Origin of the sequence: Pseudolysinimonas sp., assembly GCF_044239695.1 — a bacterium.
Classification (GTDB): Bacteria; Actinomycetota; Actinomycetes; order Actinomycetales; family Microbacteriaceae; genus Pseudolysinimonas_A.
Genome location: NZ_JBIIAW010000002.1, coordinates 1 through 54,917 on the forward strand (window position 1 = coordinate 1; position 54,917 = coordinate 54,917).

59 protein-coding genes and 1 tRNA gene (1 of these 60 running past the window's edge) are annotated in these 54,917 nt (G+C 69.9%); 35 read left to right on the forward strand and 25 right to left on the reverse strand.

Annotation, left to right across the window (positions count from 1 at the left end):
* Positions 1–473: 473 nt before the first annotated feature.
* Positions 474–1,124: a hypothetical protein gene (locus tag ACILQS_RS00435; protein ID WP_395638122.1), complete on the reverse strand. Its 651-nt coding sequence runs from the start codon at positions 1,122–1,124 to the stop codon at positions 474–476.
* Between the two features lie 303 nt (positions 1,125–1,427).
* Here ACILQS_RS00435 and ACILQS_RS00440 point away from each other — a divergent pair, with 303 nt between their 5' ends.
* Together ACILQS_RS00440 and ACILQS_RS00445 are read left to right on the forward strand one after the other, a co-directional pair.
* Positions 1,428–1,970, forward strand: a complete 543-nt coding sequence (locus tag ACILQS_RS00440) for a hypothetical protein (protein ID WP_395638123.1) — start codon at positions 1,428–1,430, stop codon at positions 1,968–1,970.
* Between the two features lie 642 nt (positions 1,971–2,612).
* Positions 2,613–3,407: a hypothetical protein gene (locus ACILQS_RS00445; protein ID WP_395638124.1), complete on the forward strand. Its 795-nt coding sequence runs from the start codon at positions 2,613–2,615 to the stop codon at positions 3,405–3,407.
* Between the two features lie 106 nt (positions 3,408–3,513).
* Here ACILQS_RS00445 and ACILQS_RS00450 read toward each other — a convergent pair whose 3' ends face one another.
* Both ACILQS_RS00450 and ACILQS_RS00455 read right to left on the reverse strand, forming a co-directional pair.
* A complete protein-coding gene (locus ACILQS_RS00450; RefSeq protein WP_395638125.1) occupies positions 3,514–4,728 on the reverse strand; it encodes an RNA polymerase sigma factor in 1,215 nt (404 codons plus the stop codon).
* Positions 4,721–5,047 (reverse strand): YciI family protein, encoded by a 327-nt coding sequence (locus tag ACILQS_RS00455; RefSeq protein WP_395638197.1) that lies wholly within the window; start codon positions 5,045–5,047, stop codon positions 4,721–4,723. The genes ACILQS_RS00450 and ACILQS_RS00455 overlap by 8 nt, the downstream gene beginning before the upstream one ends.
* A 268-nt stretch (positions 5,048–5,315) precedes the next feature.
* Between ACILQS_RS00455 and ACILQS_RS00460 the strand changes: the two genes are divergently transcribed.
* From ACILQS_RS00460 to ACILQS_RS00490, 7 genes are all read left to right on the forward strand, one after another.
* A complete protein-coding gene (locus tag ACILQS_RS00460) occupies positions 5,316–6,194 on the forward strand; it encodes a hydrolase (protein WP_395638126.1) in 879 nt (292 codons plus the stop codon).
* The gene (locus ACILQS_RS00465; protein WP_395638127.1) at positions 6,191–7,399 is read left to right on the forward strand and encodes a kynureninase; all 1,209 of its coding nucleotides are present in this window, start codon (positions 6,191–6,193) and stop codon (positions 7,397–7,399) included. Before ACILQS_RS00460 ends, ACILQS_RS00465 begins: the two co-directional genes overlap by 4 nt.
* Before the next feature lie 3 nt (positions 7,400–7,402).
* Positions 7,403–8,557, forward strand: a complete 1,155-nt coding sequence (locus tag ACILQS_RS00470; protein WP_395638128.1) for an SLC13 family permease — start codon at positions 7,403–7,405, stop codon at positions 8,555–8,557.
* 58 nt (positions 8,558–8,615) lie between these two features.
* Positions 8,616–8,691, forward strand: a tRNA-Arg gene (locus ACILQS_RS00475).
* A gap of 56 nt (positions 8,692–8,747) precedes the next feature.
* A complete protein-coding gene (locus ACILQS_RS00480) occupies positions 8,748–8,936 on the forward strand; it encodes a hypothetical protein (RefSeq protein WP_395638129.1) in 189 nt (62 codons plus the stop codon).
* Between the two features lie 78 nt (positions 8,937–9,014).
* Entirely contained in the window at positions 9,015–9,833 is an 819-nt protein-coding gene (locus ACILQS_RS00485; protein WP_395638130.1) for an alpha/beta fold hydrolase, read from the forward strand.
* Between the two features lie 3 nt (positions 9,834–9,836).
* Entirely contained in the window at positions 9,837–11,240 is a 1,404-nt protein-coding gene (locus tag ACILQS_RS00490; protein WP_395638131.1) for a diguanylate cyclase, read from the forward strand.
* Positions 11,241–11,261: 21 nt separating this feature from the next.
* Here the strand turns inward: ACILQS_RS00490 and ACILQS_RS00495 are convergent, their stop codons facing one another.
* From ACILQS_RS00495 to ACILQS_RS00505, 3 genes are read right to left on the reverse strand one after another with little or no spacing between them, the layout of a single operon-like run.
* Positions 11,262–12,110, reverse strand: coding sequence for a ferritin-like domain-containing protein (locus ACILQS_RS00495; protein WP_395638132.1), 849 nt, complete (start codon positions 12,108–12,110; stop codon positions 11,262–11,264).
* A gap of 30 nt (positions 12,111–12,140) precedes the next feature.
* Positions 12,141–14,456 (reverse strand): SDR family oxidoreductase, encoded by a 2,316-nt coding sequence (locus ACILQS_RS00500; RefSeq protein ID WP_395638133.1) that lies wholly within the window; start codon positions 14,454–14,456, stop codon positions 12,141–12,143.
* A complete protein-coding gene (locus tag ACILQS_RS00505) occupies positions 14,453–15,229 on the reverse strand; it encodes a hypothetical protein (protein WP_395638134.1) in 777 nt (258 codons plus the stop codon). The genes ACILQS_RS00500 and ACILQS_RS00505 overlap by 4 nt, the downstream gene beginning before the upstream one ends.
* A 77-nt stretch (positions 15,230–15,306) precedes the next feature.
* Between ACILQS_RS00505 and ACILQS_RS00510 the strand changes: the two genes are divergently transcribed.
* From ACILQS_RS00510 to ACILQS_RS00520, 3 genes are read left to right on the forward strand one after another with little or no spacing between them, the layout of a single operon-like run.
* Entirely contained in the window at positions 15,307–16,089 is a 783-nt protein-coding gene (locus ACILQS_RS00510; RefSeq protein ID WP_395638135.1) for an SDR family NAD(P)-dependent oxidoreductase, read from the forward strand.
* Positions 16,086–16,844: a lysophospholipid acyltransferase family protein gene (locus ACILQS_RS00515; RefSeq protein WP_395638136.1), complete on the forward strand. Its 759-nt coding sequence runs from the start codon at positions 16,086–16,088 to the stop codon at positions 16,842–16,844. Before ACILQS_RS00510 ends, ACILQS_RS00515 begins: the two co-directional genes overlap by 4 nt.
* A complete protein-coding gene (locus ACILQS_RS00520) occupies positions 16,841–18,652 on the forward strand; it encodes an FAD-binding oxidoreductase (RefSeq protein WP_395638137.1) in 1,812 nt (603 codons plus the stop codon). The genes ACILQS_RS00515 and ACILQS_RS00520 overlap by 4 nt, the downstream gene beginning before the upstream one ends.
* A gap of 43 nt (positions 18,653–18,695) precedes the next feature.
* Here the strand turns inward: ACILQS_RS00520 and ACILQS_RS00525 are convergent, their stop codons facing one another.
* A complete protein-coding gene (locus ACILQS_RS00525) occupies positions 18,696–19,211 on the reverse strand; it encodes a hypothetical protein (RefSeq protein ID WP_395638138.1) in 516 nt (171 codons plus the stop codon).
* A 287-nt stretch (positions 19,212–19,498) separates the two neighbouring features.
* Here ACILQS_RS00525 and ACILQS_RS00530 point away from each other — a divergent pair, with 287 nt between their 5' ends.
* Both ACILQS_RS00530 and ACILQS_RS00535 read left to right on the forward strand, forming a co-directional pair.
* Positions 19,499–20,413 carry a pseudouridine-5'-phosphate glycosidase gene (locus ACILQS_RS00530; RefSeq protein ID WP_395638139.1) on the forward strand — a complete coding sequence of 305 codons (915 nt, stop codon included), beginning with the start codon at positions 19,499–19,501 and terminating at the stop codon, positions 20,411–20,413.
* The gene (locus ACILQS_RS00535) at positions 20,413–21,309 is read left to right on the forward strand and encodes a carbohydrate kinase family protein (protein WP_395638140.1); all 897 of its coding nucleotides are present in this window, start codon (positions 20,413–20,415) and stop codon (positions 21,307–21,309) included. Before ACILQS_RS00530 ends, ACILQS_RS00535 begins: the two co-directional genes overlap by 1 nt.
* A gap of 15 nt (positions 21,310–21,324) precedes the next feature.
* Here ACILQS_RS00535 and ACILQS_RS00540 read toward each other — a convergent pair whose 3' ends face one another.
* Positions 21,325–22,656, reverse strand: a complete 1,332-nt coding sequence (locus tag ACILQS_RS00540; protein ID WP_395638141.1) for a cryptochrome/photolyase family protein — start codon at positions 22,654–22,656, stop codon at positions 21,325–21,327.
* 290 nt (positions 22,657–22,946) lie between these two features.
* On the opposite strand from ACILQS_RS00540, the gene ACILQS_RS00545 reads away from it, so the two are divergent.
* On the forward strand, positions 22,947–23,819 hold the full coding sequence (locus ACILQS_RS00545) for a GNAT family N-acetyltransferase (protein WP_395638142.1): 873 nt from the start codon (positions 22,947–22,949) through the stop codon (positions 23,817–23,819).
* Here the strand turns inward: ACILQS_RS00545 and eccCa are convergent.
* From eccCa to ACILQS_RS00570, 5 genes are read right to left on the reverse strand one after another with little or no spacing between them, the layout of a single operon-like run.
* Positions 23,816–27,757, reverse strand: coding sequence for a type VII secretion protein EccCa (eccCa, locus tag ACILQS_RS00550; RefSeq protein WP_395638143.1), 3,942 nt, complete (start codon positions 27,755–27,757; stop codon positions 23,816–23,818). The two genes, ACILQS_RS00545 and eccCa, sit on opposite strands and share 4 nt — an antisense overlap.
* Positions 27,754–28,434 carry a hypothetical protein gene (locus tag ACILQS_RS00555; protein ID WP_395638144.1) on the reverse strand — a complete coding sequence of 227 codons (681 nt, stop codon included), beginning with the start codon at positions 28,432–28,434 and terminating at the stop codon, positions 27,754–27,756. The genes eccCa and ACILQS_RS00555 overlap by 4 nt, the downstream gene beginning before the upstream one ends.
* Positions 28,431–29,738 (reverse strand): EsaB/YukD family protein, encoded by a 1,308-nt coding sequence (locus tag ACILQS_RS00560; RefSeq protein ID WP_395638145.1) that lies wholly within the window; start codon positions 29,736–29,738, stop codon positions 28,431–28,433. Before ACILQS_RS00560 ends, ACILQS_RS00555 begins: the two co-directional genes overlap by 4 nt.
* Positions 29,735–30,037, reverse strand: coding sequence for a hypothetical protein (locus tag ACILQS_RS00565; RefSeq protein ID WP_395638146.1), 303 nt, complete (start codon positions 30,035–30,037; stop codon positions 29,735–29,737). Before ACILQS_RS00565 ends, ACILQS_RS00560 begins: the two co-directional genes overlap by 4 nt.
* Complete coding sequence (locus ACILQS_RS00570; protein ID WP_395638147.1) at positions 30,034–30,852, reverse strand: FHA domain-containing protein; 819 nt, start codon at positions 30,850–30,852, stop codon at positions 30,034–30,036. Before ACILQS_RS00570 ends, ACILQS_RS00565 begins: the two co-directional genes overlap by 4 nt.
* Positions 30,853–30,977: 125 nt before the next feature.
* On the opposite strand from ACILQS_RS00570, the gene ACILQS_RS00575 reads away from it, so the two are divergent.
* The 13 genes from ACILQS_RS00575 (at position 30,978) to ACILQS_RS00635 (ending at position 39,979) form a co-directional block, all read left to right on the forward strand.
* On the forward strand, positions 30,978–31,316 hold the full coding sequence (locus ACILQS_RS00575; RefSeq protein WP_395638148.1) for a hypothetical protein: 339 nt from the start codon (positions 30,978–30,980) through the stop codon (positions 31,314–31,316).
* A 12-nt stretch (positions 31,317–31,328) separates the two neighbouring features.
* The gene (locus ACILQS_RS00580) at positions 31,329–31,643 is read left to right on the forward strand and encodes a pore-forming ESAT-6 family protein (protein WP_395638149.1); all 315 of its coding nucleotides are present in this window, start codon (positions 31,329–31,331) and stop codon (positions 31,641–31,643) included.
* A gap of 10 nt (positions 31,644–31,653) precedes the next feature.
* A complete protein-coding gene (locus ACILQS_RS00585; RefSeq protein ID WP_395638150.1) occupies positions 31,654–32,679 on the forward strand; it encodes a DUF6177 family protein in 1,026 nt (341 codons plus the stop codon).
* Positions 32,679–33,029, forward strand: coding sequence for a hypothetical protein (locus ACILQS_RS00590; protein ID WP_395638151.1), 351 nt, complete (start codon positions 32,679–32,681; stop codon positions 33,027–33,029). The genes ACILQS_RS00585 and ACILQS_RS00590 overlap by 1 nt, the downstream gene beginning before the upstream one ends.
* Complete coding sequence (locus ACILQS_RS00595) at positions 33,026–33,412, forward strand: DUF6507 family protein (RefSeq protein ID WP_395638152.1); 387 nt, start codon at positions 33,026–33,028, stop codon at positions 33,410–33,412. The genes ACILQS_RS00590 and ACILQS_RS00595 overlap by 4 nt, the downstream gene beginning before the upstream one ends.
* Positions 33,409–35,721 (forward strand): ADP-ribosyltransferase, encoded by a 2,313-nt coding sequence (locus ACILQS_RS00600; protein ID WP_395638153.1) that lies wholly within the window; start codon positions 33,409–33,411, stop codon positions 35,719–35,721. The genes ACILQS_RS00595 and ACILQS_RS00600 overlap by 4 nt, the downstream gene beginning before the upstream one ends.
* On the forward strand, positions 35,718–36,134 hold the full coding sequence (locus ACILQS_RS00605) for a hypothetical protein (RefSeq protein WP_395638154.1): 417 nt from the start codon (positions 35,718–35,720) through the stop codon (positions 36,132–36,134). The genes ACILQS_RS00600 and ACILQS_RS00605 overlap by 4 nt, the downstream gene beginning before the upstream one ends.
* Before the next feature lie 534 nt (positions 36,135–36,668).
* Positions 36,669–37,271, forward strand: coding sequence for a hypothetical protein (locus ACILQS_RS00610; RefSeq protein WP_395638155.1), 603 nt, complete (start codon positions 36,669–36,671; stop codon positions 37,269–37,271).
* Positions 37,264–37,704, forward strand: a complete 441-nt coding sequence (locus tag ACILQS_RS00615) for a hypothetical protein (protein WP_395638156.1) — start codon at positions 37,264–37,266, stop codon at positions 37,702–37,704. The genes ACILQS_RS00610 and ACILQS_RS00615 overlap by 8 nt, the downstream gene beginning before the upstream one ends.
* An 11-nt stretch (positions 37,705–37,715) precedes the next feature.
* A complete protein-coding gene (locus ACILQS_RS00620) occupies positions 37,716–38,084 on the forward strand; it encodes a hypothetical protein (protein ID WP_395638157.1) in 369 nt (122 codons plus the stop codon).
* Between the two features lie 104 nt (positions 38,085–38,188).
* Entirely contained in the window at positions 38,189–38,623 is a 435-nt protein-coding gene (locus ACILQS_RS00625; RefSeq protein ID WP_395638158.1) for a hypothetical protein, read from the forward strand.
* A gap of 3 nt (positions 38,624–38,626) precedes the next feature.
* Positions 38,627–39,439, forward strand: a complete 813-nt coding sequence (locus ACILQS_RS00630) for a hypothetical protein (protein ID WP_395638159.1) — start codon at positions 38,627–38,629, stop codon at positions 39,437–39,439.
* A 36-nt stretch (positions 39,440–39,475) separates the two neighbouring features.
* Positions 39,476–39,979, forward strand: coding sequence for a hypothetical protein (locus ACILQS_RS00635; protein ID WP_395638160.1), 504 nt, complete (start codon positions 39,476–39,478; stop codon positions 39,977–39,979).
* 15 nt (positions 39,980–39,994) lie between these two features.
* On the opposite strand, the gene ACILQS_RS00640 is transcribed toward ACILQS_RS00635, so the two are convergent.
* The 3 genes from ACILQS_RS00640 to upp form a co-directional block, all read right to left on the reverse strand.
* Positions 39,995–40,144 (reverse strand): hypothetical protein, encoded by a 150-nt coding sequence (locus tag ACILQS_RS00640; protein ID WP_395638161.1) that lies wholly within the window; start codon positions 40,142–40,144, stop codon positions 39,995–39,997.
* A 77-nt stretch (positions 40,145–40,221) separates the two neighbouring features.
* Positions 40,222–40,929 carry a winged helix-turn-helix domain-containing protein gene (locus ACILQS_RS00645; protein WP_395638162.1) on the reverse strand — a complete coding sequence of 236 codons (708 nt, stop codon included), beginning with the start codon at positions 40,927–40,929 and terminating at the stop codon, positions 40,222–40,224.
* 262 nt (positions 40,930–41,191) lie between these two features.
* Complete coding sequence (gene upp, locus ACILQS_RS00650) at positions 41,192–41,824, reverse strand: uracil phosphoribosyltransferase (RefSeq protein WP_395638163.1); 633 nt, start codon at positions 41,822–41,824, stop codon at positions 41,192–41,194.
* Between the two features lie 54 nt (positions 41,825–41,878).
* On the opposite strand from upp, the gene tadA reads away from it, so the two are divergent.
* Positions 41,879–42,322: a tRNA adenosine(34) deaminase TadA gene (gene tadA / locus ACILQS_RS00655; protein WP_395638198.1), complete on the forward strand. Its 444-nt coding sequence runs from the start codon at positions 41,879–41,881 to the stop codon at positions 42,320–42,322.
* Between the two features lie 3 nt (positions 42,323–42,325).
* Here the strand turns inward: tadA and ACILQS_RS00660 are convergent, their stop codons facing one another.
* Together ACILQS_RS00660 and ACILQS_RS00665 are read right to left on the reverse strand one after the other, a co-directional pair.
* Positions 42,326–42,688 carry a hypothetical protein gene (locus ACILQS_RS00660; RefSeq protein WP_395638164.1) on the reverse strand — a complete coding sequence of 121 codons (363 nt, stop codon included), beginning with the start codon at positions 42,686–42,688 and terminating at the stop codon, positions 42,326–42,328.
* Positions 42,689–42,710: 22 nt separating this feature from the next.
* Positions 42,711–43,667 carry a cation diffusion facilitator family transporter gene (locus ACILQS_RS00665; RefSeq protein ID WP_395638165.1) on the reverse strand — a complete coding sequence of 319 codons (957 nt, stop codon included), beginning with the start codon at positions 43,665–43,667 and terminating at the stop codon, positions 42,711–42,713.
* A 23-nt stretch (positions 43,668–43,690) separates the two neighbouring features.
* On the opposite strand from ACILQS_RS00665, the gene proC reads away from it, so the two are divergent.
* A complete protein-coding gene (gene proC / locus ACILQS_RS00670; protein ID WP_395638166.1) occupies positions 43,691–44,518 on the forward strand; it encodes a pyrroline-5-carboxylate reductase in 828 nt (275 codons plus the stop codon).
* Here proC and ACILQS_RS00675 read toward each other — a convergent pair.
* Both ACILQS_RS00675 and ACILQS_RS00680 read right to left on the reverse strand, forming a co-directional pair.
* Positions 44,515–45,186, reverse strand: a complete 672-nt coding sequence (locus ACILQS_RS00675; protein ID WP_395638167.1) for a potassium channel family protein — start codon at positions 45,184–45,186, stop codon at positions 44,515–44,517. The genes proC and ACILQS_RS00675 overlap by 4 nt on opposite strands.
* Entirely contained in the window at positions 45,179–46,606 is a 1,428-nt protein-coding gene (locus tag ACILQS_RS00680) for a TrkH family potassium uptake protein (protein WP_395638168.1), read from the reverse strand. Before ACILQS_RS00680 ends, ACILQS_RS00675 begins: the two co-directional genes overlap by 8 nt.
* A 73-nt stretch (positions 46,607–46,679) precedes the next feature.
* On the opposite strand from ACILQS_RS00680, the gene ACILQS_RS00685 reads away from it, so the two are divergent.
* The 3 genes from ACILQS_RS00685 to ACILQS_RS00695 all read left to right on the forward strand — a co-directional run bounded on the left by ACILQS_RS00685 (position 46,680) and on the right by ACILQS_RS00695 (position 47,628).
* The gene (locus tag ACILQS_RS00685) at positions 46,680–47,147 is read left to right on the forward strand and encodes an ArsR/SmtB family transcription factor (RefSeq protein ID WP_395638169.1); all 468 of its coding nucleotides are present in this window, start codon (positions 46,680–46,682) and stop codon (positions 47,145–47,147) included.
* 108 nt (positions 47,148–47,255) lie between these two features.
* Positions 47,256–47,459, forward strand: a complete 204-nt coding sequence (locus ACILQS_RS00690; protein ID WP_395638170.1) for a helix-turn-helix domain-containing protein — start codon at positions 47,256–47,258, stop codon at positions 47,457–47,459.
* 70 nt (positions 47,460–47,529) lie between these two features.
* The gene (locus ACILQS_RS00695; RefSeq protein ID WP_003792170.1) at positions 47,530–47,628 is read left to right on the forward strand and encodes a 30S ribosomal protein bS22; all 99 of its coding nucleotides are present in this window, start codon (positions 47,530–47,532) and stop codon (positions 47,626–47,628) included.
* A 201-nt stretch (positions 47,629–47,829) separates the two neighbouring features.
* Here the strand turns inward: ACILQS_RS00695 and ACILQS_RS00700 are convergent, their stop codons facing one another.
* On the reverse strand, positions 47,830–48,030 hold the full coding sequence (locus ACILQS_RS00700) for a DUF3073 domain-containing protein (RefSeq protein ID WP_395638171.1): 201 nt from the start codon (positions 48,028–48,030) through the stop codon (positions 47,830–47,832).
* 115 nt (positions 48,031–48,145) lie between these two features.
* Between ACILQS_RS00700 and ACILQS_RS00705 the strand changes: the two genes are divergently transcribed.
* The gene (locus ACILQS_RS00705) at positions 48,146–49,321 is read left to right on the forward strand and encodes an NAD(P)-binding domain-containing protein (protein ID WP_395638172.1); all 1,176 of its coding nucleotides are present in this window, start codon (positions 48,146–48,148) and stop codon (positions 49,319–49,321) included.
* A 4-nt stretch (positions 49,322–49,325) separates the two neighbouring features.
* On the opposite strand, the gene ACILQS_RS00710 is transcribed toward ACILQS_RS00705, so the two are convergent.
* Positions 49,326–51,209 (reverse strand): glycogen debranching N-terminal domain-containing protein, encoded by a 1,884-nt coding sequence (locus tag ACILQS_RS00710; protein WP_395638173.1) that lies wholly within the window; start codon positions 51,207–51,209, stop codon positions 49,326–49,328.
* A 172-nt stretch (positions 51,210–51,381) separates the two neighbouring features.
* Between ACILQS_RS00710 and ACILQS_RS00715 the strand changes: the two genes are divergently transcribed.
* Positions 51,382–52,476 (forward strand): LacI family DNA-binding transcriptional regulator, encoded by a 1,095-nt coding sequence (locus tag ACILQS_RS00715; RefSeq protein ID WP_395638174.1) that lies wholly within the window; start codon positions 51,382–51,384, stop codon positions 52,474–52,476.
* An 8-nt stretch (positions 52,477–52,484) separates the two neighbouring features.
* Here ACILQS_RS00715 and ACILQS_RS00720 read toward each other — a convergent pair whose 3' ends face one another.
* The 3 genes in view from ACILQS_RS00720 to ACILQS_RS00730 are tightly spaced (each overlapping or abutting the next) and all read right to left on the reverse strand, a layout consistent with a single transcriptional unit that may run on beyond the window.
* On the reverse strand, positions 52,485–52,835 hold the full coding sequence (locus ACILQS_RS00720; RefSeq protein ID WP_395638175.1) for a fluoride efflux transporter FluC: 351 nt from the start codon (positions 52,833–52,835) through the stop codon (positions 52,485–52,487).
* Positions 52,832–53,224 carry a fluoride efflux transporter FluC gene (locus ACILQS_RS00725; protein WP_395638176.1) on the reverse strand — a complete coding sequence of 131 codons (393 nt, stop codon included), beginning with the start codon at positions 53,222–53,224 and terminating at the stop codon, positions 52,832–52,834. Before ACILQS_RS00725 ends, ACILQS_RS00720 begins: the two co-directional genes overlap by 4 nt.
* Positions 53,221–54,917: the 3' portion of an APC family permease gene (locus tag ACILQS_RS00730; protein WP_395638177.1), read on the reverse strand. Its footprint extends 382 nt past the window's final position; the window shows 1,697 of its 2,079 coding nt (coding positions 383–2,079); its start codon lies off the right edge, out of view; it ends in the stop codon at positions 53,221–53,223. The genes ACILQS_RS00725 and ACILQS_RS00730 overlap by 4 nt, the downstream gene beginning before the upstream one ends.

The following is a 54,917-nucleotide window of genomic DNA, read 5'->3' on the forward strand; positions in this document are numbered from 1 at the left end:
TTGTCCCGGTCTCCTAGACAGCCGCCGCGACGTCACCGAGTCGCCCGTCAGCCTCGCATCTGCTCTCGTAAGCTCCCTCGCTGACGGGGTTGCCTGCGTCGTCCTCGAGGTCGATCTCGAATGCTCGAAGACCGCTTGGTTGAGCCACTTCTTCGCTTTCTCGGGTGCGGCGTCGTAGTGCGGGATGGAGTAGCCCTCCGCCTCGCCGTTTGTGCCCGCCTGGCGGAGTTGAGACCCGGATACAGGACGGCGCGTTTGGCGGTCGAGGCTGCGGACGTGGCCTCACGAGGGGCCACGGCGCCTCAAATCGGCCAGCCTCGGAGGGAGGGGCGACGGGCGTTCGGGCTGATGGGGCGAGGGTGGTTCGGTCGTAGCCTCCCGAGTGTTACTCCGAAGGCCCGAAGGGCCCAGTCGCCGATCGAGGACGAGGGGGGTCGGGCGTTGTGAGAGTTACATCGATCGGCCGGGTCGGATCAATCGAACAACATTGACAGCCCAGTGGAGGCCGAGGCGTCACGCCTCCTCTCGAACACCGCACGCTCAATCGCGGGCCGTGGGACACGCGCTACCTGCGCCCAGTCGACTGCTTCTCTAAAGGCTTGATCGTCGAGAGCGAGTCGTTCAAGGAGCTCTTCAATGCGTCGCTGGCCTGTAGCGGCATCGACGAGAAAGCCTTCAAAGCGGAACACGTACTTGCCGGAACCCGGGTCCCAGCTCAGGACGCTTTTGGTGAGAGGGTACGACACCCCAAAACGCCAGAGCTGAAGCACGGCGTTCCGAAGACGCACGGTCTTCGCCGCGAGCCGTCCGCCGGCATAGCCCCATTGGTCCTTCAGGAGGTCGATAGCGGCGAGAGCCCCCACAACTTCGAGTTCGAGGTACCTGCGGTCGCGTGAACGAAGTGCATCATGGTTCGGATCTGATGAGAGGTCGAGCAGCTCCTTCAACTGCTTGCGGGTCACGAACTCTTCGTCCTCGAGTCCCAAGCGCTTCATGACGTCGCTGAGCTTCCATGCGGCACCCGAATCGAGAGTGGCAGTTGGTGACACGCCCACTCCAATCATCGTTGTCGGCAAGAAAGAAGAAAGAATCACAGCGTAAAGATGCCGAAACTGCCAAATCAACCGAACAGAGATTCGATCCGCACCTCCACCAAAGAGCGCGCGCGACACCTAGCCGCGCAAGACCCGACGTGAGAAGCTAGAGATGCCAGCCAAAGTAAAGTTCTACGATCGCAACATTCGGACCGGCGTGTTGACGCTGGTCGGACAGTCATTCGGGGGGATGATGAAAGTTTGCGGCTTGCTGGGCAGCCTGGGCGGCCCCTACGATGATCAAGTCGTGCGGAATCGCGCGACCCACTCGCTTAAGGGAACCGTTCCCATGGATTTCGTCAAGCTGATTAGTCCTCATGTTGAAATTGAGGCATGGAGCAGCAACATCGCTCCCCACACGAAGACGGCGATAGCATGAAGCTGCGCAAGCAGAAGGCTTCGAGTGCCGTCGGCGCGCAAGCCGCCAGGGCTACGATCCGTCTAGGGCGTATCCCCGAGGTAAGCGTGCCTCGCGCAGAAGGCGGACTCGACGACCTTAGTGTCGATGCTGAAGTGGCAGCGGTGCTGCGACGTCGACGTTGGCGGGCAGTCATTCAAGTGGCTCTGCCCATGGCGTTTCATCCCGATGCTGAGCTACCTCTGGTCGACCTTGTCGATCGTCACCTTGAAGGGCGCAACCCCCTCACTGGTTCCCATGGGCGGACCTTGGTGACTTCCTTCTCAGTGATGAGCGCGGGCGACAAGGACCGAGCGGCGGTTGAGAGATTCGCATACGGGCTTGCGAGGGCGGCCGCTGGCGATAGCACCGACGAAGCGCGAGTGGTGACAAGTGGCATCACCTTCACCGACATGTCCGACATTGAACAGCGTCTGCCGGAAAATCTTCGCGAGGAGGCGTACGCCGCCGGGGCCTAGTCTTGCGGACTTCCTCTCGACTTGAGATGACACATTTACTCCAAGTCGAGAGGTTGTCGTGCGATCAATCTGGATGTACGCTTCAAGCAGTATCTGAAGGAGATGAGCGCTTGGACGGGTCGGGTTGGTCGGAACACGAGCTCATCTCTGAGCTCGGACGTCTCCGCGAGTACCTCCGCCCGGATCTTCTCCGCCCTGCTTTTCGAAAGCAGGGCGTTTCTATTTTTGCCCAGGCATCTCACGCCGGGATGATCCCTCCTCTGTCGCGTGATCAGTTGGCGGAGCTCGTAAGCGATCTCCGGTACCAGGCGACCACCCAGGTGTTTATCGATTCGGCCCGGGGCCTCTCTGCTGCAAGTTCGACCAGCTCAGAAGATTCGACAGAGACTAGCTGGGAGTAGGGCGAGTCGCGTCGCGCGGCTTGATTCAGCAAGAGGCCAATGGGTCCGATCCGCATGCCCCGAGGCTAGTAGCCACCGATGCGGGCAGGGAGTTATGCGAACACGCATAGAGTCGGCTCCCGCAGCGGCCAAAGAGCCCCGGAAACACGGGACGAACGAGGGTGCCTTCAATGTCGCGACCGGATGGGCGACAGGACACCGTTGACGGGAAGCTGTCAGCGGTTCAGCATACGGTTCAGCCATGCTCAAGAACTTCATCTATCTCAACGAACCTGCACTTGACAGCTATCTGAGCGCTCTCGAAGACGGTCTCCGCGGTTCGGTGGAGGAGCGTCGGGCGAAGTCAGGGTCAGTCACAGGCAAAGGCGGCGTCCCTGTCGTCAACGTCCAGGGTGAGAAGGCACACGAAGAGGAAGAGACAACCTCTCGGACCGATACTCCAGCGGCTCGGTTTGAGCGGCTGCAGAAGCTCGCCCGATCAGACGTTGAGGCTTCCGGGTGGGTTGAAGTCGTCAATCCCGAGGTTGACCTCAATGGGCTTTTGACAGGTGCCCTCATCGAGCTCGAATGCGAGATCTACGTCCCCGAGATCGTTAAGGCACTCTCTCCCGGAGGTGGCCTCGCGAGCGCGATTGGGCAGATGGAGGCGCTCGCCAAGCTTGCCCCCGCTTTCGGTTCCGACGTCTCAGGTATGCCAGCACAAAGTCAACTCGACGCCATGAAAGGCATCGCGGGCGCCCTTGGTGGTGACGTCATGTTCGTCGGCGAGCCGAGCGACGGCGACTTCCACATCACCGGCAAACTGCTCGACGCCTATATCAACAGCGAGATCGAGGGATATGCGCGGGTCGTTGGCAAGGTGTCGTCTCAGTGGAGCAAGGCGTCGTGGAAGCCGCTCCTGGCGCTGCCGGGCATGAATCTCATGTCGCGCGACAAGCGTCGCGAGATGGAGCGCAAGGGACCCAGCGAGGGTCAAGAGCAGAACTGGCTTGAGGGGCCGGCGATCATGTTGGATGTGTTGGCGATTTATCGCTGACGTCAAACAGAGGTACTAGACGAGACCACGCAGCGTCATTCCAACGTTCCCTCCGTCTCCGCAGTTTTCTCTTCGCGATTCCCTGGTCGGACCGCTCTCGTCGTGGTCACAGGATCTCGTCCCGCCGGCGGCGTAACGCCCGACGTTCGGGTTCGGTGACCGCGAGGCGGATCGCGTCGTCGTAGTGTGCGGCGGCCTCCGCATGTCGGCCCGCGCGGCGCAGCAGGTCGGCACGCGCGGCCGGTAGCCGCGGGTACGCGGCGAGGGCCGGTGCGACCTCCTCGAGTGCGGCGAGTCCGGCATCCGCCCCGGAAGCCCGGCTCACCGCGATCGCGCGATTGAGCCCCACGACCGGCCCCGGGGCGAGGATGGACAGCCTGTCGTACAAGGCGACGACCGCCACCCAGTCGGTGTCCTCCGGCGTCGGGGCCGACGCGTGCACGGCGGCGATCGCCGCCTGGAGCTGGTAGACGCCCGGACGTCGGTGCCGGCCCGCCTCGGCGAGCAACGCGCGACCTTCGGCGATGGCGGCGGAATCCCATCGCGTGCGGTCCTGGTCGTCGAGGGTGACGAGTTCGCCATCGCGTACCCGCGCGTCGCGGCGGGAGTGCTGCATCAGCATCAGCGCCAGAAGGCCGAGGATCTCCGGCTCGGCGGGCATCAGCTCGGCGAGTGCGCGGGTGACGCGGATCGCCTCGTCGGCGACGTCGACCTGCTCGACGGCGGTGTAGCCCTCGTTGAACGCGAGGTAGAGCACCGCCAGCACCCCCGACAGCCGTTCGGGCAGGCGGTGCGTCTCGGGGACGCGATACGGGATGCCGGCCGCGACGATCTTGCGCTTGGCTCGCACGATGCGCTGGGCCACCGTGGCCTCGCCGACCAGGAACGCCCGACCGATCTGCGCGGTGGTCAGGCCCCCGACGACGCGCAGGGTGAGGGCGACGCGGGACTCCAGCGGCAACGCCGGATGGCAGCAGGTGAAGAGGAGCCGCAGCCGGTCGTCGGCGATCTCCTCGCCGTCGGGGTCGAGATCTTCGAGTGCCGTCATGGCCGCCACGTCCTCCAGTTTGCGGTCGAGGGTCGCCGCGCGGCGCAGCCGGTCCAGCGCCCGGTTCTTGGCGACGGTCGTGAGCCACGCCCCCGGCTTGGACGGGACCCCGCCGCGGGGCCAGGTGGCGAGGGCCGACTCGAAGGCCTCGGCCGCGGAATCCTCCGCGAGCGACCAGTCGCCGGTGATCCGGATGAGGGTCGCCACGATGCGCGACCACTCGTCCCGGTAGGCCGCGTCGACTGCCTCGGCCGTCGTGGGCGCGTCACTCACCGAACGGCCAGTGCGGGCGCAACTCGAGGCGCCCGAACCGTGCCATCGGGTGCTTCGCGGCGATCTCGATCGCCTCGTCGAGGTCGGCAGCCTCGATGATGTCGTACCCCGCGATCCACTCCTTCGACTCCGTGAACGGGCCGTCGGTGACGAGCAGCTCCCCGTTGCGCACCCGCACGAGCGTGGCGTCCTCGACGGGACGCAGCCGGTCGCCGTGCACGTGCGCGCCGCGGGCGACGACATCGGCCATCCATTCCTCGATGTTGTCCTGCTCCGGGTCGTAGGCCTCGGCCTCGGGATCGGTCGCCACGAACATCATGTACTCCACGGGGTACCCCTTTCGTCGGTGAGAAACGCTATGACAGGACGACGAACGGCGTCACGCGATTTCGACACTCAGAGCAGTCGGATTCCGATCCCCGGCGGGATCCGGTCGATCCAGGGTCGCCGCTCCTCGGGCCCGGGTTCTGGTTCGGGTTCGGGTTCGGGGGTAGTCGGCTCGCTCATGGTGCTCCCTTCGCGGGGCTCGATGCGCCCTTCTGTACGAACGACGAACGGACACCGCCGAGATCGACTGGAATGGGGGGATGCCCGCACCCGCTTCGCCGTACGTCGTTCTCGGCGCGCCCACCGATGCTCACGTCCACGTCGGACTCGTCGATCGGGATGCCCTCGCCCGGTCGGTGCTCGGCCGGGTCGTCGACCTCGGAGGCGACCTCGCGGCGCCGCGCGAACTCGCCGGCGCCCCGGGCATCCCGCCGCTGCGGATCGACGCCGCGGGCCCGTTCCTGACGCCGCCGGGCGGCTACCCGTCCGACCGGGGCTGGGCCGACCCGGCGTGGGTGCGCGAGATCGCTGATCCCGAGGCCGCGGCCCGGGTGATCGACGAGGTCGCGGATGCCGGGGCGACGTGCGCGAAGATCGCGAGCAACAGCACGGCCGGGCCGACCTTTTCCACCGAGATGCTCTCCCGGATCGTGGAGCTCGCCGACCGCCGCGGGCTGGGCGTCGTCGTGCACGTCGAAGGGCCCGGCGAGGCGGATCGCGCTCTTCGTGCCGGCGCGCAGCAGCTCGCCCACGCGCCGTTCACCGAGGGCCTCTCGCGACGCGAGATCGCCGGGCACGCGGCCCGGATGACCTGGATCTCGACGCTCGCCATCCATCCACCCGGCTCCGCGGAGCGCGCGACCGCCGTCGAGAACGTCGCGGCGTTCCACGCGGCCGGCGGGCGCCTCCGCTATGGCACCGACATGGGCAACGGTCCGACCCCGGCGGGGCTGAACCTCGCCGAGCTCGACGCGCTGCGCGACGCGGGGCTGACGACATCCGATCTGCTGGCGGCGCTCGACCTCGCCGATCCCCGGGATCCCGCGGCACGCCTCATGATGGTCGACGGGGAGGGTGACGATCTCGACTTCGCGTCGGCGCGGCCCGTCACCCCCGAGAGCCGAGAGGACCTGCGATGACCGACCTTCGCGCCCGCGCCGCACAGCTCGACGCCGCGGACCCGCTGCGCGGGTTCATCGACCGCTTCGTGCCGGCTCCGGGGGTGCGCGCCTACCTCGACGGCAACTCGCTGGGGAGGCCGGTGCGGACCACCGTAGGCCGTCTCGGCGACTTCGTCCGCGACGACTGGGGAACCCGGCTCATCCGCTCCTGGGACGAGGGCTGGATGGACCGTCCGTTCGAGCTGGGCGACCGCATCGCCGCGCTCACCCTCGGCGCCGCGCCCGGTCAGACGGTCGTCGCGGATTCGACGACGGTTCTGCTCTACAAGCTGCTGCACGCCGCGGCGGGTGCCCGGGCGGACCGCTCCGAGATCGCGATCGACGTCACGAACTTCCCGACCGACCGGTTCATCGCCCAGGCCGTCGCGGAGCGGCACGGGATGACGGTGCGCTGGCTCGAAGCCGACCCGATCGCCGGGGTGGGCGTGAACGAGATCGAGGAGAAGGTCGGCGCTCAGACCGCCGTCGTCGTGCTGAGTCAGGTCGACTACCGGTCGGGTGCCGTGGCCGAGGTCGGGGCGATCACGGCGCGCGTGAAGGCCGCCGGCGCGCTCATGCTCTGGGACCTCTGCCACTCGGCCGGGGTGCTGCCCGTCGACCTCGACCGGCACGGCGTCGACCTCGCCGTCGGCTGCACCTACAAGTACCTCAACGGCGGACCCGGCTCGCCCGCATTCGCCTACGTCGCGACCCGCCATCAGGACGCGCTGCGGCAGCCGATCGAAGGCTGGATGGGCGCCGGCGACGTGTTCGCGATGGCGCGCGACTACACGCCGGCGACCGGGATGCGGCGCTTCCTCAGCGGCACCCCGCCGGTGCTCGGGATGCTGGCGATGGAGGACATGCTCGACCTCATCGAGGAGGCCGGGCTCGAGGCCATCCGCACGAAGTCGGTCGCGCTGACCTCGTTCGTCGTGGCGGCCGCCGACGAGCTGCTCCCCGAAGCGCGACTGTTGAGTCCGCGGGATGCCGCCCACCGCGGTGGGCACGTCACCCTCGGGCATCCCGCGTTCGAAGGGATGCTGCCGGCGCTGTGGGGCGACGGGGTGATCCCCGACTTCCGCTACCCCGACGGCATCCGCCTCGGGCTCTCGCCGCTCAGCACGACGTACGCGGAGGCGCTCGAGGGAGTGCTCGCGATCCGCGCCGCCCTCGTCGGCTGACCGGTGCGTCTCGCGATCCTCGGCGCCGCGCTACTCGTCGTCGGTGCGGCCTCGATCCTCACGGGCGTCCTGCCGGTCGTGGAGGCGCTCGCCGTCGGAGAGCGGGTCTGGCCCATCCTGCTGTTCGCCGTCGCGATCACGATCGTCGCTGAGCTGGCGGCGGAGGCCGGTGTGTTCACGGCGGTCGCCGAGCGACTCGCGCGGATCGGTCTCGGGCGGGCCTGGGTGCTCTGGCTGCTCGTGGTGCTGCTGGCGATCGGCTGCACGATCTTCCTGTCGCTCGACACCACCGCCGTGCTGCTCACGCCCGTCGTCGTGCTCCTCGCCCGGCACAACGGTCTGCCGCCGCTGCCGTTCGCGCTGACGACGGTCTGGTTGGCGAATACCGGGTCGCTGCTGCTGCCGGTGTCGAATCTCACCAACCTGCTCGCCCTCGACGCGCTGGGATTCCACGACCCCGCCCGGTTCGCCGCGCTCATGGCCGCGCCGGCGGTGGTCGCGATCGTCGTGCCGTGCGTCGCGATCGCGGTGATCTTCCGCCGCGACCTCGGTGGGCGCTACGTCGGCTCGGCGATCGACCAGGTGCCGGACCGCCCGCTGTTCGTGCTCTCGGCCGTGGTCGTCGCGTCGCTCCTGCCGTTGCTGGTCTCCGGGATGCCGGTGTGGCTGCCGTCCTCCGCCGCCGCGGTCGTGCTCGTCGGCGCATTCCTCGCGCGCCGTCGCCGCGTGCTGCGGTTCGACCTCGTGCCGTGGCAGATCATCCTGTTCGCGAGCGGGTTGTTCCTCGTCGTCGAGGCGGCGCACGGCGTCGGACTCACGACGGCGCTGGCCGTGGTCGCGGGGGAGGGTGACGATCCCCTCGCGCTCCTCCGGCTCGCCGTCGCCGGGATGGTCGGCGCGAACGGCATCGACAACCTCCCCGCCTACCTCGCGCTCGAACCCGTCACCGGGTCGGCCCCCCGTCTCGCGGCACTCCTCGTCGGCGTCAACGCCGGGTCGCTCATCACGCCGTGGGCCTCGCTCGCCGTACTGCTCTGGCACCGCGGGCTGGTCGCCCTCGGTGTGGAGTTCCGCTGGTCGCGGTACGTCGTGCTCGGACTGGTCGTCGCGCCGGTCACGGTGGCCCTCGCGACGCTCGCTCTCGCCGCGACGGTGTGACCCGGGGCCGAGGCGATGATAGAGTCGTCAGGTTGACCGCCGAGCGGCCGACCGACCAGCGCTTGTAGCTCAACGGATAGAGCATCTGACTACGGATCAGAAGGTTGGGGGTTCGAATCCCTCCAGGCGCACCATTTCCCGCTTCGTCAAGACCCCCGCGGCACCCAGACTCTCGACTTAGCCTCGCGCTATGAGCGACACTTCTTCGAACGGCTCCGACGCCATCAACTCCAGCGGCAACCAGCAGGGCGGCTCGGTCACGACCGACGCCATCGACACCGGGCTCTCCGACGACATCGACAGCAGCCTGACCGGCCAGGGGGTGTCCGATCGGGAGACCGTCGAGGACATCCGCGACTCCCAGAGCAAGAGCCGATAACCCTAGCCGGACATGCGCTCCAGGGGAACCCCCTTGTTTCGATGCGGGAGTGAGAGATTGCGCCCCTAAAATCAGGGGGTGGAGACGCCTGCCCCTGCACTGAGCGACGTGTTGCATCGCAACAACGTCACGGTGTCCGGCGTATCCGGAGCCCGTCCGATCGTCTTCGCGCACGGGTTCGGGTGCAGCCAGGTCATGTGGCGCCACGTGGCACCGGCGTTCGAGAGCGACCACCTCGTCGTGCTCTTCGACAGCGTGGGATCGGGCGAGTCCGATCTCAGCGCCTACCGTCCGGGCAAGTACGACTCTCTCGAGGGCTACGCGGCCGACCTGCTCGAGATCCTCGAGGCGCTCGACCTGAGGAACGCCGTCATCGTCGGGCACTCGGTGAGCGCGATGGTCGCGGTACTCGCCGCGAATCGGGACTCTTCTCGGATCGGGCGACTCGTGCTGCTCGGACCGTCACCGCGCTACATCGACACGCCGGACTACCGCGGCGGCTTCTCGCGGGAAGACATCCACGGTCTGCTCGACGCCCTCGACGCCAACTACTTCGGCTGGTCGAAGACGATGGCTCCGGTGATCATGGGCAACCCCGACCGAGCCGAGCTGGGCGAAGAACTCACCGAGAGCTTCTGCGCGACCGACCCGGCGATCGCGCGGCACTTCGCCCACGTGACCTTCCTCTCCGACACCCGACGCGATCTCGCGGGGGTCTCGGTGCCGACCCTCGTCATCCAGACCGAGAACGACGTCATCGCCCCGCTCGAGGTCGGCCGTTTCGTGCACGAGTCGATTCCGCGCTCGGTGTTCCGGATCATCCCGGTGTCGGGTCATATGCCGCACCTCTCGGGTCCCGCAGAAGTCATCGCCGCCATCCGCGAGTTCGTGGGCTGAGGCATGCCCGAGTACGAGGATTTCGAGGAGCTGTACCACGACGCCCCCGTCGGCTACTTCACGACCAAGATCGATGACCGCATCACGCGGGTGAACCGGCGCTTCCTGGAATGGACGGGCTACGACGAGTCGGATGTCGTCGGCTCGAGGTTCGTCGATCTGCTCGACGCCGGCACCCAGCTCTTTTACGAGACCCGGCATGTGCCGGTGCTGCACCTCGAGGGGGAGACCCGCGAAGTCGTGCTCGGCATCCGGCGCAAAGACGGCGAGGTGCTGCCGGTGCTGATCAACTCGGTGCTCGTGCTCGGCGCCGACGAGCAGCCGCGACTCGTGCGCTCGGCGATCTTCGATGCGACCGCCCGCAGCCAGTACGAACGCGACCTCGTGTCCGAGCGTCGCACCGCCGAGTCGGCCGCCGCGCGCGTGCAGGTGCTCCAGAACGCCTCGGTGCAGTTCGCGGAGGCCACCACCCAGATCGACCTGGCCGAGGCCCTCACCCAGATCGTCGCAGACTCCCTGGTCGCGACGGTCGCCTGTGTCGCGACGATCGACGCGCAGGGTGAGCTCGAGGTCATCGCCGGCGTCAATCCGATCGACGGCCTCTACACGCGCTCGGATGCGCGCCCGGGTACCGACTCGGTGCGCCAGGGGGAGCCGCTGGTGTTCCCGGGGCACGAAGAGATGGAGGCCGACTACCCGGTGATCGCGGCGGCGATGCGGACCGCGCGTCTCGAAGGGCTCGCGGCCTTCCCGCTGCTGCGCGACCACGCCCCGTTCGGAGTCGTCGCGGCGTTCTTCGCCCGACGCCGCGAGCTCGAGCCGGCCGCGATCGAACTCGTGGAGGCGATCGCGCGTCAGGCCGCGCAGGCCCTCGCCCGCATCCGCCTGCAGGAGGAGCTCGCGCATCTCGCCCTGCACGACCAGCTCACCGGCCTCGCGAACCGTGCGCTCTTGCGCGAGCACATCGACTCCGCGCTCGCCGCGAGTGCTCGCACGACGCAGCCGGTCGCGATGATGTTCATCGACCTCGACGGCTTCAAGCTGATCAACGACCGCCTCGGCCACTCGGTCGGAGACGACGTGCTGCGCGAGGTCGCCGCGCGTCTGCGCTCGGTGGTGCGCGAGACGGATGTCATCGGCCGGTTCGGCGGCGACGAGTTCATCGTGCTCTGCCCCGAGACCGACGACTCTCAGGCCGAGGTGATCGGTGAGCGACTGCGGCAGGCCGTCGAGCAGCCGATGGAATGGCTCCCGGCCGGTTTCGCGGTGTCGGCGAGCGTCGGCGTCGTCGTGCATGACGCGAGCGAGCACCGACCGACGACGGACGAACTCGTGCAGATCGCCGACGCCGAGATGTATCGGGCGAAGAACAGCGGCCGCAACCGCGTGAGCATCGCGGGTCGCTAGACCCGCGGAGGCGTCGAGCGGCTAGACCGCGACCGACTCCTCCGTCAGCGGCACGGCGTCGGGGGTGCCTTCCCCCTCGGCCGAGATGCCGCGCTTGTCGAGGGCGCTCTCGACGATCGTGAGGCCGGTCATCCCGGGCAGCTTCGCGATGTGCGAGTCGATGCTGCGGATGAGCTTGCGTCCTTCCGCTCCGGCGAAGAGGTGGCCCATGACGTGGGTCACCTCGCTGTCGGGCGAGATGGTCGAGCCGACCGGTGCCCAGAACCTGCTGAGGGCGAACCGGGCGATGACCTGGGCCTTCTTGCTCTTCTCGAGGCGGTCGCGTGCCTGCGACGCGTAGAAGGCGACGTGCTTGGTCTCCTGCGCCGCGATCCGCTTGAGCAGTTCGGCGAGCACGGGGTGGTTCTCCTGGCGGGCCATGCGCAGGTAGGCGGCGTTGGCCGACCACTCGTTGGCGGCGCCCCAGGCCATGTGCACGGCGACGAAGTCGTTGCCGACGAGGCCGCCGAGCATCGACTGCTTGATCGGGTCGAGGCGGTCCTTCCACCCGAGCTTGAGCCGCGACGCCTTGAGCTCGTCGAAGTCGACGGTGATCCCGTGCTTGCCGAGGACGGCGGCGAGGGCCTCCCCGTGCCAGAACTCCTCGCGGTTCCACATCGTCATGAACGAGCCGACTTCGGGCTCCTTGTGGGACGGCGTGGTGAGCAGATCCCGGAGGTAGCAGACCGTGTGGTATTCGACGTCGCACATGTAGCGCAGCACGCGCAGGCTCGACTCCGGCAACGGGTTGGTCTCGAACGATTCGAGGTCGAGATCGGTCCAGGTCACCGGCTCGGAGTTGGCGGTGTACTTGTCGATGTCGAACGCCACGGGTGGCTCCCTTAGTCGGAGGGGGTCGGGTTACTGCTTCTCGGGCTTCGGAGCCGCGGCGGGCACCGGATTGCCGTCCATCAAAGCACGCTTCGGTGAACGCATGCCCTTCTTCCAGTTCTGAATCGGCCACTGACGCTTCTGCGCCTCTTTGGCCAACTGGGGGTCGGGATTGACCGCGGTGGGGTGGCCGAGCATCTCGAGCCATCCCAGGTCGGCATGGCTGTCGCCGTAGCCGTACGACGCGGCGAGGTCGGCGCCGTGCTCCGTGGCGTACCGCGCGAGCCAGGCCGCGCGCGACTCGTCGACGATCGGCGGCTTCGTGAGGTATCCCGTGAGCACCCCGTCGCGCTCGTGCATCGTGGTCGCGACGACCTCGTCGAAGAGGTTCTCGAACGGCTTCGCGAGCAAGCCGATCGACCCCGACACCAGCACCGTCCGGTGTCCGGCGTCCTTGTGCGCCTGGATCTGCGCGAGGGCTTCGTGGCTCGTGTGACGGCGCATCGTGGTGCCGTAGCCGCCCGCGACGATCTTCTCCAGACGCGCCACCGGCATGCCCTCGTAGCGGCGCAGGAAGCTGCGGATGAACTCGCCCCGGTTCCGGCGTTCGGCGCGCAGGTAGCCGGGGACCGAACCGAGGATGCGCAGCACCTCGCCGGGCCAGGCGGCCTTGCGCAGGCCCGCGGAGCGCACCCAGAGGTACTGCTGCACGATGTTCGAGTCGACGACCGTGCCCTCCATGTCGAACACGGCGAGCACGTCGCCGCGAGGCGGCAGCTCGGCCCGACGGGTCGGCACGGCGGCGGCGCGCTCGGCCTGGCGGGCGCGTGAGAACGCCGTGGTGAGGTTCGTGATCGCCGGGAAGTGCACGTTCTGCAGGTAGTCGTCCCAGTCGATCGCCGAGATGTCGAAGCCCTTGTCGGCCTTCTCCTTCGCGGGGAGGGCGTCATGCAACGCGCGGAGGTTGGTGTCGTCGAAGATCAGCTCGGTCTCGACGTACACGCGGTAGAGCGACACGAAGTTGCGCAGGGTCGCGAGGTCGGCGACGCCCTTCTGCAGCTTCGCGAGGGTCGCCGTCGAGCCCTTCGTCTTCGGCAGGATCCGCAGGGCGCGTTCGCCGGCGCGCACCCGGCGTTCGAGCCGGTTGATGCCGCGCTCGACCTTGTCGGGCCCGGGGAACTTCCACTCGGGAGCCGCGATCGGGTTGCCCTTGCGGTCGGTGAGCGGGTTCTTCACGAAGAACTGGTGCACGTTCTCGTACATCTGGTGGAACGGCACGGGATTCGAGGCGCCCGAGGCGACGTGGTAGTACTCCGGCTCGCCCTTCTTCGCGGGGTTGGCCGCGGCGGCGAGGATCGTGTTGACGACGTAGTCGACCGGGATGAGGTCGAGGATGCTGTCGGGCAGACCGGGGAACTCGGGAAGCTGACCCTTGCCGTAGGCCATGATCAGCGGGTCGGCGACCTTGAAGCCGTCGATCCAGCCGGGGTAGGGATGCTTGAGGGCGCTCTCGATGATCGCGGGGCGCACGATCGACAGACGGTGGTCCTGGCCCCACAGCTCTTCGGCGGCGCGCTCGGAGAACGCCTTCGACAACGTGTAGACGTCGGTCCAGCCGAGGCTCTGGGCGCGGGTGCGGCCGGCATCCACCAGTTCCTTCTTGACCCACGCGGTGCGCGCGACCTCGCTCCACTTGGCGACGGCCTGCGGGCCCTCCTTGCCGTGGTCGGCCTGCGCGACCTGCATGAACTCGCGCAGACGGTGCGGTTCTCGCGACTCGTTCTCGATGCGGGTGTGGGCGGCGAACGCGGACGCGTACTCGGCGCGCCAATCCACGTCGTGCTTGAGGCTCGCCTCGGGCGCGACGCCCTTGCGCAGGCCCTGCACGTAGCAGGTGGAGACGTGCACGACGCGCGGGTCGCCCCCGGCGGCGCGGACGCTCTCGTAGAGGTTGATGGCGCCGCCGATGTTGGCCTCGAACGACTCGTTGATCGGGTCGTCGAACGAGACGCTCGCGGCGCTGTGGATGACGAGGTCGAGATCCTTCGGCAGGGTCATCGGCGAGCTCAAGCCCCCCGCCAACACCTTGATGCGGTTCTTGACGGCGTCCTCGACGCCGCGCTCGCCGACCTTGTCGCGCCAAGCGGCGAAGACGGGTTTCTGCAAGAGGGAGCGCACGCGGTCCTCTGCGCTCGCCCCGCCCTTCACGCGCACGAGGATCGTCACCGTCGTGTCGGGGTGGTCGTTGAGCAGTCGTTCGAGCACGGCCTGACCGACGAAGCCGGTGGCCCCGGTCAGGAAGACCTTCGCACTGCCCAGATCGGTGGTCGCCTTCTTCGGAGTCACGGGACCAGTCTCGCAGCCACGGTGGGTGCGACGTCACTCAGGCCCGGGAGTGCGGCGACCAGCGCCGAGATCTCGGCCGCCCGGGCGGCTCCCTCGGGTCCGCCGAACACCGCCGCCTCGAAGTAGGCCCGATCCTGTGCCGAGCGGTCGACGGCGCCGAGCGGCCACGCGGAGCGCTTGACCTCCTTCTGCGCGAGCTTCCGCGCGCGTGCCGAGCCCGACAACCGGCGCTCGGCGTCTTCGGCGAGGAACGCGATGTGCCGTTCCTTCAGCTCGATGATCATGTCGGCGACCGGACGGATGGCGACGGCGAGCTCGCCGAGCCGCCGGTAGGCCGCCGCGGTGATCCATTCGTCGATGAGGCCCGTGGTCACGTGCGCGGCGACGAGCTCGGGCCCCGCGATGTTGCCGGCGATCGCGCGCGCGATCGGTCCGCGGCGTTCGAAGCGCTCGCGCGGCGAGAGCCGGCGGGCACCCTCGGGAGAGGTGAGGTCGTGGCCGGTGGCCTCGAGCACGGCGTCGAGCGCGTCGGCGACCCAGAACTTCTCGAACGCCCAGGTCGTGAGGAACGCGGTGACGCGGGCATCCTTGTGCGTCGCCGTCACGAGAACGTTCCGCATCCGCTCCATCGTGTGGTGCTCGAGGTCGCGCATCGTGCGCACCAGACGGGCGGCATCGGCGTCGAGGTCGGCCGGGGTGAGGGCCTCGAGATCGAGTTCCGCGCGGTGGCTGCCGCGCGCGGTGCGGGCGAACTCACGGACGTCGAAAGTCATGGGGTGGGGCCCTTCGTCACGCGGCGGCCCCATCCCGGCTGCTTCGCGATGGTGCCCTGCACCGTATCGTAAGGCACATGGGTATCGCTCTCGTCACGGGAGGGACGTCGGGGATCGGCGCCACCTTCGCCCGCCAACTGGCCGCGAACGGCGACGACATCGTGCTCGTCGCCCGGGACGAGTCGAGGCTCGAACAGATGGCCCATGAACTGCGCGGCATGGGTCGCGAGGTCGAGATCCTGCCCGCCGATCTGTCGAAGCGGGCGGACGTCGCCAAGGTCGTGACGCGTCTCGAGGACGCGGCCCGGCCGATCGACGTGCTCGTGAACAATGCCGGTTTCGGCATGCATTCCAAGCTGTCGGATGCCGACTCCACGGTTCACGACTTCGCCTTCGAGGTCATGGTGCGTGCCGTGCGCGAACTCGGAGCCGCGGCGGCCCGCTCGATGCGCGCGCGGGGGCACGGCCGCATCATCAACGTCTCGAGCACCGCGGGCTTCATCACGATGGCGAGCGGGTACTCGGCGATCAAGACCTGGGTCACCGCGTTCAGCGAGGGACTCTCCAACGACCTGCACAGGACCGGCGTCACCGTCACGGCGCTCTGCCCCGGCTGGGTGCATACCGAATTCCATGCCCGCGCGGGAATCTCGAAGGGCGGCATCCCGAGCTGGATGTGGCTCGACTCCGAAAAGCTCGTGAAATCCGCGTTGCGGGATGCCGAGCGGGGCAAGGTCATCTCCATACCGAGTGTTCGGTACAAGGTGCTGATGTGGTTCGCCCGACACCTCCCGAGGTCGGCCGTCCGGTCGATCTCCCGTGCCATTTCGTCCAGTCGCAGTAGTACCGTGACGGAGTGACCGAAGACGAGCGCGCGGAGAAGGAGCGATCCATGTCCGCGAAGGCGAAGCGGTTCACCTCGAAAGGTCGCGCCGCCGCGCGGTTCGTCGCCCAACGCGGGCTGCTCGTGCCCGTCGCCTGGTCGACCGTCAAGGTCGAAGTGCACGGCGTCAAGAACCTGAAGAAGGTCGGCAAGTCCTTCATCGTCATCGCCAACCACTCGAGTCACCTCGACGCCCCGCTCATCCTGGGATCCCTGCCGATGCGGATGTCGCGCTATCTCGCCGCCGGCGCCGCGGCGGACTACTTCTTCGACGTCTGGTGGCGACGCGGCCTGACCAGCCTGTTCTTCAACGCGTTCCCGGTCGACCGCTCCGGCGTGAACCCGCGCGGGGTGAGCGCGAAGGTGCTGCTGCAGAAGGGGGTGCCGCTGACGGTGTTCCCCGAGGGCACCCGCGCGAAGGACTACCGCAAGCTCGGCCACTTCAAGCCCGGTGCCGCGGCCCTGGCCTCCGCGACCGGAGTGCCGATCGTCCCCGTGGCTCTCGTCGGTGCCGGTCGCGCCCACCCGCGGGGCGGCAAGTGGCCCAAGCCCGGCCGCCTCGCCGTCGGCGTCGTCTACGGAGAGCCGATGTACGCTCGCGACGGCGAAGTGCCGACCGCGTTCATGGCCCGGGTGAAGGCTCAGATCGAGAGCATGATCGCCGAGCACGGCCCCCGCATCCTGGGCTCCGACTACCGAGCCCCCGAAGAACCCGAAGGAAAGCGTTCATGACCGACGTCGACAACAAGAAGGTCAGCCACATGAAGTGGTGGGGCTGGGGCAACGAGGGCACAGCTTTCCACTGGAAGGACAAGCCCGCGTTCGCGCCGTTCGTGCTGAAGGCGGTCGGACTCGATCTGCACTCGGCGACGCCGGCGAAGGCGCCGGCGTTCGAGGAGATGACGATCGCGAAGCCCGTCGCGTCCGCCGCCTTCCTGAAGACTCTCGGCGGGATCGTCGGCGCCGATGATGTCCGCACCGACGACATGGAGCGCGTGGTCCACGTCTACGGCAAGAGCCTGCGCGACCTCGCCCGCATCCGCGCCAACCAGGTGCTGCGCTACCCCGACGTCGTCGTCTACCCCGACGACGAGGCGGAGGTGCAGCAGATCGTGGATGCCGCGGTCGCCGCGGATGCCGTGGTGATCCCGTTCGGCGGCGGCAGCAACATCGCGGGGTCGCTCGAGCCCGTCCCCACCGAGAAGCGCACGATCATCTCGCTCGATCTCGGCCGCCTCAACAAGGTGCTCGACATCGACCCGGACGCGGGGACGGCGCGCATCCAGGCCGGTGCCCTCGGCCCCGACCTCGAAGAGCAGCTGCAGAAGAAGGGCTGGACGATCGGGCACTTCCCCGACTCGTTCACCCACTCCACGATCGGCGGGTGGGTCGCGACCCGCTCCTCCGGCATGCAGAGCGACCGCTTCGGCGACATCGCGCAGATCGCCCGCGGCCTGCGGGTCGCGCGTCCGGGTGGGACCCTCGTCATCCGCTCGTTGCCGTCGACCTCGACCGGCCCGAGCGTGCGCGAGATGATCCTCGGCTCGGAGGGGCGCCTGGGCGTCATCACCGAGGTGACCGCGCAGATCCGCCGCAACGCCGAGGTGCGCGAGATCCAGGCGTACTTCTTCCCGAACTTCGAGACCGGACTTGCGGCCATGCAGGAGATCAACGAGTCCGACGCCCACCCGTCGATCACGCGCGTCTCCGACGGGCGCGAGTCGGGCTTCTCGCTCGCCACGAGCAAGGAGCGGAAGGGCGCGGACAAGTTCCTCGCCGGTACCGTGCTGCCGCAGCTGATGAAGAGCAAGGGCTGGGCGAAGCAGCCGGGCGGACTCGACAACATCGCGCTGTCGTTCATCGGCTTCGAAGGCACCAAGGAGGGCACCAAGTTCTCCAAGGCCATCGTCGACAAGATCGTCAAGAAGCACAACGGCATGGGCGTCGGCACCGGCCCGGGCGTGCTCTACGACCAGAAGAAATTCGACACCCCGTACCTGCGCGACTTCCTGCTCGACTACGGCGCCGTCGGCGACGTCTCCGAGACGGCGGCCCCGTGGTCGAAGCTCCAGGCGGTCTACGACGGCACGATCAAGGCCGCCGAGGACGCGTACGCGTCGATCGGGATCAAGGGCTGGATCATGGCGCACATGTCGCACTCGTACCACTCGGGCGCGTGCCTGTACTTCACCTTCGCGTTCGTCGAGAAGAGCGACATGCTCGCCGAGTACGACGTCGTGAAGTCGGCGATCCAGCAGGCGTTCATCGACAACGGCGCGACGCTCTCCCACCACCACGGCGTCGGTGTGGAGCATTCGCCGTGGATGGAGCAGGACATCTCGAGCCAGGGCGTCGCCGTCATGGCGGGGCTGTTCAGCGCAACCGACCCGAAGAACAACCTCAACCCCGGCAAGATCCTCGGCGCGAAGCCGCAGGCGTCGGGCCCGAAGGCTGCCGCGGGGGCGACGAAGACGGCCGCCGCGAAGGCACCGGCCGCGCGCAAGCCGGCCGCGAAGAAGCCCGCCACGCAGAAGGCGTAGCGGGCTTCTCAGGATGCCGTGAGCGGGAGGGATCCCGCGGCGGTCAGTCCTCGAACATGCCGTCGAGCGAGACGTCGATGTCGTCGAGCAGGTCGCTCACGTCACCGGTGATGTCGCCCGTGATGTCGCCGACGGTGCTGTCGAGCAGGTCGTCGACGGTCGCGTCGACGCCGTCGATCGCGGTGTCGTTCCCCGACCCGATCGCGGCGTCGTTGCCCGAGCCCAGGACGTTGCCCGACCCGAGGTGGGTGCCGTTCAGGCTCTCGTTGCCGATCGCGTTGCCGTTGGCGATGCCTCCGCCGAGCAGGTCGCCGGAGAGGACGTCGCCGGTGTTGACCTCGGGGGCCACGATGACGGGCGACTCGTTGGAGACGTCGCCACCGGTGTAGTCGCCGCCGTGGTACGTGCCGCCGAACAGCTCGGTGGTCTTGCTGGTGTTCCAGATCGTCGACGTCGACTCGCTGTCGTCAGCCATCGCGGGGGCGGTGGCGCCGAGCGCGAGCGCGGCCGTGGCCGTGACGCCGAGGATTCCGAATGCGGTCTTCTTGCGGGTGTTCATTTCAGCGAACTCCTTGGGGATTTCCGTCGACCGGGAGCGGCCCGGTCGACTGTCGGCCGAGGCTCTCCCGGGCGACAGTGGGGGTCCGGTGCGCACCCCGGAACCGGATTGCCGACGTGACCCCCGCTCGGGGGTCGAGAGGCCGTGACCCGATGTCTTCCTGACAATGTGGGGAGCCGATTCGCCCAACATCTCGGGCCGCTGCCGCGCTCGCTGGCAGCAGGCTGAGAGGACGCCGGGACCTGCGGCGTCACCGGGTGGTAATGGCGGCGGGTACCGTTGGCGGGGTGTTCTCCCCGCTTCTCTCCCCCGAGGTCGCCGAGGCCCTGAACGCCGGTCGTCCGGTGGTCGCCCTCGAGTCGACGATCATCTCCCACGGCCTGCCGCGCCCGCGCAACCACGAGGCGGCGCTCGAGTTCGAGACGATCCTGCGTGAGCGCGGCGTCGTGCCCGCGACGATCGCGGTGCTCGACGGCATCCCGCGCATCGGCCTCGACGCCGACGGCGTGCGGCGCATCGCCGAGGAGGACCTCGCCAAGGCGTCCGTGCGGGACCTGCCGATCCTCGCCGCCCTCGGGCGCTCGGGTGCGACGACCGTGGCCGCCACCGCGCGGCTCGCCGCGCTCGCCGGCATCCGCGTGTTCGCGACCGGCGGTCTCGGCGGGGTGCACCGAGGCGCGAACGCGACCTTCGACGAGTCGGCCGACCTGCCGACCCTGGCCGAGAACGCCGTCACCGTCGTCAGCGCGGGCGTGAAGAGCGTGCTCGACATCCCCGCCACTCTCGAGCGCCTCGAGACGCTCAGCATCCCTGTGGTCGGCTACGGCACCCGGGAGTTCCCGGCGTTCTGGCTGCGCGAGTCCGGGTACCAGCTGGACTGGGCCGTGGAGGGGGCCGCCGAGGTCGCGGCGATCATGCGCGCCCGCGACGACCTCGGCGCCCGCCAGGGGCTCATCGTCGCCAACCCGGTGCCGCTCGGCCAGCAGTGGGACCCGGCGGAGCACGATCGGGTGCTGAGCACGGCGTGGAAGGCCGCGGAGACGGCCGGGGTGCGCGGCAAGGCGGTCACGCCGTTCCTGCTCGGCTACATCGTCGACGCCTCCGGAGGGCGCAGCCTCGAGGTCAACCTCGATCTCGCCCGCAACAACGTGCGGGTCGCCGCCGAGATCGCGCACGCCTGGTCGGCGTTGCCGCCTGCCTGATGACCACCGAGCCCCGTCGTATCGTCGTCGTCGGCGACGTCATGAACGACATCGTCGTGGTGCCGCGCGGAGCGATCCGCGGCGACACCGACACCGACGCCCGCATCCAACCCCGTCCCGGAGGCTCCGCCGCCAACACCGCCGCCTGGGCGGGTTCCCTCGGCGCCGCGGTCGATTTCCTCGGGACCGTGGGCTCGGCCGACGCCGACTACCACGCGGAGGCGTTGCGCAACTGCGGGGTCGAGCCGCACCTCCACGTCGAGCCCGGGATGCCGACCGGGACGATCGTGCTCATCATCGAGGGGCAGAGCCGCTCGATGCTCACCGATCGTGGCGCCAACGCCGCCCTGCGCGATGCGCTGCTGACCGACGCCGTACTCGATGCGGCCGGGGTGGTGCACGTCAGCGGATACACGATCACGAAGGACTACGGCCGCGGGGCGCCTCGGGCGATGATCGCCCACGCCCGCGACCGCGGCATCCCGGTGTCGGTGGATCCGGCATCGACCGGATACCTCGCCGACTACGGCGTCGAGCGGTTCCTCGAGGAGATGCGCGGCGTCGACATCGTCTTCCCCAATGCCGCCGAAGGGGCGCTGCTCTCGGGTGAGACCGATCCCCAGCGCATCGGGACCGTGCTGCTCGAACGCTTCCCGATGGTCGTGCTCAAGCAGGGTGCCGCGGGGGCGATCCTCTTCCGGCGCGGTGTCCCCGCGCTCGCCGTCGCCGCCCCGCGGATCGACAACTTCGTCGACCCGACCGGTGCGGGCGACGCCTTCGCCGCGGGCTTCCTCGCGCGCTGGATCCGGGATGGCGACGCCGAGGCCTCGGTGCGGGATGCGGTCGGCGCGGCGGCCCGAGCCGTGATGCTCATCGGCGGCCGCCCACCCGTCTAGCGTCGTCCTGCAGGCTCAGCGTTTCAGGCTCGCGAATGCGTCGAGCGCCTGCCGCCGGGATTCGGCGAGGTCGACGATCGGCGCGAGCAGCTCCTCTGCAGGCACCCAGTCGCGCACGTAGTGCCCGTCGGGGTCGAACTTCCTCGCCTGCAGCTCCGGGTTGAACACCCGGAAGTAGGGGGCGGCGTCGGCCCCGGAACCGGCGACCCACTGCCAGTTGCCGGGGTTGCTCGCCTCGTCGGCGTCGACGAGCGTGTCCCAGAACCACTCCTCGCCGATGCGCCAGTGCCGCAGCAGGTTCTTCACGAGGAACGAGGCGACGACCATGCGCACCCGGTTGTGCATCGACCCGGTGCGCCACAGTTCGCGCATGCCGGCATCCACGAGGGGGATGCCGGTGCGGCCCTGCTGCCAGGCCTCGACCTCGAGCCCGCGATCCCAGGACCACGGGAACGCGTCGTAGGCGGCGCGGTAGTTGCGGGTGGCGAGGTCGGGGTTGGCGTAGAGGATCGACCAGTTGAAGTCGCGCCAGCCGACCTCGGAGAGGAACTTCGGCACGTTCGTCCGGGCGGCGGGGGAGAGGTCGCCGTGCATCCGGTGCCAGATCTGCGTCGGGGAGATCTCACCGAACCGCAGGTGGGGACTCAGGTTGGAGGTGCCGATCGCGGGCTCGTCGCGGCGGTGGTAGTCGGCGAGGCCCTCGTCGGCGAACGCCTCGAGGCGCCGGGCGGCTGCGGCTTCCCCGGGCTCCCAGGTCTCGCGCAGACCCTCCGCCCAGTCGGGGCGTGTGGGAAGCAGCTCCCAGCTCGCCAGGTCGTCGGATGCCGGGGCCGGGCCCCCGGGGAGCTCGCGGGGAGCGGGAAGCGGTTCGCGCATCGGGCGCTCGCGGGCGGCCCGCCAGAAGGGCGTGAAGACCTGGTACGGCTCTCCGGCGGCGGTCGTGACCTCCCAGGGCTCGACGAGCAGGTTGGCCGCGAACGACGCCACCTCGACCCCGTCGGCTCGGAGGGTCGACGTGAGGCGGGCATCCACCTCCCGGCTTGCACCGTAGCGGCGGTTCCAGAAGACCGCCTCCGCCCCGGTCTCGGCGACGAGAGTCGGGAGGACGTCCTCGGCGGACCCGCGCCTCAGGAGGAGCCGGCCCCCGCGCTTGTGGATCTCGGCCGCGTGCGCCCTGAGCGAGTGATGGAGCCACCAGAGGGTCGCGCCGCCGAGGGGTCGGATGCCGGGGCTCTCCTGGTCGAACAGGTACAGCAGCACGACCGGGCCGCCGCGGTCGAGCGCCGCGTGGAGAGCCGGGTGGTCGGCGAGTCGCAGATCGTCGCGGAACCAGACGATCGAAGTCACGACGTCAGCCTAGGAGGACTGTTCGAGGGGGAGTGGACTCTTGACGACGTGCCGTTAAGAGGATTGAGGGTCGGCCGCAGAGGCGAGCGGCCGACCCTCTCCCTTGCACCAAGAGTGTCCTGCAATCACATTCCGCACCCTCCGCCACAGCAAACGGTGGGCGCTGAAATGAATGTATAACGAGAAGGTAACGGTGTCTAGTTATCGAACCGTTATTTTTCTGAGACTTGGCTTGGAGCCCGCCCGGCTCCCCTGTGAGACCCGCCGCGCCCGCTGTCTAGGGTGGTTCCGTGCGCGCCGATGACGTGTCCTGGGACGGCCTCGTCCCTGCCGACCTCGACGACCTGACGGCTCTCGCCGTCCGCTGCCTCGCGACGGACGGCGGGCTGCCGCTGACCGCGGAAGCGGACTTCGTGCGTCGACGCTGGACAGTCGAGGGCTCGACGACCCGCCTCGGCCGCGACGGCGGCGGCATCCTCGTGGCCGCCGCGCGGGTCCGCGTCTCCGCCGGGGTTGCGACGGTCGCCACGCTGGTCGATCCCGCGGCGCGGGCTCACGGGGCTCCCGCCGAACTGCTGGACTGGGCCCTGGGCGAGGCCGCGCGCCGAGCCCGGTCGGCGATTGTCGAGACCGAGTCGCTGACGGCCGAGCAGGCCGCGCTGTTGACCGAGCGGGGGCTGCGCCAGGTGTTCGCTGAAGACGTGCTGCGCATCGACCTGACCGAGCCGGTCGCTCCGCGGAGCTGGCCCGCCGGCGCGATCCTGCACCCGTGGACCGCCGAGACGGCATCCCGGTTCTTCGCGGTCTACGAGGCCGCCTTCCGTGATCGCCCGGGCTTCCCCGGCCAGTCGGCCGCGACCTGGATCGGCGGCCTCGTCGACGACGGGTTTCGGCCGGAGGCGTCGCTCCTGGTGGAGCTTCCCGGGCGCGGCGACGTGGGCTTCGTCACCGCAGCGGAGGCCTGGATCGATCAGGTCGGCGTGATCCCCGCGGTCCGCGGTCGGGGACTCGGCGCCGCGCTGACGGCGGAGTCGCTCGACCGTCTGCGCGCCGACGGCGCGATGGAAGCCTGGCTGAACGTCAACGTCGACAACCCGGCGAAGACCGTGTACCTCCGGCTCGGGTTCGTCGTCGCCGGGCGGCGGGCGCGTTTCGCGGCCTAGGCTTCCGCGTCGCCGCCGGGCGTGCCCGGACCCCCTGACGGCGCCGCATGCCGGGGTTCGGATGCGACCGGTGGCGCCGCCGCGGCGATGTCGGGCGCCGGCGGCAGCGCGATCTGGATCTGCCGGGGCGGCTCGCTGCGTCGGAGCAGCCGGGCGCGACCGGGGATCGCGGGTGTCGGCCAGGTGCCGGGCCACAACTGCCCCTCGCTGCGCTCGCCGGAGAGCAGCACGCCGGTCGCGCCGAGGTCCTTGAGCGCCTGCAGCGTCGGCTCGAACAGCGCCCGCGCGCTTCCGGCGACCGGGCGCGTCACGATCACGTTGAGGGCCAGATCGCGCGCTTGCGGCAGATAGGGCACGAGCGGCTCGAGCGGCGAGCGCCCTCCGGCGGAGAGGATGTCGAGGTCGTCGGCGATCACCACGATGCGCGGCGTCGTGCCGCCCTCGCTCTGGCGCTTCTCGAGCTCAGCGGCGACGGCGGCGGCGAGTTCGCGCGCCCGCGGCCCGGTGGCTCCGTGCCCGCCGAGGTACTCGTTCGGGATCGACGCCGCGAGCCGGCCGCGCGGCTCCATGAGCGCGATCACCAGTTCGTCGGGGGTGTGCCGGGCGATGAGACCGCGCACCACGAGGTCGAGAAGGGCGGACTTGCCGCTCTCCGGGTCGCCGAGCACGAGTACGTGCTGGTCGCGCCCCGCGAGGTCGAGGAGCGCGGGCTCCATCGTGTCCTGCCGCAGGCCGATCGGGATGCGCTCGGGCTCGTCGAACTCGTCGGGCAGCTCGGTGACCTCCAGGCGTTCGGGCAGCCGCCGGATCGGCGCGGCCGAGGGGCCGCTCCAGGCGGCCGCCGTGCGCGCGGCGAGTTCGGCCAGCGCCTCGCCGAGGCGCTCGTCGGGCACGTCGTCGACCGACGGCAGAGCGACCTGGGCGAACAGCTCGTCCTCGGTGAGCACGCGGCCGGGTTGCACGATGGTCGCGTTGAGTCGCCGCGAGATCGTCGACTCGCCCGGGTCGTTGAGCCGCAGCTCGTACCGGTTCCCGATGAGCGGCTGCAGGCGCATCGGCACCTCGGCCCAGCGGGTGAGCGTCACGACCAGGTGGATGCCGTACGACCCGCCGCGGGTGAGCAGCTCGGCGAGCGGCGCCTCGAGGTGCTCGAAGTCGCCACGGGTCTGCCCGTAGCCGTCGACCAGGAGGAGGACATCCGCCGAGACGATCTTCGGTACCTCGCCGGCCGCGTGCAGGGCACGGAACCCGGCCAGCGACTCGATGCGCTTGTCGCGGAAGAACTTCTCGCGGGCCCCCAGCATCGCGAGCATCTCCTCGAGCAGCCGGGTCTGCGATTCGCCGTCGTTGCGGGATGCCACCCCGCCGACGTGCGGGAACGCCTCGAGCCGGGCGAGCCCGGCTCCGGACAGATCGAGCCCGTAGATGGTGACCTCGGCCGGGGTACGCGTCGTTGCGATGCCCGCGGCGATCGTGCGCAGCATCGTCGTCCGACCGCTCTGCGGGGCACCGATGATCGCGTGGTGCCCGCCGCCGCGGGTGAGGTCGATCGTCCAGTCGCCTTGGCGCTGCCGGGCGGGGTCGTCGAGCAGGCCGATCGGCACCTGCAGACCCGTGCGGCCGCCGTCGAGCACCTCGAACAGCGGCACGCGCTCGGGCAGGGGCGGCAGCCAGACGGCGGTCGCCGATGCCGCGGGGGCGTGGAGACGGGCGACCGCGAGGTCGATGAGCGGCGTGTCCGAGGTCGCGCCGACCTGCCGACCGGGCAGCAGCTCGTCGAGCGACGCCTGCAGCGTGTTGTACACCGGCAGGGGCAGCACGCTGGGCCGCACATCGTCGTCGATGAGCGCGGGGCCGGCAGCGGGGCCGGCGACATAGCCCGACTTGAAGCGCTCGTAGACCGAGGTGTCGACCTTCAGGTACCCGTACCCCGGCACGGGCGGCAGATGGAAGGCGTCCGGGGTGTTGAGGATGACGCTCGACTCCTGCTCGGAGAACGTGCGCAGGCCGATCCGGTACGAGAGGTAGGTGTCGAGGCCGCGCAGGCGCCCGCCCTCGATCCGCTGACTGGAGAGCAGCATGTGCACGCCGATCGAGCGGCCGATGCGGCCGATCGTGAGCAGCAGGTCGATGAACTCGGGCTCGGCCGTCAGCAGTTCGCCGAACTCGTCGATGACCAGCAGCAGGTGCGGCATCGGGGGCAGGGCCGGATTGAGCCGCCGGGCTTCGCGGTACGCGGTGATCGAGTCGTACCCGCCGAGGTCGCGCAGCTGCTGCTGGCGCCGCACGATCTCGCCGTTGATCGACGAGCGGGCGCGCTCGATGAGCCCCGCCTCGCCCTCGAGGTTGTCGATCAGGCCGGCGAGGTGGGGCAGCGGCTGGAACGGGCTGAACGCCGCGCCGCCCTTGTAGTCGACGAGGATCATCGACAGATCCTCGGGCGAATGCCGCACCGCGAGCGAGAGCAGCAGCGTGCGCAGGAATTCGCTCTTGCCGGAGCCCGTGGCGCCGATGCAGATGCCGTGCGGACCCATGCCGCCCTGCGCGGCCTCCTTGAGGTCGATCTCGATCGCACCGCCGTCGTCGTCGGTCCCGACCGGCACGCGCAGGAACGACGCCCCCGCGCGGCGGGTCCACGCCGCCGGCCCGATCGCGTCGACGGACTCCACGCCGAGAAGGTCGAGCGGACCCACCTCGCGCAGCGTGCCGCCGCCGGAACGGGACTCGGGCGAGAGGCGCAGCGGCGCGAGTTCCCGGGCGATCGCCGCGAGCAGCGCCGGGGATGCCGCATCCACCGTGCCGGCGATCGTGCTGCCGGTCGTGAGATCCTCGACCAGCAGGCCGCCGTCGGCGTCGACGGTGAGCCGCAGGGTCGTCTCGCTCGGCTCGTGCAGGCGCTCGCCGACGACCGCGACCGTGACGACGCCGGGCGTCGCGCCGCCCGCGAAGCCGCGAGCCGGGGCGGCCGGGCTGTCGAGCACGGCGACCAGGAGCGACTCGAGAGCGACGGCACCGCCGCGCTGGACGGTCGACCGGGCCACGCGTGCAGCGATCTCGTCGCGCAGCAGGGTGCCGAGCCCGGCCGCGTCGGCGGCGATCCGCCGGGCCCGTACCGGCCCGTCCCAGCGGTCGGGCATGAGCGCATGCGGCAGCAGGTCGATCCCGGTCCACTCGGTCAGGGCCTCCGGCGGCACGGCGAAGGCGAGCTGCACGTCGTCGGGTGCGTGCCAGGCGGCGAGTTGCAGCACGAGGGAGCGTGCGGAGCGGCGGGCGACGTCGGCCGGGCCGACCACCGCGATCGTGCGGTGGGCGAGCAGATCGGCGATCACGGGGAGGCCGGCGATCGGCGAGTACGCCGCGCGCACGTTGTCCGCCTCGGCGACCATCGTCGGGTCGGCGGGCTGCACGGGGTTCGGGTCGACCGGCACCTTCAGCGCGAACCAGGGCACGACCCCGGTCCCCACGCGCACCCGGGCGAAGTCGGCATCCCGGGGGCGTCGCTCCCAGAGCCGCGCGGGGTCGGCGGCGACGACGGCCAGGCGGGCCGGTTCGGGGTGCGTGACGAGCGCGTCGGCGCGGACCCGGTCGCGTTCCGCGCGGAGGTCGGCGCGGGTGGTCTCGAGGTAGTCGAGGTAGCGCTCACGGGCCCGCCGACGGCTCCGCGCCTCGCGGCCGCGCGACGACAGCGCCATCCCGACGCCTCCGGCGAGAGCGACGACGAGCACCATCGCGCCGACGACGACGAAGATCGGGTTGCCGCGCAGCACCACCATCATCAGGATCGACGACATCGAGCCGATGACGGGCAGCAGCATCTGCAGCGGCGGGGCGCCGATGTCGCCCTCGCCGAGCGGCGGCGGTGCGGCGAGCACCTCCTCCGCGGGAGGCGTCGACGGGGAGGTCGACCGGGCGGGCCGGTGCACGATGCCGGTGCTCATCGGATCTCCGCGAGCACGGGGTCGGTCATCAGGTGGCCCGCGATCTCCGCCGCCGTGAGGAGGGTGCGCGGGGCGAGCAGCCGCACGGGATTGATCAGCGCGGGATCCCGTTCGATCGTCAGCGTCGGGGCCGCGAGCTTCGGTGTCACCGCGCGCGCCCAGTTCATGCGGCCGGGCCGGGTGTGATCGAACACGACGACCACGCGGCGGCCCTCCTGGGTGAGTTGCTCGGCCAGGCCGACGGCGGCCTCGGCGGCAGAGCGCTCGAGCGGGACGACGAGGCAGAGGGCGCCTCGGCCGCGGGCGAGCGTCGGGATCTCGTCGACGGCCACGAGACCCGCGTCGTCGATCGCGACGTCGAAGAACCTGTCGTCGATCTCCGGTGCGCCGACCCAGGTGCGGCCGTGGACGCGCAGCTGCCCGGCGAGTCCGGGCGGTGCCGACGCCAGTCGGTCCGTGCTCGGTTCGCGGAAGTCCGCCCAGTCCGGCGTCGTGTGCAGGATGCGTCCGGTTCGGTGGCGGGCGGTCATGCGCGCGACGAGGCGGGCGAGCGACGCGGTCGGGAAGGAGGCGATCGACGCCACGGCGACCCGGCGCACCGTCGTGAGCGGGCGCGCCAGCATCCGCTCGATCGCCTCGAGGTCGCGCAGGCGCGTCGCCGTCAGGGTCGTGCTCACGCGAAGACCTCGAGCAGGAAGGCGTAGACGCCGAACGTGCCGAGCAGGAACGGGACGACGCCCACGGCGGCGAGCGACTCGAGCAGATCGCCCGCCCGCCGCAGACGGATGCGGGTCTGCGCGCTCGGCCGCACGAGCGCGAGCAGCGTGAGCAGCACCCCGCCGCCGGCCGCGACACCGAGCATCGCGCCCGCCGGGATGCCCGGGGCGAGCGCGAATCCGACGGCGAGTCCGCCGACGGCGGCGATCCAGAGCGCCCAGGCGGGGACCGCCATCGGCACGACACGGGTGCGCAGCATCGTGACGAGCGCGGTCGCGGCTCCGAGCAGCATCGGCCACAGCTCTCCCGAGGCGACGAGCACGCCGATCGCGGGCGCGAGCCAGACCGCGAGCGCGACGAGGGCCCAGGCGGTGACCCGGAACGACTCCGCCAGGCTCGTGGCGACCCGGTCGCGACCGGGCAGGCTGCCCGCGATGACCTCGTCGTCGAGCGAGGCGAGTCCCGAGGCGGAGACCGCGAGTGACGGCAGGAGCGCGAGCAGCACCAGGCCGAGGGTCGCGACGAGCGCGGCGGTGGGGACGAGGGCGACCCCGAACGCCGGAGGCGTCGCCGCCGCGACGGTGAGCAGGATGCCGACGGTCGCACCGAGTGCGGCGGCCGGACTGCGGCGCCCCAGACCGACGGCCGCGGCGAGCACGAGCCAGGCGAGCCCGACGACCAGCGCGCCCAGCACCGCGGGGGTCGCCGGGACCACCTCCGCGAGCTGCGCCGACGTCCATGCGGCGACGGGGATCACGGTGCCGAGGGCACCGCCGAGCAGCGGCGCGGCGGCGCGTGCTCGGCCGAGGACCCCGGCCAGCGTCGACCCCAGCGCGAGGAGGACGAGCAGCGCGACAGTCGCGCCTCCGCCGACCAGGGTGGTGAGCGCCGACCCGGCGCCGATCGCGAGGAGGCCGACCCCGATCGAGGCGCCGACGAGGGCGTGCCGGGCATCCCAGGCGCCGCGGGCGGCGTCGCGCAGCTCGGCCACCCGGTCGGTCACATCGGTGACCTCGGGCGGCGCCGGCAGCTGGGCGACGTCGACGAGCCGCAGCACGGCGCCGTCGAGCACCCCCTGATCGGCGGGCGCGAGGGCGAGCTCGAGCTGCTCGCCGTAGGGGGTGATGAGCGCGGCACGAGCGGCGGGCTGCTCGAGCAGCCGCGCGATCTCGGTGAGGTGCGCCCCGAGCGGCTCGTCGGCCGGGATCACCAGGGTGACCCGGCGCCCGGCGCCGATCACGGTGATCTTGGTGAGGTCGCTCATGGGGCCGTGCCTTCCGTAGGGGATGCCGGAGTCGGGGACGGCGTGACAGCGCCGGACGGGGCCGGCGTCGGCGACTGCTCGGCGGCGGCCGCCGCGTTGGCGCGCAGGATGCTGCCCACGAACGAGACACCGACGCACGCCGCGCAGGCGATCGCCGCGACGACCATGCCGATGACGAGCCGACGGGTGAGCGACGCGAGCGGACGCCGCGCCCCGAGCGATCCGAAGGCGATCGCCGAGCCCAGCCGCGCGCGGTGGGTCTGGACGGATTCCAGGAGGGCCTGGTCGCTCTCGCTCATCGTGCCGCCACCCGCACGTCGTCGACGGACTGCACCGAGATGGCGTGGCTGCCGATGCGGACCACGTCCCCGGGTCCGATCTCGACCTCGGCACCCGGCGGGAGCTGCGCGGAGACCCCGTCGGCGCGGGTCAGGGTCGAGCCGTTCGTGGACTGGCGGTCGACCGCCCAGATGCGGCCGTCGGCATCCGTGCGCAGCGCGAGGTGCGCCTTCGAGATCTCGCGACGGATGTCGGCGACGGCCACGGCGCGCTCGCCGCCGCTGGCCGTGGGATTGCGGCCGAGCACGACCCCGGTGCCGATCGCTCCTGACACGGCGCCGTCGATGATCAGCAGGACGCGCGGCGCGGACCGGACGGCGTCGGCGATGACCACCTCCGGCTCGGCGGCATCGGCCGGCGCGGCGAACGCCGGCGGCGCACTCCCGGGCGCGACGGGGGGCAGCAGCGGCACGATCGCGACCGGCTCGACCGGATCGCGGGCATGGCGCACGTCGGCGAGCCAGCTCGGGGCGAGGGCCCGGGTGAGCCCGGGCGGGGCGCCGTCGGCGGTGGCGACCTGCCGGACGCCGGTGAGCAGGTATCCGAGGCTGCGGCCGGTGCGCGACCAGGTGCGCAGCTGCCCCACCACGAAGGCGGCGAGCGCGAGCACCGCCAGGATGACGAGGTCGGCGTTCCCGGACGCCGACGCGAGGGCCACGAGACCCGCGAGCGCGACGAGGCCGGCAAGGTCGACGACGATCCCGCCCGCGACCTGCCCGACCCGGGCCCGGGATGTGCCCGCGGGGCGGCGGGCGGCGTTGTCGATCCTGCTCACGTCGTTCCTTGGGGAAAAGTTCAGGAATGCGTACTCGCAACGATGCTAGCCTCGTCGCGAGACGTGCTGTGTTTCACTCGGGTTTTGAACCGAGCCGGCCCGGCCGGGGAACGGGGAAGTAGCTCATGAAGTTCGCCATGGGAGCCGACGTCCTGACGTCGCTCACGAAGAAGACCTCGGCGTCGGCCGACGAACTGGGGGCCACCGTGCGGCAGCTCTCCCAGGTCACCGAGAAGATCGAGGGCAAGGTCAACGGGGCGACGCGTGCCGCCTTCGACAACTTCCAGGCCCACTCCGAGGAGATCGCGGTCGAGCTGACTGCGGCGCTCCGCGGGGTGCTCACCGGCATTTCCGGCATGGACAAGTCCTTCGCCGAGGGTGACCAGGAGGCGGCCGACCTGACCGCCCAGGCGCAGGCCTCGGTGTCGTTCGACGCGGCGCGCTTCGGCGCGAGCAAGGCGTAAGGGAGTACGACGATGGCGGGAAACCAGGCGGATCGCCGCGACTACGACACGGCCGCGGTCGATGCCGCGATCGACGAGTTCTATACGATCGCCGCGCGGCTCGAGTCGCTCATCGAGCAGCGCGACGCCGACGTGGCGCTGGCGAAGTCCGACTTCCAGGCCGACGACGTCTCCGACGACTACGCCGCGAAGGAGCTGCGGTGGAAGAACGCGGCGTCGAACGTGAAGTCGATCATCGACACGCTTCGCAAGAGCCTCGAGCAGTCCAACGAGACCGCGCAGGGCACCCTGCAGAAGGCGAAGTCCGCGGTCGCCAACATGGGCTGAGGCCCCGGCCATGAGCGAGGTGCTCGTCGGGTTCACGCATCCCCTCGTCGATCACATCGACGGCGTTCACGCGTGCATCGAGGCGCGGGTCGACCGCGTCGTGCTGACCGAGGCGATGGCCGACGCCCTGATGGCGACGACCGGGGCCGGGCTGATCCCGGTCGTCATCACCCGCCCGCACGCCATCATGAGCTACCTCGCGCGCTACCACCTCACGATCGCCGGCGGACGCTGGCTCGTCCGCGACGGAGCGCACCTGCGTGATCCGCTGACCGGAGTCGTCGCCGACTCGGTCGAGCGCGCCCTCAGCGGCGAGCAGGTCGTCGGCCCGACGCAGCGCGACGTCGCCGACCCGATGCGCTTCCTGGTCGCTGTCAGTACGCAGTCTCCCGCCGACGACGACACCCTGCTCGGCGACGCGATCCTCTCGCTCACCCGGCGGCTCACTGGCACGGCGCCCGCCTGCTGGGGCGCCCACGAGCCGATGACACTCGCCTGGGACCGGGTGGCCTACACCGAGGCCTCGAAGGCGTGGATGCCGGGGCCGGTGCGCTGGATGGTCGCCGACGCCACCGGCACGGCCCGTTTCACGACGACCGTGCGCCGCACCAAGGGCGGCGTCGAGGAGACGACGACCGGCATCCTGCTCGCCCCGACCGCGTCGGGAGCCGACCTCACGACCCTCGCCGTCGACGCGCTCACCGGTCTCGCCGCCGACGCCGCCGCCCCGCTGTTCGCCACGGTCTCGATGCAGCGCGGACGCGCCGACCTCGCCTTCGACGGCCAGCCGGTCTCGGCCGCCGTGCCGCTTGCCGCGCTCGTCGGCCCGCGGGCCACGCGGGCGCTCGCCCCGGACCTCGACCTGCTCGCTCGCGAGTTCGGCGCCGTCACCGCCGGGCGTGCCCGCACCCCGTCGATCGTCGTCGGCTTCGGCGCGACCATCGCGTCGCCCGTCTCGACCGCCGTCCGCTTCACGCAGGCGCTGGGCACCGAGCAGATCGCGAAACTCCTCTCTCGCAGCGGAGGGGCGTCCTGATGGCTCTCGAAGTCGCCGTCCTCGCGTCGCGCGAGCACTCCCTCGACGAGCTGCGCGCGCTCGCCGAGACGATGCAGCCGCCGATGCTCGTCCGCGATACCGTGCGCGAGGGCGTCGTGACGGTCACCGAGTTCGACGAGACCCTCGTCGCGACCCTCGGCCGGCCGCGCCGCGTCGAGACCACCGTCGACCTCGAGCGGGCCTACGGGTCGGGCGCGACGCTCCCGGGCGGCACCAGCTTCGTGACCGAGGCGATCGTGCCGTTCGAGCACCGTCGCGGGATGTCGCTCGTCTTCGCCCTCGAGCACCTGCTCGAGGGGACCGCAGTCGTCAGGGGGCTGGACGCATGACCGGGTGGCGCATCGAGCCGGCAGGGCTCAACCGCATCCTCACCGAGGCCGACACCGCCGTGAAGGCCGTCAACACGGCGCTTCAGGGTCCGGCCGAGAGCGTCGGCGAGGTGCAAGCCGCCGGGGGCTACGACGGGATCGTCGCCGGCGCGTACTCGGGCTTCCTGCAGGAGATCTACGACGGCGCGATCACGCGCATGTTCGAGCGCTACGGTGCCGCTCTGGAGGGCACCGCGAACGCGGCCAACACCTACCTCGCGGGCGACGAGGAGATCGCGTCGACGATCGCGACGGGCATCGCGGCGTCCGACTTCGACGCGGCGATCTACTCGCAGGGGCAGTCCGGCACACCCGGCGGCGGCGGGGGCGGGGGTGGGATGTGAGCGTCTCGCCGCATGACGGCGCGACGGGTCGGTCGGGGCTGATCATTCCGGAGAACATCCCGGGTGCGGATTTGGATCCGGCCAAGTTGGAGGGTGTTGCGTCGACGTTGCGGGCGGCGGGGACGTCGGCGTTGACGCAGGCGCAGGTGGCGGAGACGAGTTGGTCGGGTCTGCCGGCGGTGTTGGAGTCGCCGGAGGGTCCGACGATCTATGCGGCGTTGGGTACTCCGAGCGAGGTGGCCGCGGCGATCGAGCACAAGTTCGACAAGGTGTCGGATGCGTTGGATGATTTCGCGGCGGCGTTGCGGCCGATCACGCAGACTTTCGCCGACATCAAGACGGATGCAGTCGCATTCCGCGCCACGATCACCTGGGACGAGAAGGTGTGGGTGTCGCCGTCGGAGACGAAGGAGTACGAGTACAACGGTCTGGCGGTGGTGTCGTCGACGAGTTACTCGACGTCGTATTCGACCGGGTCGTCCCTGGACGATGTGGTCGCCTATCTGAAGGGTCGGGGAGAGTCGGTGCGCACCCGCAACGGGCGTCCGCAGATCCTGGCGCCGTGGACGGAGTCGAGCGAGCACATCGATGCGAACAACGCGCTGATGGATCGGCTGGCGGATGCGTATACGAGGTTGCAGAACGCTGAGGCGGACTGTGCGAACGCGATCAACCGGCAGCGCACGGTCTGCGTCGCGGACGTCGAGAAGATCGAAGCCTGGCAGCTGAAGCAGTCGGGTGAGAACACGGTCGTGCTGCCGTGGGGTTCGCGGGTGGATGAGGACCGCAACTGCGGCGAGTCGTTCTGGTGGGGGGCCGGCAACGCCGGCAAAGAGGCTCTGGTCGGCGCCGCCGGCCTGATCGGCTACAACGGGGTGCGCGGCGACTGGTCCTGGGATCAGGCCGGGCAGTCGTGGCTGGGTGCGGTGCAGGGCATCGGCGCGCTGCTGGTCATGGTCACCCCGCCGCTGCAGCTGCTGGGGATGGCCGGGGTGCCGGTGCTCAAAGAGGCCAACACGATGGGCCAGGAGATGGTCAAGGGCCTTCTCGCCTGGGACACCTGGGCCGAGAACCCGTCCGAAGCCGCCGGCCGGGTGCTGGTCAACGTCGGGTCGATGTTCATCCCCGGCGCGGGTGAGGTCGCCGCCGCGGTCAAGGCGCTCTCCGCCGGTTCCCGCATCGTCGATCTCGCCGGCGACGCCGCACGGCTCAGCGAGGCGGGCCTCGCCGGCCTGAACAAGCTCGACAATCTCGCCGGCGCTCTCGACAACCTCGTCGGCGACGCCGTCGGCACGGGTGCGAAGGTCGACGACCTCGTCACCGTCGGCACCAAGATCGACCTTCCCGACAGCGACCTGCTCCACGTCGGCTCCAAGACCGACGCGCCGCCGACGCCCGGCTCGTTCCTCGACGACGGCCCCTCGGCCCCGAAACCGCACACCGACGACACTCCTCAGCCGGCCCGAGCCGACGATTCGTCGACCCCGTCGACGCGCACGGATGACACCCCCGGCCCCACGACGGGCACCGGTGATGGCGACGGCGCCGGCGGCGGCCACACCTGGGGTGCCGACGACACACCCGCCGACGGTCCGTCCGGCCCGGCCGACGAGGTGCCGGGCCCGACCGATCCCAGCACGCCGCCGGACGGCGGGACATCCACGCCCGACCAGATCCCGGCCGAGCCGATGAGCCAGAGCGATTTCGCTCAGCTGTCCGCGAGTGAGCAGATGGCCCTCGCGAAAGCGGAACTCGGGCGCGGCGCGGTCGATTTCGACAGCGAGTCGGCGGCGATCAAGTATGGACAGGATGGATGGGACGGCTACGCGGAGAATCTCCCGGCTGGACAGGCGGCGGCGGTGAAGGACTACACGGGCGCGGCCTATCAGGAGTACAACGGCGCGCTGCGGGGCGATCGTGACATGACTCCGGAGCTGCAGGCGAATATCGACCTGATCGACCAGGCGCTGAACGGGCACCCGGTGCCCGAAGACGTCATGGTCAGCCGCGGCAGTGGGTACGGCCATCTGACCGATAACCCTCTGACGCTCGTCGGTCAGGTGATCAAGGATGACGGGTACCTCTCGACATCCCTCGGCACGGCCGCATTCAGCTACAAGCCGGCGATCTTCCACTTCCACGTTCCGGAAGGAACGCCGGGGATGTACGTCGGAAAGGTGTCGCACCTCGACAATGCGGAGAAGGAACTGCTGCTCGGCAGGGGCCTCGAGTACGAGGTCCAGCGGGTGTTCCTCGATGACAATGGAAAGTGGCAGGTCTTCGCCACGATCCTGAGGAGTGGGACATGAACGATGAGTTCAACCGAGAGCTGACGAACGAACGCGTCAACGAGGATCTGCAACTCAAGGTCGTCCGCGGCACTCCCCGCTACGAGTTCCGGGCGCAGGGCGCCGTGGACTTCATTCCCATTCGGCGTGACCGCGATGGTGCCTCCGAGATCCTGGGCTACCTGTGGTTCTCGGATGAGGAATCGGCGGCGGGATACGTCGCCGACCAGAGGCTGAGCCCGGAAAGCGACAATCTGGGCATGATCTGGATCGAGCACCTCTCACGGGGAAAGGCCGAGGGCCTGTCCCCGTCGGAGGCCGCCGACTCCTTCGGGGCGTTGCCGCCGGGCCCGGCCGGGCGCCTCGTTCTTCCCGAGCGCTCGACCGCGCCCACGCTCGGTGCTCTTCGCGCGATCGCGGGCTTTCCACAGTGAGGTGAGCGGTGGTGGGGCGGGCGAATGTCAGGACGCACGCGCTCAACGCGGGCCACGGGTTCGTGCTCGCCCCGCTGCGCACCGGCGACGCGACGCAACGGGATGAGCTGTCGACAGGCCGGTCTCGGCGACCACCGGACCTGATAGCTCGTGAACATCACGACCCGCTTGGCAAGGACCGCCCCGAATCGGCGCTCCGTGCGGAGTGGGAGTACCTCGACTCGAAGGGCTACATGCTCGTGAAGGATGGAAATGGCTGAATCGCTTTCCGGTAAGGGTGGCTCGGCGGCGGCGTCCCAGGCCTTGGAGCGATCAGACGTTGATGAGTTCGTCGGTGGACTTCTGACCAGGTGCTGCAGGGCAAGATGCCCGGGATCATCGAAGTCATCGGACGGTCGGGTGTCGATGTGCGGCCCGCTCCGCCTTTCGAGGCGAGGCTGAAGTGCTCTTCCAGCGCTCGAGCCCATTCGAGGTCGTCACGGATCCGACACTGGTTGACGGCTTCTGGCGCGTGACCATCCGCGAGGTCGCCCCGTGACCGCCACTGCCGCGGTGCCGCTCGAGGAGCAGGACCGGATGTTCGATGCGGCCGAGGCGCGACTCCGGGGGGAGCTCGGCGAGGTCAGCATCGCGAAGTCACTTCACGCGCGCACCCGCGAGGAAGCTCAGCAGAAGTGGCTCGCCGGCATCTCGGCATTCGTCGGGGCGATGCCGCGCGGCAGTTTCGTGGGCGGGCGGGTCGAATCCGGCTGGCCGGTGATCGAGTGCGCCGGCTCGCTGATCGTGAAGCTCAAGATCTCCGAGATCCTTGGCGGAGAGTCATCGGATGACAGCTGGCGAATGCCGATGACGCCCGACCTCATCGTCGTGCTCGTGGATGCGATCGGGTGGCGGCGGTGGGGGTCCGCCTGGGCAGATGGCGTGGAGGCACGGGTCGGCGAGTCGCCTGCTCGACGACCCGTTCCCGTGTCACAGCCGGGTGGGCAGGGATGGATGCTCGATGGCCCCCCTGGTTTCGCTTCGCTGCTCTGGTTCATGGATCGCGGGCGGGTCGAGCGTGCCGCACGGGCTCTCTCCGCGGGTCGCTCCGCGGTGAATGGTCTATTCCTCGAGTTGAACGGCAACTCCGATGGCTGACAAACTCGCGGCGCTGGTGGCCTCGCTAGAGAAGTTGCCCCCCTTCGTCGGCATGACGTGGCGGGGGGCGCTGGGATCCCTCGTGGCAAGCCAGCAGCTGGCTGGCCCCCTCCCGACGAGTCGCGACGTGCGGATCGCCTCGTCCAACTTGGAGACGGAGGCGGTCTGGGCGGTCATCAGCTCGGCCGGCCGTGACATCGGTCCGTTTTCGATGGACCCTGCGGCCCAGGAGGTCGTCATCCTCCCGGGCTCATATCTGACGCCCGCCAATGAGCTTCGCGACCTCGCGGGACTACAGGTGCAGGTCGTACTCGAGGTTCGCGACGGCATCGCGGTCGGGGACGTCCCCTCCGATGATGTGCTGGTTCGCGCGATCGAAGCGGCTCGTGCTCTCGGTCCGGCCCGGATTTCGCAGCCTGGTCGATTCGGCTGAGAAGGCTGGAAATGGCTGGATCGCATTCCGATAGTCGCGGCCTCGCACTCGCATCCCAGGTGGTGTCAGGCCTCAAGGCTCACTTCGGTCGGGCCGCTCGCAACTTCGAGATCCGGGATGTCCAGGAAGACCAGAATCTGATCGCCTTCTCGATCGGATTCGATGTCTACGACTACTTCGTCATGAGCTTCAGCTACGACCGAGGATTCTTCGGATTCGGGATCGATTACGGCGCCCGAGGCGTCAGCGTTCTCAGCGACAAAGACGTGACCGGATCTCTCGATGAGATGAATTCAATCGCGGCGGAACTCGATCGCCGCCTCCGGCTACGGATTCCTGACAAGTACCTCGACGTGTACTCGCCGCCCGAGATGCCCTGAGATGCTGCCCGACGGCTCTCAGCGGCTGGACGCGGTGCTCAGCGACAACGGGCGGATCCGGTTGTCATGATCGGAGCGACGTGGCAGGGAATGGATCCGCAGGGATGACCGGCGCCATGGTTCCCAGCAGCGGCTCGTACTACGGCTATCGCGGTGAGATCTTCCCCTTGGTCACGTTCGCGAAGGAGTGGGTCGGGCTTCCGCTGGTCGGTGACGCCGAACGTTTCCCCGATGCGATCGAGGTGCACGCCGGCCCGGGCGAGGCGTGGGTGAAGATCCCGCGTTCCGCGCTCGATGGTGCGTATCGGCGTCGTGTTCAGGGCCGGTGGAATGGTGTCTTGATCGATGTGGGTTCGGTCGTCCGAGGCGGTCCGGACCGCGGGCGGGTGAGTGTTTCCTACGCGGGAGCCGATCCCGCCGAGGCGATCGCCGCCGGGCTGATGGGTGATCAGTACAACGGCTGGTCCGCCGCGGTCGACGCGGCCGAGATCGAGGTCGTCTCAGACGAGATGGTGGCTCGTCCGGTCGTGGAACGATAGAGCGTGGCTGGTCTTCAGAAGTTGCTGCATCCGGGGATGTCGGCGCAGGTGTTCGAGTCGGGGTACGACCGGGTCGGTGGGTTCGTGATCGACGTCGCCGACGCGAACTCGCTTCCTACCCCCGAGGCGCTCCTCGCCGCCTACCGACTGGGCGGCGACTGGGGTGAGTGGGTGGATGTCGTCCGCTTCGCGATCCCCGCGTGCGCGCAGGTGACCCGGCCGGCCGCTGTCGAGCGGCCGTGGCCGTCATATCCCACGGGCTTCCTCGCTCCCGTTGGCGACGCGATCGTCCCGGTGTGGAGCCTGTCCCTGACCCGCTACTCCCCCGGCGCCGAGCTGTGGCGCATCCATCGCGACGGCCGCCAGGAGATGATGCTCTGGTACGCCGGTGCCGCCCGCGGATGGGTCGGCGCCCGCGGCTGGCGTCCGGCATCCCGATTCGTCGGCTCACGCGCGACCTGGAACGACGTCGAGTACGCGGCTGACGTGACCGGCGATGCGGTCGAACTCACCGCGTTCCAGGAGCAGACGGATCCGGCGTGGACGCAGCACCGCCCGCAGACCTGGAGCCGCACGGTGCCGGTCGCCGAGTGCGAGATCTCTGAGCTGATCTTCGGTGCGACGGTGAACGGTGTCGCCGTCCGCATCCTCGAGGCGAACGGCGACACCGCGCAGGTGCTGCTCGTCGGCGACGACCCGGCGGATGCCCAGCGCATCGGTGCCGATCTCATCGACCCTGGCGTCTTCGTCAACCCCGCGGTGCCGGCCGCGTCCCTCGAGAACCGGCAGCTCGTCGCCAACGTGCGACGCCGCTGAGGCCCGGCACGCCGGGAGAAGGAGGATCGACGGACAATGGCGGGCGCTCCTGTGACCGCACACGCGCAGATGATCCGCTCGACGCAGCAGTACGCGCTCGTCGACGGCGACTGGTACGAGACGGCACGCTTCTTCGAGGGCGGCCGGTATCCCGTGACGGGCGAGGTCGCCCTGTTCGACTCGTCGACCGGCGAGCGCTTCGTCGTGCCGGCGGCGGAGATCGAGCGGATCGAATCGGTGACCTCGGAGGCCCGGTACCGCGGTTACTGGTTCGAGATCGGCAGCCTCTGGTCGACGCCGAACCGTCCGAGTTTCGCCGAGAAGGATCGTGGCCGGATCCGGGGCGCGGTTCCGTCCGGGGCTCCCGGTGTGTTCGCGGCCATGATCTACCGTGGCTCGGACGGAGCGGCTGTCGCCGCCCTTCCCGGAATCGAGCCGGGGAACGAGTGGCCGCCCTCGGATCGCCGGCCGACCGCCACAGTGCCGGTGAGTGAGCTCGAGTCGTATCGCGAGAGCGTCCACCCGCTCTCCCCGCGGTGACGAGCGGCCGGCGAGTTAGCGCTTCGTCGCCTTCGTGACCGCGTCGGTGTTGGCGGCGGAGCGGGCGGCACCGGCCTTCTTGTCGGCCTTCGCGGTGCGCTTTTCCTTCAGCGTCTTCGACGCTGCGGTCTTGCCGGATTCCTTGCGCGCGGACTTCTCACCCATGGGTCGTGCTCCTTCGAGAGCCACGGTGACCCTAGAGCGCTGAGGCTACACGGTGCGCCCGGGAACGCCCCCCGCGTTCAGAAGACATCGGGCGACGGCGTGGAGGCGTAGCGGATCGTGACGTCGGCGTGCCGGTCGAACCGGTACCCGGCCCCGCGCACGGTGCGCACGATGTCCTCGTAGGCGCCGAGCTTCGACCGCAGGCGCCGCACGTGCACGTCGATCGTGCGCTCGTTGGGCGTCTCCTCGTCGTCGGTGTCGCCCCACAACGTCGAGATGATCTCGCTGCGGTCGATCGTGCGGCCTTCGCGGAGTACGAGGAACTGCAGCAGCTCGAACTCCTTGTAGGTGAGCGGCGCGGTCTCGCCGTCGAGCTGTACGCGCTTCCGGGAGATGTCGATGACGACGCCGCCCTTCGGCTCGGGCTGCTCGGTGACCGTCGCCTGACGGTGCTTCGCGAGGGCCGCCGGGTCTTGCAGGGCGAGGCGGACGACATCCACATCGCGTCCTCCCGCGCCGAGCGGGGCGAGCGCGACGGACGCGTACGTCTCGGCGCCGGGCACGGTCTCGGCGAGGAGCCGCTTCACGGCCTCGACGATGCGCGGCAGGTCGGTGCCGGCGGCCTCGGCCTTCGCCTCGTCGATGCCGACGTAGAGGGCGAAGCCGCGGGCTTCGGTGCCCTCGGGGACGGCGCGGATGCGCTGCACGGGGGCGGGTGCCGGGGCCGGCTGCACGGGAGTGGGGCGGACGGAGGGGCGGATGCTGTCGATCGTTGCGAGAGACATGGTGTCGAATCCTTGGTCGGACGGAGGCGGCGTGGGGTCATCCATCGCGATACCGCCTCGGGGGGTGAGAGTCAGAGCGGAAGCCACGGACGGGCTTCGGGAGGGCGTCTGTCACGCACACATTCGACAACACATGACCGCGCGCACATCCATCACCTCGACGGAGGTCAGGGCGCGCTGAGGTGCGGTCATGCCGAGAAGTCTGACTCACCGGCGTCACGATTCGCAACCTTGCGACGTCCGGTTACGCCGGATGGCGGGATCAGACCAGGCCGTAGAGCCGGTCGCCCGCGTCGCCGAGACCCGGCACGATGTAGCCGACCTCGTTGAGCTTCTCGTCGAGGGCACCGAGCACGACCGTGACGTCCTTGCCCTCGAACTGCTGCCGCACGAACTCGACGCCCTCGGGCGCGCCGAGCAGGCAGATCGCCGTCACGTCGACGGCGCCGCGGTCGAAGAGGTACTGGATGGCGGCCGCGAGCGACCCCCCGGTCGCGAGCATCGGGTCGAGCACGAAGCACTGCCGGTCGGAGAGGTCGTCGGGCAGCCGGTTCGCGTACGTCGTCGGCTGGAGGGTCTCCTCGTCGCGCATCATGCCGAGGAAGCCGACTTCGGCCGTGGGGACCAGCTTCACCATGCCGTCGAGCATCCCGAGCCCGGCGCGCAGGATCGGCACGACGAGCGGTCCGGGCTGGCTGATCGCGAGACCGGTCGTCGTCGTGACCGGGGTCGTCACCTCGACGGGCTCGGTGCGCACATTGCGGGTCGCCTCGTAGGCCAGCAGCGTGACGAGCTCCTCGACGAGGTTCCGGAAGATCGGCGACGGCGTCTTCTCGTCGCGGAGCACCGTCAGCTTGTGCGTGATCAACGGGTGGTCGGCGACGTGCAAGCGCATACGCTCAGCGTAGTGACCACTCCCGCCCCGCCCGCCTCGGCCGACCTCGCCGCGATGCGCCTCGCCCTCGCGGAGGCCGAGCTTGCCCTCGCCACGGGCGACGTGCCGGTCGGGGCGGTGCTGCTCGACGCCGACGGTACGGTGCTCGCGCACGGGCGGAACGAGCGCGAGAAGCTGCACGACCCGACCGCGCACGCCGAAGTCGTCGCGATCCGCCGGGCCGCCGCGCTGCGCGCCGACTGGCACCTCACCGGCACGACCCTCGTCGTGACCCTCGAGCCGTGCGTGCTGTGCGCCGGTGCGATCCTCGCCGCACGCATCCCGCGCGTCGTCTTCGGGGCGTGGGATGAGAAGGCCGGCGCGGCGGGGAGTGTCTACGACCTGCTGCGCGACCGGCGGCTCAACCACCGCGTGGAGGTCATCCCGGAGGTGCTCGGGGAGGAGAGCTCGGCGCTGCTGAAGCGCTTCTTCGCCGAGAGCCGCGCCTCGGAGCTGTAGCGGCTACTGCCAGAGCACGGCGACGAGCACGTTGACGACCGCGAGTCCGCCGGCGGCGTGGAAGGCCGGCTTGACCTTGCCGCCGCGTCGCGCCTGGGCGTGCGCGACGATCGCGGCGACCAGCACGACGACGGCGAGCCCGAGCTTCACGGCGATCTTCGCGTTGTTCACGCCGAGGTCTTCGGCCTGACGCACTCCGACGAGAGCGAGCCCGGTGACCACCTGGGTGATGGCACCGGCGAGCATGACACCCGTCGCGAAGCCGTCCTTGGCACGCATCTGGACGAAGAACGTGCCGACGATCGCGGCGAGGCCGAGGATGTGCACAGCCAGCAGGAGATGACGGACGATGTCGAGTGATTCCACGGGTTCCTCCAGGTGGTGCGGGTCAGTCGTGTCCGGGAATGATGATCGCGTCGGTCTTGGTGTTCGACCCTGCGACGTAGATGTCGGGCTCGATGTAGATCACCCGGGCGAGCGGAACGGCCTCGCGCACGGAGACCTCGATCTCGTTGATCGCCTTCGCGATCTCGGTCGCCTTCGTCGTCTTGGCCACGGCGACCTTCGCGGCCACCATGAGCTCGTCGGGGCCGAGGTAGAGCGTCTTCATGTGGATGATCGCCTCGACGTTCTTGTGCCCCTCGAACACCGCGCGGATCTTCGCCACGTCGGCGCGGGTGGCGCCTTCGCCCACGAGCAGGCTCTTGGTCTCGATGCCGAGGACCACGGCGACGCCGATCAGCAGCACGCCGATCGCGATCGTGCCGATGGCGTCCCAGATGACGTCGCCGGTCAGCAGCGACAGGCTGACCCCGACGAACGCGAAGGCGAGACCGGTGAGGGCGGCGATGTCCTCGAGCAGGATGACCGGCAGCTCGGGCTGCTTGGCGTGCCGGATGAACGCGAACAGGCTGTCCTTGCCGCGGGCCTTGTTCGCCTCGATGACCGCCGTGCGCAGCGAGAAGCTCTCGAGCGCGATCGCGATCGCGAGCACCGCCAGCGGGATCCACGGGAGGTTGAGCTCCTCGTGCGCCTCGAGCTTGTGGATGCCTTCGTAGAGCGAGAACATGCCACCCACCGAGAACAGGATGATCGCGACGACGAACGCGAAGACGTAGCGCTCCCGGCCGTAGCCGAACGGGTGCTCCTCGTCCGCGGCCTTCTTCGCGCGCCGCCCGCCGACGAGCAGCAGCACCTGGTTGCCGGCGTCGGCGACGGAGTGCACGCCCTCGGCGAGCATCGAGGCCGAACCGGAGATGCCGGCCGCGACGAACTTCGCGACGGCGATGCCGCTGTTGGCGAGAAGCGCCGCCACGACCGCCCTGGTGCCACCCTCGGTGCTCATGCGATCAAACCTACACTCGGGTTATGAGCGCCTCGCTGCCCCGCATCGCCATCCTCGGAGCCGGGTCGATGGGCGGCGCGATCCTTGCCGGTCTCGTCGACTCGGGGCTCGCCGTCGACGGGGTCGCTGTCACCAATCGCACCACGGCGAAGGCCGACGCACTGAGAATGCCGGGCGTCGACTCGTACGCGCTCGAGACGCATCCCGAGGCGAACGCCACGGCACTCGAGGGGGCCGGCGTCGTCATCCTCGGGGTCAAGCCGGCGATGGTGCCGGGCCTGCTCGAGCAGATCGCCGAGTTCCTCGAGGAGGACGCGATCGTGGTCAGCGTCGCCGCCGGCGTGACGACCGCGACGATGGAGGCGCTCATCCCGAACGCTGTCGCGCGGGCGATGCCGAACACGCCCTCGGTCGTGCGGCGCGGGGTCACCGGCCTGGCCGCGGGGTCGCGGATCTCGGCCGAGCAACTCGGCCTGGCGCGTGCGGTGTTCGAGACCGTCGGCGCGGTCATCGAGCTCGGCGAGGACCGCATCGACGCGCTCAGCACGATCTCGGGCTCGGGTCCCGCCTACGTGTTCTTCCTCATCGAGCAGCTCACCGGAACCGCCCTGCGCCTCGGATTCTCGGAGGCCGAGGCGCGACTGATGGTGGAGCAGACCTTCCTCGGTGCGTCAGAACTCCTGTCGGCGGGCGATGTGCCGCCCGCCGAGCTGCGCCGCCGCGTCACGAGCCCGAAAGGCACGACCGAGCGCGCGATCGCCGTGATGGAGGAGGCGAACCTCGGCGGCATGTTCGACCGGGCGACCGCCGCCGCCCTCGCCCGCGCGAAGGAGATGGCCCTCGGCGGCTAGGACTGCAGGGCGCTGAACTTGTCGAGATCGTGGGTGTTGCCCGAGGCGATGATGAGGTCGTGGTTGGAGACCACCGTGTCCGCGGTCGCGTAGGTGAACTCCTTGCCGGGGCTCTTCACCCCGACGACGGTGATCCCGTACTTCTGCCGCACGTGGGCGTCGGCGAGCGAGATGCCGCGGATCGGCTTCGGCGGGTACATCTTGACGATCGCGAAGTCGTCGTCGAACTCGATGAAGTCGAGCATCCGCCCCGACACGAGATGCGCGACCCGCTCGCCGGCCTCCGCCTCGGGGTAGATGACGTGGTTGGCGCCGATCCGGCTGAGGATCTTGCCGTGCGACTGGCTGATCGCCTTCGCCCAGATCTGCGGGATCTTGAGGTCGACGAGGTTCGCGGTGATCAGCACCGAGGCCTCGACCGACGAGCCGACGGCGACGACGGCGATCGAGAAGTCCGCGGCGCCGATCTGCTGGAGCGCGTCGATCGACCGCGCATCCGCCTGCACCGCGTGGGTGACGCGCTCCGCCCACTTCTGCACGAGGCCGGCGTCCTCGTCGACGGCGAGCACGTCGCGGTCGAGTCGGGCGAGCTGCCCTGCGGTGGCGGCACCGAAGCGCCCGAGTCCGATGACCAGCACGGGGGCGTCGTGAGCGATCTTCTCAACCAACGATGGGCCTTTCCTCGGGGCGCCGGAACAGCTGTCGGCGGGTGCTCGCCGCGAGGGCGGCGGCGAGAGTCACGGTACCAATGCGGCCGAGGAACATCGTGGCCGCGAGCACGTATTGCGCACCGTCGGAGGTGCTCGTCGTGAAGCCGGTCGAGAGTCCGCAGGTCGCGAACGCGCTGATCACATCGAACAGGACGTAATCGATCGGCACGTCGTCGGTGATCATCAAGATGACGACCGTCGCGACGGCGACGGTCGTCGCGCCCCACAGCACGACGCTCACCGCGAGACGCAGCACGTCCTGGGGGATGCGGCGCTTGTACGCCTCCATGTCGTCGACGCCGCGGGCTTCCGCGAACGCCGCGAGGAACAGGATCGCGAGCGTCGTGACCTTGATGCCGCCGGCCGTCGACGCCGAGCCCCCGCCGATGAACATGAGCATGTCGGTGACGAGCAGGCTCGAACCGTCGAGCTGACCCATGTCGAGGGTCGCGAATCCGCCCGATCTCGCCATCTGCGAGATGAACAGGCTCTGCAGGATCCGCTGATCGGCGGCCATCCCCGCCATCGTCGCCGGGTTGTCGAACTCGAGGACGAAGTACGCGACGGCACCGCCGAGGGTGAGCAGTCCGAACGTGATGAGCGTGAGCTTCACGTGCAGCGACCAGCGGCGGGGGTGGAGCAACTTCTGCTTCAGCACGTAGATGACCGGGAAGCCGATCGCCCCGAACGCGACGCTCAGCATGAGCACGCCGAGGAACCACCAGTCCGAGAGGTACGGCGTCAGGCCCTCGCTGGTCGGCAGGAATCCGGTGTTGGTGAACGACATCGCCGAGATGTAGACCGACTGCCACGCCGCCTCGAGCGGGGGCACGCCCTCGAGCAGCATCCGCGGGAACAGCAGCGCCGCGACCACGCCCTCGATCACGAGCACGCTGATCGCGACCGTCGCGAGCAGATTGCGGGTCTCGCCGAGGCGCACCGCCTGACTCTCGGCGATGGGGCCCTTGCGGATGCGGAGCGGATTCGCGTCGCCCGCCGCCATCAGCTTCTGCCGCAGCCCCAGTCGACGACTGATCACGAGACCGAGGATCGAGGCGACCGTGAGCACCCCGATGCCGCCGATCTCCACGCCGATGAAGACGAACACGTGCCCGACGGGCGACCAGAACGTCGCCATGTCGACGGTCGAGAGGCCCGTCACGCAGATGACCGAGACGGCGGTGAACAGCGCGTCGACGAACGGTGCCTGCTGCCCCGACGTCGTCGCGATCGGCAGCGAGAAGAGGATCGTGAAGATCCCGATGAGGCTCGCGAACACCAGCACCGCGAACCGGGCGGGCGTCGAGGCCGCGAAGTCGCTCAGCCGGTCGAGGAGGCGCGCACGGAGGGACTCCTGCTGCACGGGCCGCGCGGGCATCCCTCTCCTTCGTCTCGTGGACTGGTGGGAAATGCTACTCGCGCCGCGGAGACCCCCGACTACCCTGAGGAACATGGCCGACATCTTCGACGTGCTCGCCGACGGCACCCGCCGCGACATCCTGCGCCGGCTTCTCGACGGTGAGGCGGCGGTGAGCGACCTCGTCGACGCGCTCGGGCTCACCCAGCCGACCGTCTCCAAGCACCTCGCCCGGCTGCTCGACGCGGGTCTCGTGACGGTGCGCGAAGACGGGCGCAACCGCATCTACGCGCTGCGCACCGGTCCGCTGGAAACGGTGGATGCCTGGCTCTCCCCGTTTCTCAGCGGGGCGTCGAGTTCCGCGGTGGAGCGCGACGACGACGCCGGCCCGACGATCTTCGCCGCGTGGGCGGGGACGGAAGCCGGCGACCGCGTCGGTCGCGTCGCCGCCGATGCCGCCCACAACGCGCGGGTCGCCCTCGACGCCGCGCAGGAGAAGCTTCAGGGCGCGCAGAAGCGCGTCACCGAGAAACTGCCGCGCTGGGGCCGCGACGAGGCCTGAGTTCGGTCACCGCCACCCGTAGACACCGGAGGTCCGCCCGGCCTAACCTGAACGGTCGACACGACTCACATCAGCACCGGCAGCCACAGCAGACACGAGGGGGCGAACATGGCGGGAGCACTCTCCGACATGCGTTTCCTCACCGTCGCCGAAGTCGCCGAGATGATGCGGGTGTCGACCATGACCGTCTACCGCCTGGTCAAGTCGGGCGAACTCCCGGCCGTCCGATTCGGGCGCTCCTACCGCATCCCCGAGACCGCGGTCGCCGCCGCCGTGGAACTCCCGGACGCCAGGGGTCACCGCGCAGGGTAGACTCGCGCTTTGAGATTTCCGAGGTTCGATGAGGGCCCGGGGTGGCCTGAACGTCGAAACGAGGTGAACTATGGGCTCCGTCATCAAGAAGCGCCGCAAGCGCATGGCGAAGAAGAAGCACCGCAAGCTGCTGCGGAAGACGCGTCACCAGCGTCGCAACAAGAAGTAACTGGTGTTTCGAGGGGCGCGTTGCGCCTTGCGAGTCAAGAGCGGGGACCCCTACCCCGATTGACTCGCAAGGCGCAACGCGCCCCTCTTCTGTGGAAAGGGCGAGGTGTGCGCCGCCGGGGTAGTGAGCGCGGCGAGATATGGCGGCGCGCCGGATCACCCGCTTTCGCGGGGTCGTGCATCCGCCGAAACGGACAGTCGGCTACGCCGTCTTCGACTCCGGCTCGTCGGTGTCGATCTCGTCGTCGTCGGTGATGTATTCCGACCACTTCGCGAGGTCTTCCTCGAGTCGCGGATTGCCGCCGAGCTCTTCTTGAAGAGCGTTGTAGTTGGTGTCAGGACTGAAGTACTTAAGGTCCCGCGCCACCTTGGTGTGCTTCGCCTTCTGACGGCCGCGCCCCATGCGTGACCCCCTCGATCTCAGGTTGCGAATTGGGTGAAAAGACTGCCGATCAGTCTAGCACGCGGGCCCTGGGCGCCCGTCGGCGCCGGTGCGGACGGACGGTAACGTTGAGCGGGTGACCGAGACCGATGTCGACACCTCGGTCGTGGTCGTCGGCGCGGGCCAGGCGGGGCTCTCGGTGGCCTACTACCTGCGACGGCTCGGCCTCGATCCGGGGAACGAGTTCGTCATGCTCGACCGCGGGCCCGGCACCGGAGGCGCGTGGCAGTTCCGCTGGGAGGCGCTGCGTCTCGGGTACGCCCACAAGGTGCACGATCTGCCCGGCATGGAGGAGCTCGGGCTCAGCTTCGACACCGCCGACAAGACCCTTCCGGCGAAGGACGTCGTCGCCGACTACTACGGACGCTACGAGGAGCACTACGGCCTGCAGGTCGTGCGCCCCGCCGACGTGACCCGGGTCGAGATGATCCCCGAAGGGTTCGCGGTCTCCTTCGAGGGGCCGTACGGCAAGCGCGAGGTCTCCTGCTCGGTGCTCGTCAACGCGACCGGAACCTGGGGGGCGCCGTTCGTGCCGTACTACCCCGGCATGAACGAATTCCGCGGCCGTCATCTCCACACCGCCGAGTACAAGGATGCCGAAGACTTCCGGGGCCAGAACGTCGTCGTCGTCGGCGGGGGCACGAGCGCGATCGGCTTCCTGATGGAACTCGAGGAGGTCGCCGAATCGCTCACCTGGGTCGCCCGCCGGCCGATCGAGTTCCTCGAGGACCAGGACCTCAACATCGAGGGGGGTCAGTCCGCGGTGGCTCTGCAGGATGAGGCCGCGCGCGCCGGCGCCGCGTTGCCGAGCATCGTGAGCACCACCGGGGTGCCGCGCAGCCGCCGCATCCAGGCCGCCATCGATCGCGGTCTGCTGCACGCCCGGCCGATGTTCGCCTCGATCGAGGCGGACGGCATCCGCTGGTCGAACGGCGCCTTCCGCCCCGCCGACGCGATCATCTGGTCGACCGGCTTCCGCCCCGAGCTGCGGCACCTCGCCCCGCTGAAACTGCGCGAGAAGACCGGCGGCATTGTCGTCGGCAAGAACGTGTCGTGGAAGAACCCCCGGCTGTTCTTCGCGGGCTACGGGCCGACGGCCTCCACGATCGGGGCGAATCGCGCCGGCCGGGCGATCGCCCGTCAGGTCGTCGCGACGCTCAGCACGATCGCGAGTGAACGCCGCGGTCCGCTCACCGTGGAGCTTCCCGAGAAGATCGCCGACACCGCCGAGGCGCGGTTCCTGAACGACTGAGCGATCACCCCAGAGCGCTGAGCACGGCGATCGACGACGCCGCGCTCCAGCCCTGCGGGCGGCAGGCCGCCGGGTAGGGCACCGGGGTGGGGGTGTCGGCGGCGGCATCCCCCGCGTAGAGCTCTGGGATGCGGTAGTCGAACGCCACCGCCGCGCGCAGGAGTCCCTCGGCGAGTTCGGCGGCCTCGGCGGTGAGTCCGGAGGCCGCCAGGCCCCGCACGGCGATCGCGGTGTCGTGGGTCCACACCGAGCCGATGTGGTACCCGAGCGGCCAGTAGCCGGCCGCGGCGGTCGACAGGGTGCGCAGTCCGAATCCGCTCGCGAGTGACGGGGCGACCAGCAGCCCGCCGACGAGCTGCTCCTCCTCGGGGGAGAGCAGACCGGTCCCGAGCAGGTGACCGATGTTCGAGGTGAGCGTGTCGACCGGCCGTTTGGCGCCGTCGAGCGCGATCGCCGGGTAACGCCCTTCGGGGGTGTCGATCCAGAACTTGGCTCGGAAGGCATCCGAAACCATCGCCGCCCAGGTTCGCCACGGGGCTCCGTCGCCGCCGAGGGCATCGAGCAGGTCGGCGCCGCCGAGCGCCGCCTCCACGGCGTAGGCCTGCACCTCGCAGAGCGCGACCGGACCCGTCGCGAGGGTGCCGTCGCGCCACTGCACCGAGTCGCCGGAGTCCTTCCAGCCCTGGTTCGACAGGCCGTGCCCGCTCTCGTCGATGTACTCGAGCAGGCCGTCGCCGTCACTGTCGCCGAAGTCCCGCATCCACGCCAGCGCCGCCTCGAGCGCGGGCTGGAACTCGCGCAGCTCGTCGAGCGGATGGCCGGCGCGGTGCAGATCGGCGAGCAGGCAGACCCACAGGGCGGTGGCGTCGACGGTGCCGAAGTACCGCGGCGGCAGGACGACGGACTCTCCCGGGATCGCGAACTCGCCTCGGCGCAGCTCGTGCAGGATCTTGCCCGGCTGTTCGGCGGTCACCGGGTCGCTCCCGGTGCCCTGGAGGGCCGCGAGCGTGCGCAGGGTGCCGAGCGGGAGGGTCGCCCCGAGCGGCACCAGGAACCGGGCCACCCAGAGCGCGTCGCGGCCGAACAGGGTCAGGAACCAGGGGGCGCCGGCGGCGACGAACTCGGCGTCCGGGGTCGCGGTGGTCGAGAGCCGCAGAGCGTCGAGATCGGCGAGAGAACGGTCGACCCAGCGACGGAGGCGGTCGTCCGCCGGCGGCGGAGGCACGACCCACGGCGCGGGCCCGACGGGGGCGGCGACGACGGCCGCGTCGTCCAGGGCTGCGAGGTCGAACGCGACCGCGATCGATCCCTGTGCGGGGATGTCGACATCCCACGTCAGCTCGAGCACGCCGGCCGAGTGCTGGAGCGCCGCACCGGGAGCACGCAGTTTCGCCGTGACGCCGTCGGCGCGCCAGGACGCGGTCTCGCCGTCGACGGTCACGACGGGCGCGTCGCCGGAGTAGCCCGACTTCACCTCCTGCATGTCGTCGAGCGACGGCTCGACCACGAACCGCACGTGCGATGCGACGGGATGGGAGAGGCGCGAGGTGATCGTGAAGGTATGCGCGGCGCCGGACGGGCTCACCTCCCGGGTGAGCGTGGCGCGCACGTCGGGATCGGCGCCCGGGCCGTCGAGCACTCGCGCGAGGGCGACGAAGCGCGCGCGATCGGCGGCGTCGTGGAGGGTCGAGATGTGCTCGAGCGGACGATCGCCGACGGTGACCGACAGCCGTCGCAGGACGCGCACATCGGAGACGTAGACCCCGTCGATGGCGCCGGAGCCCATCGATCCGTCCGGTCGGGACCACGCCTGTGCCGGCGCGCGCAACGTCGCCACGGCATCGTGGAGGAGGGGCTGGAGGGCCGGCGTCGGCGGCTCTGCGTGCATCCGGGGAACGACCTCGTCATGGGGCGGGGGCGGGATGCCGGTCGACAACGCCCGTCAGCGACGTAACCTAGCACTCGAAGTTTGATCGTTCAAACCAAAGGGCCACGGTAGCTTGAACGATCAAGCTACCGTGGGTCCTCATCGAGTTGGACGACCGAAGGAAGGCCGAGCCGTGGCAGCGCTCCCCACCGTCGACGATGTCGCCCGGCTCGCCCAGGTGTCGCGGCAAACGGTCTCCAACGTGCTGAACTCGCCCGACATCGTGCGGCCGGGGACCCGAGACCGGGTCCTGCGCGCGATCGGCGAACTGGGCTACCGCCCGCACGCATCGGCGCGCCGCCTCCGGGCCGGGACGAGTTCGACGATCGGGATCCGCCTGCATCCGATGCGCAACGGCATCTCCGGATCGGTGCTCGACCGCTACCTGCACGCCCTCACCGAGGCAGCGGACGCCCGCGGGATGCGCGTCAGCCTCTTCGTCGCGGACGACGTCGACGACGAGATCCGCCACTACGAGCGACTGCGCGACGGAGCCGACGTCGACGCCATCGTGCTCACGGCGACCGAGTACGACGACCCGCGCATCGCCTGGCTCGCGCGCGAGCGCATCCCGTTCGTCGCCTTCGGCCGCCCCTGGGGCGCGGAGACCGACGACGACCCGACCCGGCTGTGGGTGGATGTCGACGGCCAGGCGGGCGTGCACCAGGCGACACGGCACCTCCTCGGCCGCGGTCTCACCCGGATCGGCTACCTCGGGTGGCCCGCCGGATCGGGGACCGGCGACGACCGCCGGCGCGGCTGGGAGACCGCGATGGCCGACGCCGACACGGGCGTCGATCTCACCCGCCTCACCTTCACGGCCGAGGACGTCGTGGCGGACGCGCGGGCGTCGATCGAGGCGCTCGTCCGCGACGGCGTCGGCCCGTCGACGGGCTCAGGACACCGCCCTTCGACAGGCTCAGGACACCGCCTCGAGGGGCTCGTCTGCGCCTCCGACTCGCTCGCGCTCGGCGCGATGATGGCGGTCCGCGAGGCGGGCTTCCCCCACTTCCCCGTCATCGGCTTCGACAACACCCCGGTCGCGTCGGCGGTGGGCCTGTCGAGCGTCGACCAGCGGCTCGGCGATGTCGCCGACGCCACCGTCGAGCTCCTGATGGGCGCGACGGGATCCCGTGTTCGCCCGCATGGCGACGTGGGCGACGGCCCGCGGCACCGCCTCGTCACCCCCGAGCTCGTCGTGCGCCGGTCGAGTCACCTCGCGGAGTGAGCTGCACGTCAGCCGAACAGGGCGAGCCCGAGGCACCAGCCGGCGGTCGCGGCGGCGAGCCCGAGCGCCAGGTTGAGGGCGACGGATGCCGCGGCGGCGCGCCAGCGCCCTTCCGAGAACAGCTGCACCGTCTCGACGCTGAAGGTGCTGAAGGTCGTCAAGCCGCCGGCGAGCCCGGTGACGGCGATCAGCGCGACGTCGGTGTGGATCGCGACCCCGGCGAGCAGCGAGCCGGCCACGTTGACCGCGAGCACGGGCCACGGCCACGACGCCTTCGCCCCGGCGCGTCCGACGAGATAGCGCACGAGCGACCCGACCGCGCCGGCGACCAGCACGAGGACGACCACGAGCGGGGTCACTCGTCGGGCCCGATCGGTGGGATGGCGCGGCGGGAGCCGATCCGGAGCCCGAGGGCCGCAGCCGCGATCCCCCCGACGAGCGACGCGGCGACGTAGACCACGGCGGACGTGACGATCCCCGACGCCGTGAGTTCCACCGCGGAGAGCGCCAGCGCCGAGAAGGTCGTGAACGACCCGAGCAGCCCGGGCCCCAGACCGGCGCGGAGCCACTCGGGGGCGACCGGCCACACCCGGGAGATCAGCATCCCGAGGGCGAACGAGCCCGCGAGGTTGACCAGGAACGTGCCGAGCGGGAACACCGCGCCGCCGTGCGGGAGGAGCGTGTCGACGCCGAGCCTGACGCCGGTGCCGAGCGTCCCGCCGGCGAGCACGGCGAGAATCGACTTCACTTCTTCAGCTTGCCCGTCGCGGCGCGTTCGTCGCGCAGCGGCTCGCGTTTCACCGGACGAGGGCGCAGCGGTTCGCCGCGGCGGTCCTGTCCGGGCAGCGGCCGCGAACGACGCCCGTAGATGAGATCGGACGAGTCGAGCAGCCACGGCACGAGCGTGACGGCGACGCCGTGGACGAGCATGAGCTTCTGGCGGATGCGGCCGGCTTTGTGGTTGTGCAGGAGCCGCTCCCACCAGTGCCCGACGATGTACTCCGGGAGGTAGACGGTGATGACCTCCGACCCGTGCTTCGCGCGCCGGGCCTTCAGGTATTTGATCAGCGGCGCGCTGATGTCGCGGTAGGGCGACTCGAGGATGTGCAACGGCACCTTGATGTTCGACGACGCCCACTCGAGGTCGAGCTTGTCGGCCGCGTCGTCGTCGATCGCGATGTGCACGGCCTCGATCGACTGGTGCCGGGCCGCGATCGCGTAGTCGAGGGCCTTCAGGACGGGCTTCTGCACCCGCCCCACGAGCACGATCGCGTGGTCGCCGGTCGCGCCGAAGGTGGTGTCGGGGTCGGCTTCGATCTCGCGATCGACATCCCGGTAGTAGCGGTTCACCCCGAGCATCAGGAACCACAGGATCGGCATCACCAGGAACACGATCCACGCGCCGTGGGTGAACTTCGTGACGGTGACTATGACGAGCACCGCCGAGGTCATCGACGCGCCGATGAGGTTGATGATCAGGCTGCGGATGATGGAGCCGCGTCCGTCGGCCCCGCGTTTGAGCAGGCGCAGCCAGTGCCGCACCATCCCGCTCTGCCCGAGCGTGAACGAGACGAAGACGCCGATGATGTAGAGCTGGATGAGCGTGGTGAGGTCGGCCTGGAAGATGACCAGGATGGCGATCGCGGTCACCGACAGCGCGAGCACGCCGTTGCTGAAGATGAGCCGGTCGCCGCGGGTCGACAGGGCCTTCGGGGCGTACTTGTCGGCGGAGAGCACCGAGCCCAGCAGCGGGAACCCGTTGAACGCCGTGTTCGCCGCGAGCAGCAGCACGACGGCCGTCGCCGCCTGGATGATGAAGAACGGCACCGAGAAGTCGCCGAAGGTCGCCGCGGCCATCTGCGCGATCAGGCTGCGCTGCGGATCCGTCGTGCACGCCGCGACGACGGCGTTCACCGCCTCGGTGCAGTCGAGGTAGTGCACCTGCCCGACGAGTGCGATCGTCGTGAGGCCCGCGAAGAGCACGATCGCGATGCTGCCCATGATGACGAGGGTCTTCTGCGCGTTCGAGATCTTCGGGCGGCGGAACGCCGGGACGCCGTTCGAGATCGCCTCGACGCCGGTCAGGGCGGCGCAGCCGGAGGCGAAGGCGCGCAACAGCAGCAGGATGAAGGCCGCCTGGGTGAGCGATTCCCCTTCGTGCACGAGGTCGGCACTCTCCGCGATCGGCGCGTCGCCGAGCAGGGTGCGCACGACCGCCGTGACGACCATGACCGCGATCGAGGCGATGAACAGGTAGGTCGGGATGGCGAACGCCTTGCTCGACTCGCTCACCCCGCGCAGGTTCACCGCGGCGAGCAGCACGACGAAGAACACGGCGAGCCACACCCGGTACGGCTCGAGGAAGGGCAGCGCCGAGATGATGTTGTCGACCCCGGAGGCCACCGACACGGCGACCGTCATCACGTAGTCGACGAGCAGCG

Bases quoted from the DNA above. Each gene is read 5' to 3' on its own strand.
- ACILQS_RS00665 (WP_395638165.1), bottom strand. From the start codon at position 43,667: ATGAGCACCGAGGGTGGCACCAGGGCGGTCGTGGCGGCGCTTCTCGCC.
- upp (WP_395638163.1), bottom strand. From the start codon at position 41,824: ATGCGCTTGCACGTCGCCGACCACCCGTTGATCACGCACAAGCTGACG.
- ACILQS_RS00690 (WP_395638170.1), top strand. From the start codon at position 47,256: ATGGCGGGAGCACTCTCCGACATGCGTTTCCTCACCGTCGCCGAAGTC.
- ACILQS_RS00445 (WP_395638124.1), top strand. From the start codon at position 2,613: ATGCTCAAGAACTTCATCTATCTCAACGAACCTGCACTTGACAGCTAT.
- ACILQS_RS00465 (WP_395638127.1), top strand. From the start codon at position 6,191: ATGACCGACCTTCGCGCCCGCGCCGCACAGCTCGACGCCGCGGACCCG.
- ACILQS_RS00605 (WP_395638154.1), top strand. From the start codon at position 35,718: ATGAACGATGAGTTCAACCGAGAGCTGACGAACGAACGCGTCAACGAG.
- tadA (WP_395638198.1), top strand. From the start codon at position 41,879: ATGCGCCTCGCCCTCGCGGAGGCCGAGCTTGCCCTCGCCACGGGCGAC.
- ACILQS_RS00460 (WP_395638126.1), top strand. From the start codon at position 5,316: ATGCCCGCACCCGCTTCGCCGTACGTCGTTCTCGGCGCGCCCACCGAT.
- ACILQS_RS00560 (WP_395638145.1), bottom strand. From the start codon at position 29,738: ATGAGCGACCTCACCAAGATCACCGTGATCGGCGCCGGGCGCCGGGTC.
- ACILQS_RS00590 (WP_395638151.1), top strand. From the start codon at position 32,679: ATGGCTCTCGAAGTCGCCGTCCTCGCGTCGCGCGAGCACTCCCTCGAC.
- ACILQS_RS00510 (WP_395638135.1), top strand. From the start codon at position 15,307: ATGGGTATCGCTCTCGTCACGGGAGGGACGTCGGGGATCGGCGCCACC.
- ACILQS_RS00595 (WP_395638152.1), top strand. From the start codon at position 33,026: ATGACCGGGTGGCGCATCGAGCCGGCAGGGCTCAACCGCATCCTCACC.
- ACILQS_RS00505 (WP_395638134.1), bottom strand. From the start codon at position 15,229: ATGACTTTCGACGTCCGTGAGTTCGCCCGCACCGCGCGCGGCAGCCAC.
- ACILQS_RS00680 (WP_395638168.1), bottom strand. From the start codon at position 46,606: ATGCCCGCGCGGCCCGTGCAGCAGGAGTCCCTCCGTGCGCGCCTCCTC.
- ACILQS_RS00710 (WP_395638173.1), bottom strand. From the start codon at position 51,209: ATGCACGCAGAGCCGCCGACGCCGGCCCTCCAGCCCCTCCTCCACGAT.
- ACILQS_RS00685 (WP_395638169.1), top strand. From the start codon at position 46,680: ATGGCCGACATCTTCGACGTGCTCGCCGACGGCACCCGCCGCGACATC.
- ACILQS_RS00525 (WP_395638138.1), bottom strand. From the start codon at position 19,211: ATGAACACCCGCAAGAAGACCGCATTCGGAATCCTCGGCGTCACGGCC.
- ACILQS_RS00640 (WP_395638161.1), bottom strand. From the start codon at position 40,144: ATGGGTGAGAAGTCCGCGCGCAAGGAATCCGGCAAGACCGCAGCGTCG.
- ACILQS_RS00625 (WP_395638158.1), top strand. From the start codon at position 38,189: ATGACCGGCGCCATGGTTCCCAGCAGCGGCTCGTACTACGGCTATCGC.
- eccCa (WP_395638143.1), bottom strand. From the start codon at position 27,757: ATGAGCACCGGCATCGTGCACCGGCCCGCCCGGTCGACCTCCCCGTCG.
- ACILQS_RS00520 (WP_395638137.1), top strand. From the start codon at position 16,841: ATGACCGACGTCGACAACAAGAAGGTCAGCCACATGAAGTGGTGGGGC.
- ACILQS_RS00580 (WP_395638149.1), top strand. From the start codon at position 31,329: ATGGCGGGAAACCAGGCGGATCGCCGCGACTACGACACGGCCGCGGTC.
- ACILQS_RS00490 (WP_395638131.1), top strand. From the start codon at position 9,837: ATGCCCGAGTACGAGGATTTCGAGGAGCTGTACCACGACGCCCCCGTC.
- ACILQS_RS00535 (WP_395638140.1), top strand. From the start codon at position 20,413: ATGACCACCGAGCCCCGTCGTATCGTCGTCGTCGGCGACGTCATGAAC.
- ACILQS_RS00695 (WP_003792170.1), top strand. From the start codon at position 47,530: ATGGGCTCCGTCATCAAGAAGCGCCGCAAGCGCATGGCGAAGAAGAAG.
- ACILQS_RS00480 (WP_395638129.1), top strand. From the start codon at position 8,748: ATGAGCGACACTTCTTCGAACGGCTCCGACGCCATCAACTCCAGCGGC.
- ACILQS_RS00565 (WP_395638146.1), bottom strand. From the start codon at position 30,037: ATGAGCGAGAGCGACCAGGCCCTCCTGGAATCCGTCCAGACCCACCGC.
- ACILQS_RS00700 (WP_395638171.1), bottom strand. From the start codon at position 48,030: ATGGGGCGCGGCCGTCAGAAGGCGAAGCACACCAAGGTGGCGCGGGAC.
- ACILQS_RS00575 (WP_395638148.1), top strand. From the start codon at position 30,978: ATGAAGTTCGCCATGGGAGCCGACGTCCTGACGTCGCTCACGAAGAAG.
- ACILQS_RS00440 (WP_395638123.1), top strand. From the start codon at position 1,428: ATGGAGCAGCAACATCGCTCCCCACACGAAGACGGCGATAGCATGAAG.
- proC (WP_395638166.1), top strand. From the start codon at position 43,691: ATGAGCGCCTCGCTGCCCCGCATCGCCATCCTCGGAGCCGGGTCGATG.
- ACILQS_RS00585 (WP_395638150.1), top strand. From the start codon at position 31,654: ATGAGCGAGGTGCTCGTCGGGTTCACGCATCCCCTCGTCGATCACATC.
- ACILQS_RS00620 (WP_395638157.1), top strand. From the start codon at position 37,716: ATGGCTGGATCGCATTCCGATAGTCGCGGCCTCGCACTCGCATCCCAG.
- ACILQS_RS00635 (WP_395638160.1), top strand. From the start codon at position 39,476: ATGGCGGGCGCTCCTGTGACCGCACACGCGCAGATGATCCGCTCGACG.
- ACILQS_RS00615 (WP_395638156.1), top strand. From the start codon at position 37,264: ATGGCTGACAAACTCGCGGCGCTGGTGGCCTCGCTAGAGAAGTTGCCC.
- ACILQS_RS00645 (WP_395638162.1), bottom strand. From the start codon at position 40,929: ATGTCTCTCGCAACGATCGACAGCATCCGCCCCTCCGTCCGCCCCACT.
- ACILQS_RS00455 (WP_395638197.1), bottom strand. From the start codon at position 5,047: ATGATGTTCGTGGCGACCGATCCCGAGGCCGAGGCCTACGACCCGGAG.